Annotated in this window: 45 protein-coding genes, 1 tRNA gene and 1 riboswitch (2 of these 47 cut by a window edge); of the genes, 15 read left to right on the top strand and 31 right to left on the bottom strand. The window is 42.2% G+C overall.

Features of this window, described 5'->3' with window-relative positions; translation table 11 throughout:
- Nucleotides 1-646, bottom strand: the 5' portion of a protein-coding gene (locus V7K45_RS05855) for a 2-hydroxyacid dehydrogenase (protein WP_335001297.1). Its footprint begins 347 nt before the window's first position; 646 of the gene's 993 nt are visible here — the first part of the coding sequence; it begins with the start codon at nt 644-646; its stop codon lies off the left edge, out of view.
- A 250-nt stretch (nt 647-896) separates the two neighbouring features.
- Complete coding sequence (locus V7K45_RS05850) at nt 897-1,769, bottom strand: phosphodiester glycosidase family protein (protein ID WP_335001295.1); 873 nt, start codon at nt 1,767-1,769, stop codon at nt 897-899.
- Between the two features lie 346 nt (nt 1,770-2,115).
- Between V7K45_RS05850 and V7K45_RS05845 the strand changes: the two genes are divergently transcribed.
- Both V7K45_RS05845 and V7K45_RS05840 read left to right on the top strand, forming a co-directional pair.
- Complete coding sequence (locus tag V7K45_RS05845; protein WP_335001292.1) at nt 2,116-2,343, top strand: hypothetical protein; 228 nt, start codon at nt 2,116-2,118, stop codon at nt 2,341-2,343.
- Between the two features lie 87 nt (nt 2,344-2,430).
- Nucleotides 2,431-3,078, top strand: a complete 648-nt coding sequence (locus tag V7K45_RS05840) for an rRNA large subunit pseudouridine synthase E (protein ID WP_335001290.1) — start codon at nt 2,431-2,433, stop codon at nt 3,076-3,078.
- Here V7K45_RS05840 and lnt read toward each other — a convergent pair.
- From lnt to V7K45_RS05820, 4 genes are all read right to left on the bottom strand, one after another.
- A complete protein-coding gene (lnt, locus tag V7K45_RS05835; protein WP_335001288.1) occupies nt 3,075-4,676 on the bottom strand; it encodes an apolipoprotein N-acyltransferase in 1,602 nt (533 codons plus the stop codon). The genes V7K45_RS05840 and lnt overlap by 4 nt on opposite strands.
- Nucleotides 4,657-7,272, bottom strand: a complete 2,616-nt coding sequence (gyrA, locus tag V7K45_RS05830; RefSeq protein WP_335001286.1) for a DNA topoisomerase (ATP-hydrolyzing) subunit A — start codon at nt 7,270-7,272, stop codon at nt 4,657-4,659. The genes lnt and gyrA overlap by 20 nt, the downstream gene beginning before the upstream one ends.
- 293 nt (nt 7,273-7,565) lie before the next feature.
- The gene (locus V7K45_RS05825) at nt 7,566-9,014 is read right to left on the bottom strand and encodes a pentapeptide repeat-containing protein (RefSeq protein WP_335001284.1); all 1,449 of its coding nucleotides are present in this window, start codon (nt 9,012-9,014) and stop codon (nt 7,566-7,568) included.
- Between the two features lie 340 nt (nt 9,015-9,354).
- Complete coding sequence (locus tag V7K45_RS05820; RefSeq protein WP_335001282.1) at nt 9,355-10,659, bottom strand: chloride channel protein; 1,305 nt, start codon at nt 10,657-10,659, stop codon at nt 9,355-9,357.
- A 930-nt stretch (nt 10,660-11,589) separates the two neighbouring features.
- Here V7K45_RS05820 and V7K45_RS05815 point away from each other — a divergent pair.
- Nucleotides 11,590-15,576, top strand: coding sequence for a beta strand repeat-containing protein (locus V7K45_RS05815; RefSeq protein WP_335001280.1), 3,987 nt, complete (start codon nt 11,590-11,592; stop codon nt 15,574-15,576).
- 180 nt (nt 15,577-15,756) lie between these two features.
- Here the strand turns inward: V7K45_RS05815 and V7K45_RS05810 are convergent, their stop codons facing one another.
- The 3 genes from V7K45_RS05810 to V7K45_RS05800 form a co-directional block, all read right to left on the bottom strand.
- Nucleotides 15,757-16,161, bottom strand: coding sequence for a hypothetical protein (locus V7K45_RS05810; RefSeq protein WP_335001278.1), 405 nt, complete (start codon nt 16,159-16,161; stop codon nt 15,757-15,759).
- Nucleotides 16,162-16,302: 141 nt separating this feature from the next.
- Nucleotides 16,303-17,172, bottom strand: a complete 870-nt coding sequence (locus tag V7K45_RS05805) for a zinc metalloprotease HtpX (RefSeq protein ID WP_335001276.1) — start codon at nt 17,170-17,172, stop codon at nt 16,303-16,305.
- A gap of 254 nt (nt 17,173-17,426) precedes the next feature.
- Entirely contained in the window at nt 17,427-17,714 is a 288-nt protein-coding gene (locus V7K45_RS05800; RefSeq protein ID WP_335001307.1) for a Chromate resistance protein ChrB, read from the bottom strand.
- A gap of 24 nt (nt 17,715-17,738) precedes the next feature.
- Nucleotides 17,739-17,823: riboswitch (Fluoride riboswitch) on the top strand.
- Between the two features lie 95 nt (nt 17,824-17,918).
- On the opposite strand from V7K45_RS05800, the gene V7K45_RS05795 reads away from it, so the two are divergent.
- Both V7K45_RS05795 and V7K45_RS05790 read left to right on the top strand, forming a co-directional pair.
- Nucleotides 17,919-19,265 (top strand): voltage-gated chloride channel family protein, encoded by a 1,347-nt coding sequence (locus V7K45_RS05795; protein WP_335001274.1) that lies wholly within the window; start codon nt 17,919-17,921, stop codon nt 19,263-19,265.
- Between the two features lie 57 nt (nt 19,266-19,322).
- Nucleotides 19,323-19,619: a hypothetical protein gene (locus V7K45_RS05790; protein WP_335001272.1), complete on the top strand. Its 297-nt coding sequence runs from the start codon at nt 19,323-19,325 to the stop codon at nt 19,617-19,619.
- Nucleotides 19,620-19,680: 61 nt separating this feature from the next.
- On the opposite strand, the gene V7K45_RS05785 is transcribed toward V7K45_RS05790, so the two are convergent.
- The 5 genes from V7K45_RS05785 to V7K45_RS05765 all read right to left on the bottom strand — a co-directional run bounded on the left by V7K45_RS05785 (nt 19,681) and on the right by V7K45_RS05765 (nt 25,085).
- Nucleotides 19,681-20,226 carry a hypothetical protein gene (locus V7K45_RS05785; protein WP_335001270.1) on the bottom strand — a complete coding sequence of 182 codons (546 nt, stop codon included), beginning with the start codon at nt 20,224-20,226 and terminating at the stop codon, nt 19,681-19,683.
- A gap of 134 nt (nt 20,227-20,360) precedes the next feature.
- Entirely contained in the window at nt 20,361-20,999 is a 639-nt protein-coding gene (locus V7K45_RS05780) for a Uma2 family endonuclease (RefSeq protein ID WP_335001268.1), read from the bottom strand.
- 122 nt (nt 21,000-21,121) lie between these two features.
- Nucleotides 21,122-22,357: an LL-diaminopimelate aminotransferase gene (locus V7K45_RS05775; RefSeq protein ID WP_335001266.1), complete on the bottom strand. Its 1,236-nt coding sequence runs from the start codon at nt 22,355-22,357 to the stop codon at nt 21,122-21,124.
- Between the two features lie 217 nt (nt 22,358-22,574).
- A complete protein-coding gene (locus V7K45_RS05770; protein ID WP_335001264.1) occupies nt 22,575-23,930 on the bottom strand; it encodes an NAD(P)/FAD-dependent oxidoreductase in 1,356 nt (451 codons plus the stop codon).
- A gap of 234 nt (nt 23,931-24,164) precedes the next feature.
- A complete protein-coding gene (locus tag V7K45_RS05765; protein ID WP_335001262.1) occupies nt 24,165-25,085 on the bottom strand; it encodes a DUF4349 domain-containing protein in 921 nt (306 codons plus the stop codon).
- 260 nt (nt 25,086-25,345) lie between these two features.
- On the opposite strand from V7K45_RS05765, the gene ilvC reads away from it, so the two are divergent.
- Nucleotides 25,346-26,341: a ketol-acid reductoisomerase gene (gene ilvC / locus V7K45_RS05760; RefSeq protein ID WP_322697670.1), complete on the top strand. Its 996-nt coding sequence runs from the start codon at nt 25,346-25,348 to the stop codon at nt 26,339-26,341.
- Between the two features lie 336 nt (nt 26,342-26,677).
- Here ilvC and ovoA read toward each other — a convergent pair whose 3' ends face one another.
- Nucleotides 26,678-28,015, bottom strand: coding sequence for a 5-histidylcysteine sulfoxide synthase (gene ovoA / locus V7K45_RS05755; RefSeq protein WP_335001259.1), 1,338 nt, complete (start codon nt 28,013-28,015; stop codon nt 26,678-26,680).
- Between the two features lie 536 nt (nt 28,016-28,551).
- Here ovoA and V7K45_RS05750 point away from each other — a divergent pair.
- Together V7K45_RS05750 and V7K45_RS05745 are read left to right on the top strand one after the other, a co-directional pair.
- Entirely contained in the window at nt 28,552-29,568 is a 1,017-nt protein-coding gene (locus V7K45_RS05750; protein ID WP_335001257.1) for a glycerophosphodiester phosphodiesterase, read from the top strand.
- Between the two features lie 35 nt (nt 29,569-29,603).
- Nucleotides 29,604-30,743, top strand: a complete 1,140-nt coding sequence (locus tag V7K45_RS05745; RefSeq protein ID WP_335001255.1) for a hypothetical protein — start codon at nt 29,604-29,606, stop codon at nt 30,741-30,743.
- A 157-nt stretch (nt 30,744-30,900) separates the two neighbouring features.
- On the opposite strand, the gene V7K45_RS05740 is transcribed toward V7K45_RS05745, so the two are convergent.
- From V7K45_RS05740 to V7K45_RS05725, 4 genes are all read right to left on the bottom strand, one after another.
- Nucleotides 30,901-31,596 (bottom strand): SAM-dependent methyltransferase, encoded by a 696-nt coding sequence (locus V7K45_RS05740; protein WP_335001253.1) that lies wholly within the window; start codon nt 31,594-31,596, stop codon nt 30,901-30,903.
- 217 nt (nt 31,597-31,813) lie between these two features.
- A complete protein-coding gene (locus V7K45_RS05735) occupies nt 31,814-32,911 on the bottom strand; it encodes an iron-containing redox enzyme family protein (protein ID WP_335001251.1) in 1,098 nt (365 codons plus the stop codon).
- Between the two features lie 439 nt (nt 32,912-33,350).
- Nucleotides 33,351-35,189: a peptidoglycan D,D-transpeptidase FtsI family protein gene (locus tag V7K45_RS05730; RefSeq protein ID WP_335001248.1), complete on the bottom strand. Its 1,839-nt coding sequence runs from the start codon at nt 35,187-35,189 to the stop codon at nt 33,351-33,353.
- A gap of 133 nt (nt 35,190-35,322) precedes the next feature.
- Complete coding sequence (locus V7K45_RS05725) at nt 35,323-36,003, bottom strand: hypothetical protein (RefSeq protein WP_335001246.1); 681 nt, start codon at nt 36,001-36,003, stop codon at nt 35,323-35,325.
- Between the two features lie 493 nt (nt 36,004-36,496).
- Between V7K45_RS05725 and V7K45_RS05720 the strand changes: the two genes are divergently transcribed.
- From V7K45_RS05720 to V7K45_RS05705, 4 genes are all read left to right on the top strand, one after another.
- Nucleotides 36,497-36,724: a hypothetical protein gene (locus V7K45_RS05720; protein WP_335001244.1), complete on the top strand. Its 228-nt coding sequence runs from the start codon at nt 36,497-36,499 to the stop codon at nt 36,722-36,724.
- 514 nt (nt 36,725-37,238) lie between these two features.
- Nucleotides 37,239-37,571, top strand: coding sequence for a hypothetical protein (locus V7K45_RS05715; protein WP_335001242.1), 333 nt, complete (start codon nt 37,239-37,241; stop codon nt 37,569-37,571).
- Between the two features lie 291 nt (nt 37,572-37,862).
- Entirely contained in the window at nt 37,863-40,154 is a 2,292-nt protein-coding gene (gene glgB / locus V7K45_RS05710; protein WP_335001240.1) for a 1,4-alpha-glucan branching enzyme, read from the top strand.
- A gap of 414 nt (nt 40,155-40,568) precedes the next feature.
- Nucleotides 40,569-41,441, top strand: coding sequence for an S-methyl-5'-thioadenosine phosphorylase (locus V7K45_RS05705; RefSeq protein WP_335001238.1), 873 nt, complete (start codon nt 40,569-40,571; stop codon nt 41,439-41,441).
- 631 nt (nt 41,442-42,072) lie between these two features.
- Here V7K45_RS05705 and V7K45_RS05700 read toward each other — a convergent pair.
- The 7 genes from V7K45_RS05700 to V7K45_RS05670 all read right to left on the bottom strand — a co-directional run bounded on the left by V7K45_RS05700 (nt 42,073) and on the right by V7K45_RS05670 (nt 47,489).
- Nucleotides 42,073-42,801: an ABC transporter ATP-binding protein gene (locus tag V7K45_RS05700; RefSeq protein ID WP_099102504.1), complete on the bottom strand. Its 729-nt coding sequence runs from the start codon at nt 42,799-42,801 to the stop codon at nt 42,073-42,075.
- 77 nt (nt 42,802-42,878) lie between these two features.
- Nucleotides 42,879-43,103 carry an indolepyruvate ferredoxin oxidoreductase subunit alpha gene (locus V7K45_RS05695; protein WP_335001236.1) on the bottom strand — a complete coding sequence of 75 codons (225 nt, stop codon included), beginning with the start codon at nt 43,101-43,103 and terminating at the stop codon, nt 42,879-42,881.
- Between the two features lie 196 nt (nt 43,104-43,299).
- Nucleotides 43,300-44,514, bottom strand: coding sequence for an ATP phosphoribosyltransferase regulatory subunit (locus V7K45_RS05690; RefSeq protein ID WP_335001234.1), 1,215 nt, complete (start codon nt 44,512-44,514; stop codon nt 43,300-43,302).
- Nucleotides 44,514-45,467 carry a J domain-containing protein gene (locus V7K45_RS05685; protein WP_335001232.1) on the bottom strand — a complete coding sequence of 318 codons (954 nt, stop codon included), beginning with the start codon at nt 45,465-45,467 and terminating at the stop codon, nt 44,514-44,516. Before V7K45_RS05685 ends, V7K45_RS05690 begins: the two co-directional genes overlap by 1 nt.
- 74 nt (nt 45,468-45,541) lie before the next feature.
- On the bottom strand, nt 45,542-46,354 hold the full coding sequence (locus V7K45_RS05680) for an inositol monophosphatase family protein (RefSeq protein WP_335001229.1): 813 nt from the start codon (nt 46,352-46,354) through the stop codon (nt 45,542-45,544).
- Between the two features lie 108 nt (nt 46,355-46,462).
- Entirely contained in the window at nt 46,463-47,008 is a 546-nt protein-coding gene (locus V7K45_RS05675; RefSeq protein ID WP_335001227.1) for a thermonuclease family protein, read from the bottom strand.
- 112 nt (nt 47,009-47,120) lie between these two features.
- Nucleotides 47,121-47,489, bottom strand: a complete 369-nt coding sequence (locus V7K45_RS05670; RefSeq protein ID WP_194041586.1) for a 2Fe-2S iron-sulfur cluster-binding protein — start codon at nt 47,487-47,489, stop codon at nt 47,121-47,123.
- Nucleotides 47,490-47,595: 106 nt separating this feature from the next.
- Here V7K45_RS05670 and V7K45_RS05665 point away from each other — a divergent pair.
- A tRNA-Ser gene (locus V7K45_RS05665) sits at nt 47,596-47,680 on the top strand.
- 178 nt (nt 47,681-47,858) lie between these two features.
- Here the strand turns inward: V7K45_RS05665 and V7K45_RS05660 are convergent.
- The 5 genes from V7K45_RS05660 to V7K45_RS05640 all read right to left on the bottom strand — a co-directional run bounded on the left by V7K45_RS05660 (nt 47,859) and on the right by V7K45_RS05640 (nt 54,472).
- On the bottom strand, nt 47,859-50,093 hold the full coding sequence (locus V7K45_RS05660) for a glycoside hydrolase (RefSeq protein WP_335001224.1): 2,235 nt from the start codon (nt 50,091-50,093) through the stop codon (nt 47,859-47,861).
- Nucleotides 50,094-50,171: 78 nt separating this feature from the next.
- Complete coding sequence (locus V7K45_RS05655) at nt 50,172-50,402, bottom strand: NifU family protein (protein WP_012408256.1); 231 nt, start codon at nt 50,400-50,402, stop codon at nt 50,172-50,174.
- A gap of 249 nt (nt 50,403-50,651) precedes the next feature.
- Nucleotides 50,652-51,881, bottom strand: a complete 1,230-nt coding sequence (locus tag V7K45_RS05650) for an RNA-guided endonuclease InsQ/TnpB family protein (RefSeq protein WP_335001222.1) — start codon at nt 51,879-51,881, stop codon at nt 50,652-50,654.
- A gap of 411 nt (nt 51,882-52,292) precedes the next feature.
- A complete protein-coding gene (locus V7K45_RS05645) occupies nt 52,293-54,056 on the bottom strand; it encodes a sensor histidine kinase (protein WP_335001220.1) in 1,764 nt (587 codons plus the stop codon).
- A gap of 179 nt (nt 54,057-54,235) precedes the next feature.
- On the bottom strand, nt 54,236-54,472 hold the full coding sequence (locus tag V7K45_RS05640) for a hypothetical protein (RefSeq protein ID WP_322660411.1): 237 nt from the start codon (nt 54,470-54,472) through the stop codon (nt 54,236-54,238).
- Nucleotides 54,473-55,030: 558 nt separating this feature from the next.
- On the opposite strand from V7K45_RS05640, the gene lepA reads away from it, so the two are divergent.
- Nucleotides 55,031-56,842 carry a translation elongation factor 4 gene (gene lepA, locus V7K45_RS05635; protein ID WP_335001218.1) on the top strand — a complete coding sequence of 604 codons (1,812 nt, stop codon included), beginning with the start codon at nt 55,031-55,033 and terminating at the stop codon, nt 56,840-56,842.
- Between the two features lie 372 nt (nt 56,843-57,214).
- Nucleotides 57,215-57,671 carry the start of a PAS domain S-box protein gene (locus V7K45_RS05630; protein ID WP_335001216.1) on the top strand. 2,219 nt of this gene lie beyond the right edge of the window, so the window shows 457 of its 2,676 coding nt (coding positions 1-457); its start codon is at nt 57,215-57,217; the stop codon falls past the right edge of the window.

Genomic DNA, 57,671 nt, shown 5'->3' with positions numbered 1-57,671 from the left:
TAATTAAGTGATGGGTTTCAGGAGTCAGGGGGCAATGCAGGGAGATAATATCGGAATTGGCAAATAGCTCAGGTAGTTCTACATACTTTCCACCCAGCGCTTCCAATTCTGGATTGCGATAAACATCATAGGCGAGTATGTGACAGCCAAACCCTTTCATAATCTGTCCTAAAATCAGACCGATTTTGCCAGTGCCGACAATTCCCACTGTGCGCTCATGCAAATTAAATCCCAACAGTCCATCTAAAGAAAAATTGCCTTCTCGAACACGGTTGTAGGCACGATGAATTTTGCGATTTAGGCTTAAAATCAATCCTACGGCGTGTTCTGCCACCCCATAAGGTGAATAGGCGGGAACACGCACAACGGTAATTCCTAAGTCTGCTGCGGCTTGTAAGTCTACATTGTTAAACCCTGCACAGCGAAGGACAATCAGACGAGTTCCCCGTGAGGCGAGAAGTTCTAAAGTTGGGGCATCAACCTGATCGTGGACAAATACGCAAACCGCTGGAAATCCAGCAGCCAGGATAGCCGTATCCCGATTTAAACGGGGTTCAAAAAATACTAACTCGTGTTGGATGGGAGAATTTGCAGCTGACAAAAACTGGCGATCGTAGGCTTTTGTACTGAAAACTGCTACTTTCATGCAAAACCTCAGACTTATGTATGCTGCACGGTGTTCGAGTACATAATACGTTGACGCTTAGAAAAGCGATGTCTACAACGAGCGTAGCTGAGGCATTTTTGAATATTTTTTAATCGTTTACTCTGGCAGGATAAGTTAAATAAACGATGTCTACGACGGTCACTGAGCGGCTGGTGAGCGGAGTCGAACCATGTCGTTCGCGGAGCGTCTCGTAGAGAAGTGCGGGCTACACCTACGCACTCCAGCACTCTCAATTAACAGGTATGATGGGGCGATCGCCTTTCTGAAACCTGCTCCATGATTGTTGTAAAGCAGCAGGAGCAGGATTCTTCGCATCATAAACAACAATCACATTAGTTAGTGGGCGTCCGGCGGGGACTAAAATTTTACCGTTAGCAGCAAAAGCTTTCGATGCACCACCATCTAAATTCATTGCTTCGTGACAGCCGATTGCTTTCATTGCTTGCGCTTCTTGCTGTAAAGTTAATCCACTATCGAAATTAATCAAAAATAGCTTTTTACCATCAGCAGGAAACCCGATTGCAGTTCGTGCGCCAGTACCTAAAACACCAGGATCTTTAAATCCTTCAACATCCGGCCTCAGCCAAATTTGTCCCTGTCTCAACAGTCTAGGCCCGCAGGTAATAGACAACCAATGTTGATTCCATTCCGGTTTACCGTCAACCCGTGCTGTTACCATTTCCGGTTTATTACCAGCTCGCAATCCCAAGGTAGTGCCAAAATTTTCCCACTGGCTGTATTTGATAAATCTTCCTGCTGCTACCATGTTACCCATCACTGTTTTCTGGGCATTCTTGGCAAAAAAAGTACCATTAGCAACGACAGCGGCGCGATGACGAGCCACTAGGTTATTAAATTCTTCATCACCACTAGTTTTTTGATTAGTATTAGCTAAAGTTGCATTATTCGCTAAACCAATAGTAATAAAGGTTTTGGGGTCAGTGAGGTCTATAATAGTTTGATAAAAAGAGAAACCATTTACCTTACCCCTCTTCACTTGTACAGTTTGAGCGGCTGCGGGGAGTGCCAATGTTAATCCTTGTGCCAAGACAGCACCTCCTAAAAACAAGAAAGACCGTCGGCAGATTTTAGAACTTGGCATAATCAACTCTTAACTATATTGTTCTTATTAGGATGCCCAAATCTTTGGATAACTTCGTCTTGTTCCTAGCCTCTAGGCTGGGAATGTACTTAAAAGAGGCTCTGCCTTTTGTCAAGCTACTGGAGGCGGAGCTTCCCAGGCTGGGAACCAGTCAGATGCACATAACAAGACTGCCCTCTAGTTCGCCCAAGTAACGGTAGGACTACAGGGGTTAAATACAACAGGTTTCAAGGGAGGTAAAGTACACAACCATTCGTCTCAAAGCCTGATGTGAAACGTGTTTTACTCCTGGATTCTGCTGTATATCCAGCTTCACAAAGAAAAAGTATAAGTCAGGAAGATGTTTATGAGTAGCTTAGTCTTATTATTAATTGGTTTAGGAACATTATTCTTGGTTTTCAATACTAAAGATGAAATTCATCGCATTACTGCTATGGTCAGCGGCATAATTCTTTTGATTTGGGGTTTGGCTCTAGCTCCCTTGTCATTTCAATTACTAATTGAGATTGTTTCAGTTTTAGCAGCTTTCTCTGTTTGTATGCGTTGTTTAGGTTGTGGTTTTAACCGCGATTGATTTTTCACTTGATAACTTATAAGTTGAAACTAAGATTTATAAATTCTGCTTCTATTGTTAAAAGAGAATTCAGAAGTCAAATGTCCCATGCCCAATCATTACCGATATATTATTTTTTACAAACCATACGGCGTTCTCAGCCAGTTTACAAAAGATGCCCCCACCCATAGCACCTTAAAAGATTATATTGATGTGTCTGATGTGTATCCTGTGGGACGCTTAGATTGGGATAGTGAAGGATTGCTGCTGTTAACAAACGATGGACAATTACAACATCGCCTCGCCCATCCGCGTTTTGGGCATAAACGTACTTACTTGGTACAGGTAGAGCGAATTCCAGATGCAGATGCTATCAAAAAGTTGCAAACAGGTGTGGAAATTCAAGATTACCGCACTCAACCAGCAGAAGTTAAGCTCTTATCAGAAGAACCACAGCTACCTGAACGCACTCCACCAATTAGATTTCGTAAAAATGTACCGACAGCTTGGCTGGAAATGACTTTAACAGAGGGAAAAAACCGTCAAGTACGGCGCATGACTGCGGCTGTTGGGTTTCCGACTTTGCGACTGGTCAGGGTTAGCATAGGTCATCTACAATTAGATGACTTACAATTGGGTCAATGGCGCGACCTCACCGCTTCCGAAATCTATAATTTTAGTAAATCGAAAAGTTTTCCCCAAAAAGCCGCCTTATCAGAGAAATTCGCTAATAATTCTAAAGACTCGATACGCTAGAGATTTCCAACATTACTAAATTTCTTTATACCGCGAATTACCAGCCAAGCTCCTCCAGAGGAGATCAATAACAAGGGTGTTAACCAATCACCCCAACGCACATATAAAGTTTGTGTCTGTCGCCGATAAATTGTTTCAGCATGAGTTTCGTAAGTATTATATCCAGACATCCACAAAGTTCTGCCATGAGGATCTACAAAAGCTGAATATCCGGTATTAGTTGCTCGTGCTGACCAGCGATCGCTTTCAATTGCCCGCATGATATCCTGTGCATGATGCTGGAATGGCATGGATGCAGTGTAATGGGCATCGTTAGAAGAACTGACAATAAATTGTCCACCCGCAGCCGCTTGACGGCGAAATTGTTCCGGAAAAGCAGATTCATAACATATACTAGCGATCGCCCGACCAAAAGGAGTGTCAAATAGCTGATTTGCTGAACCAGGAACTTGGTGCGCATCCAAAGGCGACAAGCGCTGAACTATTTTGCCTAAAATGCCTTCTAAGGGAATATATTCTCCCAAAGGCACTAGTTTGGACTTATCGTAGCGGCTGACAATTTCACCTTTACTGTTAAAAGTAAACAAACTAATTGTATAACTATCTCCCCGTTCGCCAAAAGCCCCAATCCAAGCAACTACGCCTTTTTCCTTCACAGCTGCGACTAAGGCCGTTTCCAGCAAATTACGCTGGAAAATAGGTAAGGCTCCTTCTGGGGTCAGGACTGCATCTACACCTTGGTCTGCTAAAGTTAGATATCCATTAGTGTAATTTTCTTGAGCGCGACGAAACCCTTCGGAACTTCGTAAAAGTCGGTTCGGGATATTACCCTGAACAATCCCCACTTTCAGGGCTGCTTCTGGTAATTGGGCGATAGGACGGCTATATAAGATAAAACCTATGAGGTGTAGGGTAATTAATAATCCTGTGGCGGTAGCTAAGTATTTATTAACGAACCGCAGAGGCGCGGAGGACACAGAGGAAATTTTGGTGTCTTGGCGGTTTATATACGCTTCAGCAATTAACCCATTCACAGCAACGATCGCTGCTGTCACAGTATTAGGCCCAGACAGTTGACCCAGATGTACAATTACGAGATTATGCGGACTTTGAGTGTAAGCAAGGGAACTCCACCACAAAGGGCCCGCACTCCACAAACTCTCTAAGCCACACCAGACGGCTGTACCAATCAGTACACGTAACCACGGTTTTTGTCCGCCCAGGCGAACCATTACAGCTGCCCAAATACTAACGAATACTCCACCCAAGACACTGATAAATCCCCAACAAAAAAGCGTAATTGCCAAGCTTGGCAACCAAGGAACGCCCAACCATGTCATCGGATGAATTCCGGTAATCCAGAATAGGGCAACACTGTGAAAACCAATACCCCAGAGGAAAGCCGGGGGGAATTTGTTTTTACTTTTGGCTGAAGTGACAACTAGCACCCATAAAGGAACTATGGCAATCCAAGCCAATAACCATGCACCTACTGGGGCTACAGTTAGCCCCATTAAAATGCCGCTAGCTAAGGCGATTAAATAAGGGAGTAAGGCGGTTAACCTCTCCCCCTGCTTTTTATTCTGCTTCTTCTGCATCGCCAGCATCAGGTGGAACTATTGCCACTCCGGTAATGGCGTCGTCTTCATCTAAACGCTGCACTCTGACTCCAGTTGCCGATCGCGATTGGATCGAAATTGCATTCACAGCTTGACGGATGATAATACCGCGATTTGTCACCATCATGATTTCATCATCATCGTTGTTGACAATGCGTAGGGTTGCTAGCTTGTCTTTGGTTTTGCGGTTTTTAAACTTGGTTGCCATTAAACCCTGACCAGCACGATTTTGCAACCGGAACTGGGCTACAGGTACGCGCTTACCATATCCTCCCATTGTAATTACCAACACCCAAGGGCCAACAATGCCACTGCTAGGCACTTCTGCGGACTCTTCAGTAATTTCGGTAATTTCGATATCTTCTGTTTCGATAATTTCGATATCTTCTGTTTCGGCTGTTTCGGCTTCTATAACTGCATCCAAAGTTTCAAGAATTGCTGCGGGGAGAATATCCATACCCACGAGTTCATCTTTATTTTTGAGTTTCATGGCTTTCACCCCACGAGTTGCCCTACTTAAAGGACGCAGTTGTTCGTGGTTGCATCGGAAGTGAATCGCCATGCCGTTACGAGAACCAATGATTACACTATCCTCGACTCTAGCGCGTCTCACCCAGCGGAGTTGGTCGCCTTCTTCTAAAGAAATGGCAATCAAACCATTGGCGCGAATGTGACTAAAAGCTGCCAATTCGGTTTTCTTGATATTGCCACCTTTGGTGAGCATAACCAGATATTCTTCACTGCTAAACTCGTCAACCGGTACAATCGAGGTGATTTTTTCCTCTTTAGGAATCGGTAGCATTTGCACAATTGGTGTGCCGCGACTGGTACGCGAACTCGCTGGAATTTGATAAGCTCTCAGGCAATAAACAACACCACGCTCACTAAAGAATAAAATACTGTCGTGATCGCAGCAAGTTAAAAAATGCTCAATGGTATCATCATCTTTCACCTTGGCTGCGGCTTTGCCTCTGGTAGCACGGCTTTGGGCTTCAAAGGTGTTAACTGGCATCCGTTTGATGTAGCCTTGCTCTGTCACCAGAATTATCGCTTTTTCATTGGCAATGAGGTCGCGATCGTCTAATTCGCCTTCCCCTGGTAAAATCACCGTGCGGCGGGGTGTAGCAAAGCTAGTTTTCAGTTGTGTGACTTCGGTTTCAATGATTTCTAGCACTCTCTCCCGACGGGCCAGAATATCTTGCAAGTCGGTAATCTTCGCTTGTAATTCTTCGTGTTCCAAACGAATTTTGTCTGCTTCTAAGGCAGTCAAGCGGCGCAATTGCATTTGCAAAATCGCATCTGCTTGTACTTCTGAGAGTCCGTAAGTTGTGATTAATTCGCCTTTAGCTGTGGGTGCATCGGGAGCATGACGAATTAAGACAATAATTGGATCTAAATGAGACAGGGCTATTAATAACCCTTGCAGAAGATGATCGCGTTCCTCGGCTTTCCGCAGTTCGTAGCGGGTGCGTCTGGCAATGGATTCGATGCGGAAATCCAAGAAGACGGTTAAGAACTGCTTGAGGGTGAGTACTTGAGGTTCGCTATTCACCAACGCCAGCATATTTGCGCCGAAGTTGGCTTGAAGTGGCGTTTGCTTGTAGAGGTTGTTCAGCACGACGCGGGGATAAGCATCACGCTTGAGTTCGATCACAATTCGCATCCCGTCGCGATCGCTTTCATCCCGGATATCTGCGATGCCCTCTAGACGCTTCTCGTTCACCATTTCGGCGATTTTTTCAATTAGCGCCGCTTTGTTGGTTTGATAGGGCAATTCGGTGATGATAATTGCTTCTCTATCTGGGCGTCCCCGTTGTTCAACGGTTTCAATGTTAGCGACACCACGCATGGTAATAGAACCACGCCCGGTAGTATAAGCTTCTCGAATGGCTGATGTTCCCAAAATCTGCGCCCCAGTTGGAAAGTCTGGGCCGTGAACATACTGCATTAATTCGAGATCGGTGATTTCGGGATTGTGGATTACTGCCACCAAAGCATCGATCAATTCGCCCAAGTTGTGGGGGGGAATGTTGGTGGCCATGCCCACGGCAATCCCAGAGGAACCGTTAAGCAATAACTGGGGAATCCGTGCGGGTAAGACTGTCGGTTCTTGCTGGGAACCGTCGAAGTTATCGGCAAAGTCTACGGTTTCATACTCAATGTCGTGGAGTAGACCAGCACTAGTTAAAGCTTGCAACCGACATTCGGTGTACCGCATGGCGGCTGGCGGATCGTTGTCTACCGAACCAAAGTTACCATGCCCGTTAACTAGGGGCGATCGCATGGAAAAATCCTGTGCCATCCGCACCAAGGCATCATATACTGCGGTGTCGCCGTGGGGGTGATATTTACCCAATACTTCACCGACGACACGGGCGCATTTCTTAAAAGGGCGATCGTGGAGCAGACCTAGCTCGTGCATTGCGTAGAGAATGCGACGATGCACAGGTTTTAGACCATCCCTGGCATCTGGCAGCGCCCGACCCACTATCACGCTCATGGCGTATTCCAGATAAGACTGCGACATTTCGTTTCGCAAGTCTGTCGGGATAATCCTCTCCTGTGAGGTTGTCATAACCTAAAAATCTCCAAAAATCGTAGATTTTAGCTTTTTTACTCAACAAAGCGCAAAATTATTCTAAATTGCTCTTGAATAATTGCTATAATTTGATACAATCTTAGCATATATTGCTTTTTTATGCCTGGGCAGCTAACTCAAGCGTTTTAGTATAGTAGATGCTCCTTGCTTTGATCTAAGTTGTAGTTTGATCGCTTCTAATGGTAGCTTAGGTGAAGCGGCCGCAGAACCAAACAATTTAGTTATATTAGTTAGTTTTGCTAATTTTCACCCAACCTGCGGATCAGTATTTAGTCCGGTTTAATCCAGCCTTTGATAATTGCTTTACCAATATTGATATAGGAATTATCAAAAAACTCTTCAATTGCAGTTTCACTAAGTCCCTGTAATGCACCAATAGCGCGACGCTTCAAGCTAGGAGTAGTCTCATCATTTACATAAGCAATCTTCTCACTTTCATTAGCAGTAGGATTATTTTGCTCAAATTGTTTTATAAGCTGTTGTATTTCAGTAGATACATCAGCAAGAGTTTGTTTTTGCTCAGATGTGTAAATGTTTTGGTTTGCTTGTTGCCGTGCATTATCTTCCATTTTGTTGGCAAAATTGCTAATATTTGGTTGATGTAAATTATTGTTATATATGTCTGACATAATTTTCTCCACATTGACATTGATAGGTCTTGTTGCTTGCAGCTTAATAATTTCTAATATATCCATACTGTGCTGACGGTAAAAATTAATCTCATCATCTTTAGCTTGAAGGTCTCTCCGATATTTAGCTTCTAAAAACTTAACATTAGTTTCATACAACTCTTTGAAACCAGTTTCAATAGCACCTTTAATTACACCAGTGTTAATGACTGATTCAATATTCACATCTAATCGGACAATTAATGTGTTACTTTTACGTTCAATTCCTTGAATATCAATGTTGTGTTCAGGATATTGCTGACGTAATTCGTTAAATGATTTGAAAAATGCTTTCCAATCAATGCCATCTGTAAAAGTTAAATCGATAGTTTCTAATGCTTTTTCAATAATTTTGATGCGTTCTGTAAACTCATTAGGCGCAAAAATACTATTTATGTCTATGGGCCGACGCTGGTCAAACTTATCCAGTTCATAATTAAACTGGTAATAAATATAATCACATTTTACATTATTTAGATTAGTAGAAGAATCAATATTCCAACTCTCTATACACGCTCCAGTAAAATTAGCATAATTAAAATCTGCGCTAATAGCTTCCAAATAACTCAAATTTGCATTTCTTAAATCTGCATAGCTTAAATCGGCGTACTTAAAATCAACTCCTTTCAAATCCGAGCCATAGAAGTTGGCTTTATTCATATTAATATTTATTAAATTTATTTTTCCTTTGGAATAATTTAACATTTCTAATCCTCGAAATAAAGTAAGCATAATAAGAATAACCAAAGAGAAACGGATTATTATATAGAATATAAATTCTGCACTAGATAGATTGATTTTAAATAATAAGTTATGCCCAAAAAAATCTGTTAAATGCTTTGTCAAATTAGTTTGTTGAAGAAAAAGAGTTACCAATAAAGATACGAGAGATGCAAGAAGTCTCCAAGCCTTTTTTTGGTTTCTTATAGATATTTCATAAACCAGATAAACTCCACTAAGATCCACATCTATATTTGGATTTGCTGCTCGCCAGTCATTCCAAGCTGTAACTCCCTCTGAAAGTTTATTAAGATGAATTTTATTTGCCATTATACAAAAATTAAACTAAGTAAATTAATTTATTATAGGCAATATAAATTATAAGTTTTAAACTTATGAGAAAATAAATGAGGCTGGTAATTTTGAGCAAAAGCACAATCGCAATAGGAAAAAGAGGGTAATTGCTGTATCAATAGCAATATAAAACCAATAAACTTTAAGGTGCAAAGGCTGTTGTTGATGAACTCAAAAGCTTACACTTACAAGTGAGAGAGGTGTGGGTAGTTCAGTGAATCATGTTTGGTCTACAGGGAGCGATCAGTTGCTGGTTTAGTACATTGAAAACGTTTGTAAAATTTTTTTCGCCTGGGCAGCTAACTCAGGCGCTTGTTCAATCTGTAGCTTCTCTCTGGGATTTGAGTTGAGATGCGATCAGAGGAACTTTCGGGGCAAGAAAAAATCCAACCAAACTGGCAAAAAGGATTGGCGTAAAGGGACTCAAGTTAGTCAGTTTTGACAGTAGCAAAGTCGTACTTATCGGTGTGCGGGTTACAGCTGCGTTGACAGCCGCCATTGTACAAATCATGGCAAGGGCAGGATCGAGTCCCGGAATTAAGACTGCCACTGCTTTACCAATGCAAGCACCAGTGAAAAATAGGGGAATGATGAATCCACCGCGCCACCCACCTGTTACCGTAATGCTAATGGCAGCCATTTTCCCAAGAGCTAGAGTTAAGAGAAAAACAGCACCAAAGTTAGCATTCAGGACTGAATCTAACTCTTCATGTCCAAAATAACGGGTAAGGGGTAATAAAACTGCTAAAATGCCAAGTCCCACTCCTGCTAGTGTTGTCCGTACATAAATGGGAACAGAAGTTGGTGAAACGGCTTGCCAAAAGGCATCGCAGCCGCGAAAAATACCCATAAAAATCCATCCCGCCACTGCCCCGATAATTCCAAACGCGATCGCGATCGCAAAATCATCAATCCTTTCTAAGTGATACTGAGGAAAATGCCAAGTGGGGGCAATACCTAAATGTGTAATTGCTGCAAACACCAGATAGCTAGCGCAACTCGAAACAATAGCTGGCATTAAGGCTTCGTAATATTCCACAATATGCTCGTGGTGCAAAATCTCCAAAGCGAATATCGCACCGCCAAGAGGTGCGCCAAACAAGGCAGTGAAGCCAGCCGCCATTGCTGCTAAACTCATAGTTCTGAGGTCTTCACCTTGGAGTTTTAAGCGATCGGCAATCCAAGTACCAAAAGAACCTGTTACCTGTACCAGTGGCGCTTCTGGGCCAGCACTACCGCCTGCCGAGATGCTGACTAGAGAAGCAAGAATCATTGAAGGATTTTTGCGAACATCTAGGCGTCCGCCACGAAAATGAATATTATCAACAATCACGGCGATTTCACCGGGATTTCCCAAAAAATGAATCACCAGACCGATAACTAAACCGCTAAGTGGCATCACTATCAGCAGGCTAAAACCCTCAAATCGCTGGAGTCTGTGAGTTAAAAACTCTAGAACATTCCAGTACAACGCCGCAAATAGGCCACCAGCAGTCCCTACGACTATCCAGCGGATAACCCACTGCGAAATCATTAGAGGATTACGCTTTACCAGTCCAAAAAGTTGAGCAAATGTCCAGCGTTGAGTTTGATTGCTAGCGGGGGGCTTGTTTGGTAACACTGCTTATTTCCTATTGGTGAAACCGAGAGTACTGAATATTTACGCTTTTTATGGTAAAGGCTATTTAGTTTAGTGAATTATTTATTTCTTGTATTTACTATATTTCAATATTATGTATGCAGCAAAACCCGCATTTTTAGTGAATGCCTACCTCTACGATGACGCATATATACAAATAGATAAAGTCGAGCTAAGTAAATATTCTATATTGAGTTAGTTATAATGTTATTTTAGATATTTCCTATTTTGAAGCCAAATACCCAAGGGTGAAAGACAAAAATTCCTTTCCCTATAGCCCATCAAGTGTTCCCTATTTTCTAATTAGTAAGACTAGCCCTTTTAAGGTGAGCATATGTACTATCGAGGTTTTTACGGCATTTTAGGCTTCGGCTGGAATTGAACAAAGAATTTATGGATTAAACTCTAAATTTTTGGACTGTAAATTAAGCGATCGCAACCGCCAAAACACCAAAAATGGCTTAACATATCATTTCTTTAATAGTACAAACGTTCACCTTGAAAGGGCTAGTAGTAAGACTTACGCATTGACAAAATAACTAAATTATGAGTTGTGGATTTTCGACATTCAAGCTCAATTTTTCAACTCTTTTCTTTTTTAGCAATGTCTATGGCAGATGTTTGCCTATGTGACTGATAAAAGATGATTGAAATTAGCTTGAAACTAGTTTTTTTGTGAATCTACACACTGATGAATTTTAGACGGACTTAAGACTTAGATAGTCCTAAGTGCTTGGATAAGTAATATTTGCAGGCCGATTGAAAGGAGGATATTCATCAAAAATTTCTAACCTTCAAGAGTGAGAAAAGTATGTCGAAAGCCTCAAATTTCGGCGAATTTTTGTGCCTTCAAGCACTAAAAGTTGAAAACTTAAAGTTACTGCCAAACATCTATTAAGGAAAAAGAAAGTAATGACACATACTATCATTGGAACCAATGGAAATGACACCCTATACGGCACTAACGACCCCAACATAATTAACGGTAAAGCTGGGAATGATATCATCATCACAGGTTATGGTGCCAACGATACTTTAACGGGTGGGGGCGGCAAAGATAAATTTATTTTTTATAAGTCAGGCGGCGGCACTGATATAATCACTGATTTCGGTGGTGTAGGTAAAGGAGCAAATCCAACAGCAGCAGTAATTGCGGAAGTCGATACGATCGAATTTTTGGATGAACTGACTGCGCGAAATTTGCTACTTACCCAAAATGGTAACAATGTAGAGATAACTTTTGAAAACGTATATGACACCACAAAAATCATTTTACAAAACTTCAAACTAGAAGACTTGGATAACCTGAAAGCTTCTGGTACAAGACCAGCCATAGGCAATATCTTGTTTAATGGGTTTGAGGAAACTAGTATCACTGATAGTTTTGATGTCCTGGATGCCAACTCTACTGATACAAGCATCGGCATCAAGAACACAGTAACCTTCCTCAATGACCTGAATAACAACATTACAGGTTTAGACAACTCAGATGATGTGGTGAATGGTCAGGGAGGCGATGACAAAATAGATGGGTTAAGTGGTGACGATTTGCTGCGGGGTGGTACGGGCAACAATACTCTCATTGGTGGTCTGGGCAATGATACCCTTGATGCTTCCTATTCTTCTGGAAATAACATTCTCACAGGAGATGCAGGGGATGAATACCTTGATATTAGCTACTCTACTGGCAACAATACGGTTTCAGGTGGAGATGGCAATGATTACTTTTACACCCTTGAAGTTCAGGGTAGCAACATTCTAAATGGAGAGGATGGCAATGACTCCTTCAGTTTGTTTGTTCCATATACAGCTCCCTCTTCCTTAGCAACTCAAACAGTAGACGGAGGGACAGGTGACGATTTGTTAACCGTCAATTCCAATACGACTGAGGCAATCACTTCGACTTTCAATCATGCTACTAATACTGGCTCGATTACAAAAGGCACATATCAGATTAACTATAAGAATATTGAACGATTAAATATCTCCGGCACAGACTACAATGATTACATTGTGGGGAGCAATGGCAACGATACCATCAGACCTAGTCTTGGTAACGACACTTTAACGGGTAGCGGTGGCAAGGATACATTTGTTTACGACTCTTATAACTCGGCTACAATTAGTGATATAATTACTGATTTCGGTGGAGTAGGTAAAGGAACTAATCCAACAGCAGCAGTAATTGCCGAAGTAGACACCCTAAATTTTACTGGCGACGGCTTAACTGCTCAAAATTTAGTGCTGACTCAGAATGGCAGCAATCTAGAAATCACCTTTGACGCGGACAATAGTCCCAAAATCATCCTACAAAACTTTGCTTTAGAAAACCTGGATAATCTAAGCTTATCTACAGGAGCCACTGTAGACTTGGGCAATATCCTGTTTTCTGGGCAAACTACCATTACTGACAGCTTTGATGTCTTCAATGCCAACTCCACTCAAGGTACTCTCTTCAACAAGAACACAGTCACCTTCCTTAACGATCTGAACAATAATGTTAGTGGCTTTGACAACTCAGATGATGTCATCAATAGTCAGGGGGGTGATGATTTTATTGATGGCAAAAGCGGCAATGATTTACTGCGGGGTGGTGCAGGCAATGATACTCTTATTGGTGGCGTAGGGAATGATATCCTCGTTGAGGATACTGGCAATAACTCCCTTGTTGGTGGTATTGGTGACGATACTTTGAATGTTAACTCTTCAACAGGCAAGAACACCCTCGATGGTGGCGCTGGTGACGATACATTGTATGCTTGGGGTTCACAAGGCAATAACTTACTCTCTGGCGGCGATGGCAATGATTATCTTGACGCCTCTGAGCTTGCTATTGCTGAAGGACACGACTTTATTGGCTCTTCAGGTAATAATACCCTCAATGGTGGCGCTGGTGACGATACATTGCGTGCTGAGTCTCCAAAAAGTAATAACTTACTCTCTGGAGACGATGGCAATGATTATCTTTCCACCTCTGGCGTTGATGGTTATAGACTGGAATATATTTTTAGATCCTCAGGCAATAACACCCTCAACGGTGGCATTGGTGATGATACCTTGCTTGCTGAGACTTCAACAGGTAACAACCTACTCTCTGGTGGCGATGGCAATGATTTACTCTCGATCTCTGGCATTGTCATCGGAACCGGAACCTACATTGGAGATATTTTCCATCCCTCTTCAGGTAATAATACCCTCAACGGTGGCACTGGTGACGATACATTACGTGCTGAGATTTCAACAGGCAATAACTTACTCTCTGGTGGCGATGGCAATGATTCCTTGTATCTAAGCACCTCATCTCCAGATAATGTCCGCTCTTATTTAGTGACTCAAACGGTAGATGGAGGTCAGGCTGACGATTTGCTCTCCGTGGATTATAGCAATGCTACTGGAGGAATCACAACAACATTTAATGCCACTACTAACATTGGCTCAATGACAGCAGGCAAGTATCAAGTTAGTTATCAGAATATTGAAAGATTAAATATCTTAGATACAGCCTACGATGACAACATTGTGGGGAGCAATGGCAACGATACTCTCTCTATAGATAGTGGTGGCAAAGATACGATAGACGGCGGTAAAGGTGACGATTTGTTGTCTGTCGAATACAGCAATGCTACCACAGGAATCACAACAACATTTAATCTTACTACTAACATTGGAGCAATTACGGCGGGCAATAATCGCGTTAGCTACAAGAATATCGAAGGATTAAATATCAAAGGTACAGAATACAATGACTTGATTGTAGGGAGTAATGGAAACGATACACTTGATGCGGGCAATGATGGCAATGACACAATAGACGGCGGTAAAGGTGACGATTTGTTGTCCGTCGAATACAGCAATGCTACCACAGGAATCACAACAACATTTAATCCTACTACTAACATTGGCTCAATTACAGTAGACACGAGACTAATTAGCTACAAGAATATCGAAGGATTAAATATCAAAGGTACAGAATACAATGACTTGATTGTGGGCAGTAATGGAAATGATACACTCGATACGGGCTATGGTGGCAATGACACAATAGATGGGGGGACAGGTAACGATTCCTTGACTATCTATTTCAATAATACTACCACAGGAATCACAACAATATTTAATCCTACTACTAACATTGGTTCAATTACGGAGGACACGAGACTAATTAGCTACAAGAATATCGAAGAATTAAATATTAAAGGTACAGAATACAATGACTTGATTGTAGGGAGTAATGGAAACGATACACTTGATGCGGGCAATGATGGCAATGACACAATAGATGGTGGTAAAGGTGACGATTTGTTGTCCGTCGATTTTGGAAATGCTACTACAGGAATCACAACAACATTTAATGCTACTACTAACAAGGGAGAAATTATAGCGGGTAGGAGATTAGTTAGCTACCAAAATATTGAAGGATTAAATATTTCAGGTTCCTACTCTAATGACTTGATTGTGGGGAATAATGGCAATGATACCCTCAACGGTAGTAGTGGCAATGATACCCTCAAAGGTGGTAATGGTAATGATGTCCTCATAGGTGGCAGCGGTAATGATAGCCTTTATGGGGGAGCTGGTACTGATACCTTTGTTTTCAATACTTTTAGTGAAGGCGTCGAGCGCCTTTATGACTTTGACGCCACTAATGAAGTAATTGAGATATCAACTTATGGTTTTCCTAGTCGCGATTTATCACTAGGTGTACTTAAGACAAGTCAGTTTACAATCGGAGCATCTGCAACCACAAGTAATCAGCTATTTATTTATAACTCGACTACAGGTGGATTGTTCTTTGATGAGGATGGTAGTGCAGGTGTCTATAGTCAGGTGCAGTTTGCACAATTATCTCCTGGCTTGTCACTAACCAACAACAATTTTGTGCTTTTTGCTCCTTATTAGCACTCTATCACTTGAAGCAGAAAAAATAGAAAATCGTCGAATTGCGATGTGCTTAAAAAGATGGGGGAGAAGAGGTAGTATTTTCTCCCTTATCTCCCCAAGAAAGATAATTTTTGAATACTGAATTAGTATTCTAATTACCCAAATAAGTCACTTCAGTTTTCTGCGATCGCACCCTATTTAACGAGAGTAAGGATTATTGAAAGTTTCCCAAGCAGCTTTTACAGCCTTTTGCAGGCGAAAGTTAAAGTCTACTAAGTCTTTCATCAATAAATGCCAGTTTCTCTCAGCTTCATCCTGAATTACCGCCCAAGAGTTTTCTAAGCGATCGCGTTCTATCACTTTTCTTCCTTCAATTAATTCTCGTGCTTGACGTACAACTTTCAAATAGGTTTCACGGGTGAGAGTACCTGCTGAATCAGCCTCAGCTTGAGCGCGTCTTTTTAGCGCCTCAATTAACGCTTTGGTTTCGCGCTTCACCTCATCAGTTTCACCAACCATTTCGGTTTCCACTAATTTATCGGTTTCAGCACTTATTTTTACAATTACTATGGATTCAGTAGATTCGATATTGTTAGAATTCATACTTAAAACATCCTTAATTGCAAAGTTTACTCTCTAATAAAAGTTGCACCCTGTCTTAATAGTCATTAGTCATTTATTTGTTTCACAAAAGACAAATGACAAATACTTCGATTACCCTCAGTACAAGTGAATAATGACAAATTAATAAGTTTTTGCTGGCAGTTGTTGCTCTAATTTCAGCAATGCTGCAACTCGCATTTCTGTCGCCGGGTGACTGGAGAATAAGTTACCCAAAAACTGTCCAGAGATGGAATTGATAATTAATAACGGCTCATAAGCTGGATTAGCATTTAAAGGCATCTGCTTTGCTGAAGCTTCTAAGCGTTGCAATGCTCTAGCTAAGGCGCGGGGATTACCAGTTAATTTCGCAGAACCTGCATCAGCAGAAAATTCTCGTGTGCGCGAAATTGCTAGCTGAATAATCGTCGCAGCCACCGGCGCAAGCATGACTGTTAATAAAACTCCTATTGGATTTCCACCTCTGTTGTCATCTCGCGAACCACCACCAAACCATAGGCTGTAACTAACCATTTGGGCTAGAAATGAGATAGCACCAGCAACAGTAGCAGCAACTGCTTGGGTGAGGGTGTCACGATTAATAATATGAGTCAGCTCGTGGGCAATAACGCCTTCGAGTTCATCATCTGGCAATATATTTAGAATACCTTCGGTGACAGCCACAGCAGCGTGTTCTGGATCGCGCCCTGTTGCGAAAGCGTTAGCACCAAGGCTAGGAACAATATAAACTTTAGGCATGGGAATATTGGCGCGATCGCTCAATTTCTGCACCATCCGATAAAGTCCTGGTGCTTCCCTTTCACTCACAGGCTGTGCTTGGTATACTGCTAGGGCAATTTTATCTGATTGATACCAAGAGAATAGGTTGGTGACTGCTGCCAAGCCAATCCCGATAATCAAACCACTAGAACCGCCAATTACCCAGTAACTAATTGCAATCAAAAGACCACTTAGCGCAGCAAGTAAAGCAGCCGTTTTCAATTGATTTGTCATATTTTTACTCTCCTGCTAATGCTGTATATATATTTTTTGAGAAAACAGCATTACTTCAGCTACATTTTGATTTTATCCAGCTCAATTTAGATATATGGTAGAGAAAACCTATCAGATAAGTACGGTTTTCCCACTTAACTTTTAGGAATACAATTTAGTTGTTTTTGATACGCATATATTAATAATCTAATTTGAATAATATAAACGCGAAAAATACATCTATCTATAGAAATAATTTTTTACATCGGTATGAATTATAAGTGCCATACCTGCACCATGAGTGAGTATTTTTGGGCATCAAACAAATTGCGATCGCAGATTTTTGGCAACCAAGAACGCAGTTGAGTTAGTTCCGCGTCATTCTCTTCCAGTTCTGCAAAAGTGAAATTACTTCTTTTCCGTTCCGCGCTCAATTCGCTATGGAAATTCCGACATTGCCCTAAAAACTCTTGATATTTTTGGTCTACTTGCGAGAATTTAAAAGCCTTCCTGCAAAGGCAGATTCTATATCGTAGAAGACTAAAGATATTGACCCATAGCAAAAATGGTATTATTAATTTGATTAAACTATCAACGGCGATGGAGCTCGCCAAAACCGCCTTTCCAGCGCGATCGACTCTCTTATGGAAGGCTGATGGCTCCTACTTTCCTTGCTAACTGCGGGAGAGTAGGGCTTGGCTAAATGCATTACCTGACTCCCCTGTAGAAAGTATCTGTCTACAAATCGCACCTCAAGGAGTCATGTAATGCTAGCCAGTGTATTGTGGATTTTACTTCGTAAATTTGAACCGTTTATTGCATTACCCCACCTAATTAAATGGTTGCCCATTTCCTTTGTGGTTGGCATTTTTGCTGGAACTGCTTCTGCGGCTCTTTTAGCATCATTAGAATGGGCAACTGATTGGCGAGAATCACATCGCTGGATTATCGCCTTGCTTCCCCTTGGTGGCTTTTTGAGTGGTTGGATTTATCATCAATTCGGTCGGACTGTAGAAGCTGGAAATAACCTTTTACTAGAAGAAATTCATAACCCTAAAAAGGTTATTCCCTTCCGTATGGCTCCTCTTGTTCTACTAGGAACAGACCTGACGCATTTATTTGGTGGTTCAGCCGGTCGTGAAGGTACAGCATTACAAATGGGTGCTTCTTTAGCAGACCAGTTAACTAAAATATTGCATTTTCAAGGAGCTAATCGGCGAATTCTGTTAACAGCAGGTATCAGTGGAGGATTTGCTTCAGTATTCGGTACTCCCTTAGCTGGAACCGTATTTGGTCTGGAAGTTTTAGCGATTGGTAGAATTAATTATGATGCTCTTTTTCCTTCTTTAATTGCTGCGATCGTTGGAAATCAAGTAACCTTACTATTGGGTTTACATCATACAGCATACCGACACGCTCCCTTTATACCGCCGCTCACAATTTGGGGATTGATTTCTGCGATTATCGCAGGTGCAATTTTTGGAATTGTCGCGAGATTATTTGCTAAAGTAACTCACCAAATTAGCCACTTATTTAAAGCAAAAATATCTTATCCTCCACTGCGTCTTTTGATCGGCGGTGCGATGATAGCAGTAATTGTTGGGTTGAGTGGTACGACTAAATACATTGGGCTTGGTATCCCTACTATTGTTGATTCTTTTTTCACTCAGCTACCTCCTTGGGATTTTGCAGCAAAATTGGGTCTGACTGCTTTAACTTTAGGAGCAGGTTTTAAAGGAGGAGAAGTGACACCTTTATTTTTTATTGGTGCAACTTTAGGTAATGCTTTGTCGTTGCTTTTAGCATTACCTGCACCACTGTTAGCAGGAATGGGATTTGTGGGTGTATTTGCGGGTGCAGCAAATACACCATTGGCATCCACTTTAATGGGAATTGAACTATTTGGTCTGGAATCGGGGGTATTTATTGGTATTGGTTGTATAGTGAGCTATTTATTTTCAGGTCATTCTGGAATTTATTCTGCACAGCGTATTGGGTTGAGTAAATACTCTGCTGTATATTTAGAAGAAGGGGTGACTTTGGCTAATTATGGACAACCGAAAATTGATTTACCTGATGATGGGAAAAAAGGAAGAAGTAATTCTGAGGAATAATTTTTTGATGTAATTAATTGATAATTGAGAGTTGTTAACCGATAAGAGGTTTGACAAATGAATAATTATGGATTCGGCAAATTAGTTACCTTTCTAAATCAATTAGAACAAGAGAAGATTAGTTACACTTTAGCCCATCATCGGGATGAAACTATTATGGTGAATGTGGCGGTGGCTGGTGAACGATGGGAAGTGGAATTTTTTGAGGATGGTTCGGTTGAGGTAGAACGATTTGTTAGTAATGGAGAGATTAATGGGGAAGAAGTTTTTAGCGAGTTATTTACTATGTATTTAGAGCCAGAAAGTCATTCTGCCAAACTTGCTCAAAACGCTAACTTGACAAGCACAACATGAAGGCGATCGCACTTTATCTTAATTTAGAGAATGGGAAGTATTAACCAATCCTATCAGTATCTCAATAAATCGGCGTAATCCCTAGCTCTTGTAATTCTTTGAATATCAATTTTTTGCACTCAGCTTGAGGATAATAGTATTTTTCAGATTCATAGAAATCTTTTTGTTCTATTAAATAATAGGCATTTTTTTGGCTTTTTTCTTTAGAAAAGCTGAGAGGATCGCAATCAAATACATATCTTGATGTAAATAAATAGCATGGATGCTCTTCTTCATTTTTTATGTTCCAAATAACTTCTTGCTCAAAAGCAAAAGTTCCTTTTTCTATTGTTACTCTGACACCAAACGGCTCAATATTTCTAATTTTATCGCCAATATTACCATTGTGGCTATAATGATTAGTTTCAATTAATTCATAAAATTTTATACTAAATGAAGCTTCAGCAATTTTTGACAGTGAATACTTTCCTTGAGCGGTAACAATAATTGCTTGTCCTGCTCCAGATCCCATATCTACAGTGCCATCTTCATTAAAAAGTAAATAATGAAAGTAGCTATAGTAGTGAGGATTTGCATTTAAACGACCGATTCCGAAGAGGTTTTGCATAAATATCTATATGTGGAATAGATTAGCAACTAAAGTATAGCTTTTAAGTATGACTACTAACATAAAGATACAAGCTATTAAGCTTGGTATTTCTTGAATTTATCCCTCGCACGTTCTATTACGTATTTTATTTACTAAATCCTTGCTTCCAATTCTTCTAAAGCTTGAAAACTTCCTACTTGCCAACTACGTTCTACGGCAGCAGGGATAATCTCAGTAATCGCTATATCTTCAAAATTAGGACTGGTATTAAATTTTATGTATTTCCCCTCTTTCAGCAAATAAATAGAAAGGTTTCCACTGTCGTAAACCCATAGTTCTGGCACTCCAATGGCTTCATAAGCATCAAGAGTAGTTTTTGATGTGACATCAGTTTCAATCGCTAAATCTGGCGGCGGGTCATCAGGCTGCAAGCGGCGATGACCAATCATTTGTTGATAATTTTGAATATAAAAGCAAGCATCAGGTTCAACTCCTGCAACACCTTGTCGTTTAAAGGTGGTGGAACCAAAAGGTTGATATCTGATATCTTTAGCCTTCAGCAATATTTTAACAATATCAGAAATTAAATCTTTGGGTATTTCATGTTCTGGTAAAGGAGCCATAATTTCTAAAGTACTCTGGCTGTAGGCAATTCGTGTAGTTCTTTTTTCTCCCAATTCTTGTAATATAGATTCAAATTCTTCCCAGCTAACATCTGGAATTGTCACTGTGCTACCAGGCGCTAACTGCATCTGGCTAACAGCTTTTAAAACAGGGATAGCAGCAGTCATAACCAAAATATCAATAAGCTGAATCTCAATAATTATCTATTAGGTTGCGGTGGATAATATAGCCCACCGTAACCTTTAGACTAATAGAATGAGTTTAACAAAAGTGGCTAAAAGCGATCGCTCTACACCTTAAACTTCTCGGTAATCCGCTTCATCGCCTCTTCCACATTCTCACGGCTGTTAAACGCCGAAATGCGGAAGTAACCTTCACCCGCAGCACCAAAGCCAGAACCGGGTGTCCCGACAACGTTGACGGTTTGCAGCAGCTTATCAAAGAATTCCCAACTGGATAAACCATTAGGAGTTTTCACCCAAACGTAAGGTGCATTCACGCCACCATAAACTGACAATCCGGCGGCTGTGAGTTTCTCGCGGATAATTTTGGCGTTTTCGAGATAGAAACTAACCAATCCTTTGATTTGTGCCTGTCCTTCTTCAGAATAAACCGCCTCGGCTCCCCGTTGAACGATGTAAGAAACACCATTAAACTTGGTAGATTGGCGGCGATTCCAGAGTTTCCACAGTTCCACATCGGAACCATCAGCGGCTTTTCCTGTGAGTGTCTTCGGTACTACAGTTAACGCGCAACGGGTTCCTGTAAAACCTGCATTTTTGGAGAAAGAACGAAATTCGATCGCAACTTCCCTTGCACCTTCAATTTCATAAATTGAGTGGGGAATCGACGGATCGGTAATATAAGCTTCGTAGGCTGCATCAAAGAAAATAATCGAGTTATTAGCTTTGGCATAGTCCACCCATGCCTTTAAATATTCTTTGGTTGCAGTTGCGCCAGTAGGGTTATTGGGAAAGCAGAGATAAATTAAATCGACTTTCTTTGAGGGAATTTCGGCGGTGAAGTTGTTATCAGCCGTAATTGGTAGATAAACTAAGCCCTCAAACTCGCCTTTATCGTTAGCATCTCCCGTATTTCCCACCATAACGTTAGTGTCTACATACACAGGGTAAACGGGGTCAGTAACGGCTATAGTGTTGTCATGACCAAAGATTTCCAGAATATTACCAGTGTCGCACTTGGAACCATCGGAGATAAAGATTTCCGAGGCATCTATGTCGGCTCCTCGTGCTTGGAAATCTTGAGTAGCAATTTTTTCTCGCAACCAAGCGTAGCCTTGCTCTGGGCCGTAGCCTTTGAAGGTGGTGTGATCGCCCATTTCTTCCACAGCTTTAATCATCGCTGTGCGGCAAGCCTCCGGCAGAGGTTCGGTAACATCGCCAATGCCCAGGCGGATGATTTTAGCATCCGGATTCGCTTCTGCAAAGACATTCACCCGCCGAGCAATTTCTGGAAACAGATAACCCGCTTTTAGCTTCAGGTAGTTGTCGTTAATAGTTGCCATAGTAAATATAAAAAACGCCCTCAAACAGCTTACTGCTAATTTATGAGGGCGATAACTTTGTTATGTGGAGTGGGGAAGAGGCAGGGGGGCAGGGGGGCAGGGGAAGCAGGGGGGACAAGGGGGACAAGGTGACAAAAATTAGAACTTACAACAAGTCTTTCCCCTTGTCTCCAATTCTCCTTGTCCCCTTGTCCTCTTCCCCATACCCAATGCTCAACTAGACATTTACCGGTTCTTTATTATCGGCTGAATAACTGTTGCGATCGCTAATTACAAACTCCGTGATGGTTTCTCTTCCTGTAATCAATCTTGCTCCGCGATTACGGGTGAAATAGCTCCATGCCCACTGAATCATTACTACTAATTTGTTGTTAAATTCAATTAAGAAGTAGATGTGAATAAATAGCCAAAACAGCCATGCAACGAAACCTTTCAGCTTGGTAAAGCCCAGATCTACCACAGCAGAATTGTGCCCAATCATCGCTAAACTACCATGATCGGTATAAGCAAAGGGTGGCAAATTTTTACCTGCAAGCCTCTGTTGAACTAATGCTGCTACATATTCACCTTCTTGCTTCGCTACAGGTGCAACACCAGGTAGGGGTTTACCATTTTGATGAGAAAAATTTGCTAAGTCGCCAACTACAAAAATATTGGGATGTCCCTTAATACTCAAGTCAGGTTCAACGATAATCCGTCCGGCGCGATCGCATTCAGCACCTGTGCGTTCTGCTAGCACTTTTCCCATTGCAGAAGCTTTTACACCTGCTGCCCATAATACCGTTTTTGAAGCAATTTCTTTGACTTCATCGCCTTGTTTGAGGGTAACAGTATCATTCTCAATATTTGTTACCAGTGTTTTTGTTTGGACAACCACCCCTAAGCGCGTCAGGGATGCTTCCGCTTCTTGTGATAACTCTGGTGCAAAGGGTGGCAAAATCCGATCCAGCCCTTCTAATAGCAAAATTTTGGCTTCTGAGGTGTCGATGTTGCGGAAATCTTCTTTGAGGGTTTGATTTGCCAATTCTGCGATCGCACCAGCTAACTCTACACCAGTTGGGCCGCCACCCACAATTACAAAGGTTAACCAAGCACGGCGTTTTTCTGGATCTATTTCTTTTTCTGCGGCTTCAAAGGCCGAAAAAATCCGGCTACGCATTTCTATCGCATCTTCTACAGTTTTTAAGCCGGGGGCGAATTCTTCCCAGTTGTCTTTGCCAAAGTAGGAATGCTTTGCACCTGTGGCGACAATTAAGGTGTCGTAAGGTACTGCTTCGTCGCCTACCATCACTTGTTTTGATTCTGGATCGATATTATTCACCTCTCCCAGCAGCACTTTTGTATTCTTGCTCTTGCTGAGGACAGAACGCAACGGTGAGGAGATATCAGCAGGAGATAGCGCACCTGTGGCGACTTGATATAAAAGGGGTTGAAATAGATGAAAGTTACGTTTATCAATCAGAGTAACGTTTACTGCCGCTTTGGCGAGTGTTTTTGCTGCATAAAGTCCACCAAAACCACCGCCAACGATTACTACTTTATGGGGTGGATTATTGTCAAGTGAATTTACCATAAGAAATATTATCGTGTATGCCGACTATTGTAACTATTCTTAACAGATTTGTATCAAAATTGTCATCATATATTTTGTATTGCTCTTTACATTTGAAAAAGTATTAAAGTAATCGAGACTACAGGATAAACAAAATTGTTTAAGAGAAAGGTAGAGACAATAAGAGTTTGAAATATTTCAATCCCTGTTTATCTCTGTAGATTTATCAAAGGTAGATGTAGAATTTATGCAAATTTAGTCAGAAATAGTTGACTCTGGTGTTTGTGTCAAACGTGGTGAATGAGTTCGCCGCCAACGCCTAAAGCCATAGACAAGAGCAACAAAAATTAACAAATAGGGGCTGTAAACAATTAACCAAATACCCAGTTTGAGTAAGCCAACGGAAAATGCACTTAAAGAATGGGTAGAGTTGTTCCAAGTTTCCTTAACTTGCAAACCCAAGGCAGGTTGCGGGCTGGTACTAGAAACTGCTGCTTCTAGGTTCAACGTAATGGTGGAATAAGCAACTTGATTTTTGAGGTTTTTCAGTTGGGCATCAATTTGTTCTATGGTTTGTCGGACATTACTCAGTTCTTGGGAAACACTAAGCACATCTCTTACAGAACCAGCCCGATCCATAATTTTTTGCAAATTGGCTTCAGTTTTTTGCAAATTCGTTAATCTGGCTTGGAAATCCACCAGGCGATCGCCTACATCTTCAGCAGTGATATTACGACTATTAACAGTGCCCAATTTAGCTAGTTGTTCTAGGGTAAGTTCTAGCCGATCCTCTGGTATCCGCAATTGGATTGTTGCTGTGTAACGCGGGTTATCGTTTTTAGGTTGTTGTTGTTTCAACCCGATTAAATCCCCTTGCTGTTGATTGATAATTTGCGAAACAGCATCAACAGTCTTATCTACAGAGTTGACAGTCAAAGAGATTGCTGCCTTTTTGATGAGTTGGGGACGAGAACGCGCTATTGGTGTAGCTTCCGCCTTTTGGGAAATACTGTTTTCACGAGCAGATAATTGATTTACCCCGCCATTGCCTGCAATTTGAGGTGCAGCCTTATTTGCCGTCTGTTGGGAAGAGGCGCAACTAGTGAAAATCAATCCTCCCAATAACGCACTTATAAATAAAGCAGATGTGCGCGGTAATTTAGTTGCAGTATACATAATCTACCCCTAGATAGATGAAGTTAACCCCAGTATTACTGAACTAAAACTCAAAATCTGGATTGTTGCGATTTATGTAACAGGATTGCTCATTAGTTATTTGTCATTTGTCCCCTTGTCTCCCCCGCTCCCCTGCTCCCCCCTCTCCTCAGTTCAAAGAGATAAATTGAATGATTGATAATTCATTTGTGTTACTCAATTTGGGGTACAATCGTAAGCCTGCCAATAAATGACGATGCTTGCTGACAGGAGATGCTTCTATGGCCCGGATGTATTATGACGAAGATGCCAATTTAGACCTTTTGGCTGGAAAAACTATTGCTATTATCGGCTATGGTTCCCAAGGTCATGCCCACGCTCTCAATCTCAAAGATAGTGGTTTGAATGTGATTGTGGGACTATATCCGGGTAGTAAATCAGTCGCAAAAGCTGAAGCGGCTGGTTTAACTGTGAAAAATGTTGCAGATGCGGCCAATGCTGCTGACTTCATCATGATTTTGTTACCTGATGAAGTTCAAAAAACGATTTACAAAAACGAGATTGAACCCAATCTAGAAGAAGGAAATGTGTTAGCTTTTGCCCACGGTTTCAATATTCACTTTGGGCAAGTCGTACCACCAGCTAATGTAGATGTGGTAATGGTTGCACCAAAAGGGCCGGGGCATTTGGTACGGCGCACTTATGAAGGTGGTGAAGGCGTACCAGCGTTATTTGCAGTTTATCAAGATGCTAGTGGTCAGGCACGCGATCGCGCCATGTCTTATGCTAAAGGTATCGGTGGTACTCGCGCCGGTGTTCTCGAAACTACTTTCCGCGAAGAAACTGAAACCGATTTGTTTGGCGAACAAGCAGTATTGTGCGGTGGTTTGAGTGCTTTAATCAAAGCCGGATTTGAAACTTTGGTAGAAGCTGGTTATCAACCAGAATTGGCTTATTTTGAATGTCTGCATGAAGTCAAGCTGATTGTTGACTTGGTTGTGGAAGGCGGTTTAGCTAAAATGCGCGACAGCATTTCTAACACTGCTGAATATGGCGATTATACTCGTGGGCCACGGATTGTTACCGAACAAACCAAAGCTGAAATGCAGAAGATTCTCAGCGAAATTCAATCTGGGCAATTTGCACGAGAATTTGTTCTCGAAAACCAATCTGGTAAACCAGGATTTACCGCCATGCGTCGCAAAGAATCTGAACACAAAATTGAGGAAGTTGGTAAAGATTTACGCGCTATGTTTAGCTGGTTGAAAAAGGCTTAAGCAAAAAAATAACATCAGACATCTCCAAAAAAAGAATGTAGAGACATAGCAGTGCTACGTCATATTTAATTTCTGGAGATGTCTAAATATCATTTGCTTTGAGTTTTGAGATAATCTGCAATATACTCTCCGTAAGTATAGCGCAACATTGTAGGAGGATTTAGTATGTTAAATATTAAACCTCTTGCAAAAGTGCTTTTTGCAAGAGGGGGGAAAAGGGTAAAGGTTAAAGGGGAAGGGGATAATACAAAACCTTTTCCCCTTCCCCCTTTCCCTTTTCCCGACTTATGCAAGAAGTCTATTCTGTCCCAGAACCCCTGAATGGCATAGTTTTCATTAATCTTTGATATCTTGAACAATCCGAAAGCCAGCGTGCTGATAAAAATTTGGACGGAACCAGTTGCGGTAATATTTTAAAGCTTCTATACCATTAGTTATCCAACATCCTCCTAACATCATTTGATGTTGATCGTCAAAAAATATCGCCGAATTATCTTCATAAAGAAAATGAGGCTGATATCCTGGAAGAGGGTTTAAGTTATTACTCAACCATTCCCAAACATTCCCACGCAAATCATACAATCCCGAAGAGCTTTTGGCTGTTTCTAACATCCCAACGGGACTAGGAGAGCCAAATTTTAAATTGAGATTATAATTTTCTACATCATCTAATAAACTATTACCATAAGTTGCTAAATGGTATTCTGCTTCACTCATTAAGCGAGTATCTTTCCCTTGCCAACGACAATAAGCCATTGCTTCATAATGATTGACTTCCACAGGCCAATCTAGGGGTAAGTCAATTTCATCAAACATAGCTCGATATTTGTAGCTACCATTTTCATGTAACCAAAATTTAGGGCATTGAATACCGTATCGAGTTTTCCAATTCCAAGATTCTTCATCCCAATAGTCTTGATTTTCGTAACCACCAGCTTTTACAAAATAAATAAAATCGGCATTGGTAATCAGATATTTGCTGGCGAAAAAGGGTGCAACTTCAACAGTGCGATCGCCATAATCAATATCCCATCCATAAGTTGAATCATCTAAAGCTTTACCAAGTTTTACTACCCCGGCAGCAACTTCGATCATTTCATTTTGAGGAGTGTAACCATTAAAAGGAGCATATTGCCAATTTTCAGGACGTTTCACTCTCTCAACTGGCAATTGGCGAATTAACATCGAAGAAGTTTCAATGTGAATGCGTTGGTGTTCCATCCCCATCATTAAAGCCCAAAGGGGATGATTCGGATGAATTGGCAGAGTAATCGGGGTGGTTTTAATTAGTTCATAAATTACAGAATATGCTTTTTTTCGATACTCCCAAGTCTGTGCAACTTCCGGCCATTCCAAATGAGCGATCGCTGCATTCAACTCCTCTGGTTTTTCTGGATCGACTCCAATTTCAAACAAAATTTCATACTCTGGATTGAGGCGTTTTTCCAATAACCCCACCTGGATTAATTTATTGATGTAGAAAACAGCTGAATGTCCCAGATAAAAAATTAGAGGATTTCTCAAAGGGTCGGGGTTGAGATAAAATGTCTCTTCCCCAACTAGACTTTTCAATAACATATCTTCCAGCTGCCAAGCATTCTCAAAGTAATCGAGGAGAAGTTGGTTATTACAACTATCAAGTTTTGGAGATTTAGCAGATTGTAGGCTATTCACGATCTAATTCCTATTAGCGAACAATGAAAAAAATTAGTTATCTATACCGATTTTATTTCTGAATTTACTTGCATAGGTAAAGAACACGGAAGAAAAAAATAAATATGTAATGTACTGATTTTTTAAAAAAACAAATATTAAGCCTATAGGATGTGTTAAACACAATAGGATTGAACGAGGTATCAAATAAGATTCTTAAATATGACAGATTTATTATTCAATAGCAATACTTATTGTTAAATATTAGTTTTTTAAATAGTACTAAAACTTTATCGATTTAGCGTGGTAATTCCCTAACTAGATTTGCATAATTAAATTATCAGCCAATAAATAATTCAGTGGTAATAAACATAACTACATTATTAAATGTAAAAACTTTTGAAACTTTTACCAACGAAAAATTACAACCCTCTTTAGAGGGTTTTATTATTTTTAACTTATTTAAAATTAAGTTAAAAATAATTGTAGGTTGAGTAGCGAAGCCCTCACTACAAACCTTTAATTGTTCACGTTGTCCTACTTAGGTGGGTAAAATAATGACTACAACTTTGCAAAATACATTTCCAATTATCATTGCACACCGAGGTGCTAGCGGCTATCGTCCAGAACATACTTTAGCTGCTTATGAATTAGCGATCGCACTTGGGGCTGATTATATTGAACCTGATTTAGTTTCCACTAAAGATGGTATTTTAATTGCCCGTCACGAAAATGAGATTTCTGAAACTACCAATGTTGCAAGCCATGCAGAATTTTCTCACCTGCAAACCACTAAAATAATTGATGGCGAAACAAAAACTGGTTGGTTTACTGAAGACTTTACCCTAAAAGAACTGAAAACACTACGAGCCAAAGAGCGAATTCCCCAACTGCGATCGCAAAATACTACCTATGATGGACTTTTAGAAATCCCCACGCTGCAAGAAATCATCAATTTAGTCAAGGTTAAAAGTGGCGAAATTAATCGGACGATTGGCATTTACCCAGAAACTAAGCACCCAACTTACTTTCAATCTATTGGGTTAGCCTTAGAAGCACCTCTACTTGCAACTTTAACAGCCAACGGTTATCAGGGAGCTAACGCACCTATTTTTATTCAGTCTTTTGAAGTCGGTAATTTACAAGATTTATCTACAAAGACTGATTTACCTTTAGTACAATTGCTGAATAACAGTGGTAAACCTTATGATTTTGTCGTTAGCGACTGCGTAGGCGTAGCCCGCCGTAGGCATCGCACTTATGCAGATTTAGTCACAGCATCAGGTTTAAAAGAAATTGCTCAATATGCACAAGGAATTGGAATTCATAAAAATTTACTGGTTCCTAGAGACAACAATGGGAAATTGCGATCGCCTACATCTTTAGTAATAGATGCCCATGCGGCTGGTTTGCTGGTTCATGTCTGGACTTTCCGCAATGAAGACTGTTTTTTGCCACTGGATTTTCAAGGAAATCCCCAAGGCGAATATGAACTATTTTTCAGCTTAGGTGTTGATGGCGTATTTAGCGATTATCCAAATACGGCAGCTTGCCACTCTACTCTTCAGTGGTAATTTGGTAGGGTAATACAAAATCACAGAAAAGCAACATGGTTTTACTTAAGTGGAAATCTTGTATAGCAGCAATTACCTTCACCGCAATCAGTCTTGCTGTATCTAAGTCAGCATTGGCGGTATCTTTATACTCAGTCACTGACTTAGGCGCTCTTACAGGAGATGCCAATACTTATGCTTCAGATATTAATGACTCAGGTGACGTAGCCATTAATTCTTTATATGGTTCTAATTCTTTTTTTTACAGTAATGGTTCGCTCAAAACAATTAGTCCGTTGCCTGGTGATAATCAACTTGCAGTGACTGGTATCAATAACTTGGGGCAAGTAGTTGGTAATTCGAGTAATAGTAATAACTTTTCTAGAAATAACCCTTTCCTGTACAGCAATGGCCTCACCCAACCTCTCTCAATTCAAAATGCTATTCCTTATGCAATTAACGATCGCACCCAAGTAGTAGGGGGAGCGATCGGAGGGCCTTTTTTGTACAGTGATGGTGTAGCAACCACCATCGGAACTCCTGGTACTGTTGCTTACGGTTTAAATAACTTGGGACAAGCAGTAGGTATTCTCAATTCAGGAAGAGCTTTTCTGTATGAAAACGGACAAACTACTAACTTGGGAACTTTGCCAGGTGACAGCTACAGTCAAGCAAACGATGTTAATAACTCAGGACAAGTAGTTGGTGGTTCGGGACTCACTGGCGTAAATGATACTCGTGCTTTTCTGTACAGTTCCAGCACGGGACTCCAAGACCTTGGTAGGTTACGTCCTACAGATTTGTTTAGTACTGGTTTGGGGATCAATAATTTAGGTCAAGTAGTCGGGTTTTCTGGTACTAACAATAACTTTTTTGCAGCAGATGGCAACGGTTTGCGGGCTTTTCTTTATAGCGATCAGACTCTGTACGACTTAAATAACCTGATTGCTCCTAGTTCAGAGGGTGACTTTACCTTGACAGCGGCATCTGCCATTAATAATAATGGGCAAATTGTCGGTCGTGGTGCAGTTAATGGTGAATTACACGCCTTCCTATTGACGCCAATCTCATCTGTTTCTATACCTGAACCAACTTCAGGTGTTCCTATTTTGTCGTTCGGCGCTGGTGTAATTTTATTTGCAGCACCTAAGCGCAAACCTCACTCTAAAAGTGCAGCCATACAACAAAGAAGTTAGTGCAATAACTTCAAGCAGACAAAATGATTACTTGGGAATATGGATTTATAAAAATGCTCGTTGAAAATCTATCTTTAAGGATATGTCTCGAAGCGTGGCTTAGAGACACATCTGTACTTTAGGCAAGGGATAACATCACTTAAGTTGTTCTTGATTTTCACAAACTAGTCATCACCTGAGCTAATTGACTAGATAAATCAATTTCAGACTCTTGGGATTTTTTAAATAAAACTCCAGCTAAAAAATAATAATCGCCAGAATAAAATGCCATCTGATTTTTTTGGAGTTTTTCGATGTGCTTCTTTACCTTGGGGTCAGAGCTATAGTAACCAAATTGTAAGGGTAAAACCATGAAGTTTTGAACATAATAACCATTTTGTTTTGCTATGTTCAACGTATTGATTGGATTAGAAAAACTAGATATCAAAACCAAGACATTTTCATAATCTAATGATAAAAGCTCATTCGTAACTGTGGCTCCATCTACACCCCCAAATAAGAGTGGCATATAAATATCATTATCTGGTGCGGGTAAATAGGGCGGATTAGCTACAAGATATTCGGCATCAGGTTGAGAAGAATTAAACAAAGATGAATTATGAATGATGTATTTATTAGTGAGATTGTATTCATCAATGGTTGAATTGGCAACTTTCCATGCAGAAGTATTTAATTCAAATCCCTGGATGACTCCATCAAACTTATTTCTCAATAAAGAATTAATTACAGGGCTGCCATCTCCTGAACCAAACTCCACGATAGACTCAGAATTTTTACAATTTCTAATCACAAAACTTTCTAAGCAATTTGAGTAGAAATTAGATTCTTCAGGACAAAAAAAGATATCTTTCATTTGACTACAATTCAACGTTTAAGGTATAATCAATGTACTAGGAGGTTCTTTGTGACCTTGTATTAAGGCAATAAAAAATTGTTCCTTTAGCAAAGAGTTGCTAAAGAAATATCTTTGTAGGTCAATTAGCAATAAAATGACTTAGAAATGTCAAATTTAAAGGCTAAGAATAACCTGCTATTAATAATTTTTGGGATCGCTCGCATAAGTAAGCGGCTTATTCCGCTTCGCGTATCGATCGCACAACAGCACTAGCGGCGCGATCGCCCATTCGTTTCTCCTGGTCATAGCCAAGCAGCAGTTCCCAGGCATCATTGGGATACCGTTCTGCCAAAGACAAAGCTACATCATCCAACATCCAACGACCGTGGCGTTCATCTTCCTTGATGTGCAGTTCCCAATAACCCATCGCCGCCTCTGATAGTTCCAATCGTTGCGCCGCGGCCAGATAGTTTTTATAAGTTGCAGGGCCAGCCACTTCAAAATATGTCAACGCGCCATTGTAACGTAGGAAATAGCGTTTGCGATCGGTGGTTAGAAAGTTATGATTACCACAAGCTAGGACTTCCCAAGGAACTAAATCGAAGTATCCTTCTGGTTCAGTGTTCATTCCAAACTCAGCCAGCATTTGAGCAAAAAATGTCGAGTGCTTGCGGGCTAAACGACCATTGCCGTACTCTTCTAGTAGTACTCGAACCAGCGTACACTGGATTTCATTAGCAGCACCACCCAATACGTAGCAAAGACGACTACCTTCAACCAAACCATCAAAGGAGCCAATCGCTAGCAAGTGACGATAACCAGCTTCAGTCATTTCCTCACGAATGTAGCGGCTATTCTCCGACAAAGGCGGATTTAAATCGGCAGATGCACGCTCAATTAAAGCTTGTTTGACATCTAATTGTTGCAGTGCAGCCACATCAATTTGTGCTAGTTCCCACCGTTGCCAAGCAGTTTCAATTTTGTGACGACAAGAGTGCAAATATAGCGATCGCTCATTGGAATAATGCTGCAAATCGTCGTACCAAAACAGCTTTAGCCGATTAATTCGATAAAGTATCCGTTGTAGAAAACGGTGAGCCTGCTCATCGGAGCGATCGTTTTTATAAGCAGCGTCAATTGCCATAGAGAGTGACTGTTCAAACTCACTGGCTATTGAAGGATTTGCATCCAGCTGATTATCCAAATCTTCCATTGCTAGCAGTTTTATAAATTGCTCCTCAGCACGGTCGTATTTGGTAATTGTCCTTTCTTTAGTTTGCGTGGTATTTTTCGCAGCCTCAGTCTTAGGAAATATAACTAAATTGCTTTGCATGGAATCTTCGATACTTTGGAAAAGTGAGAAATTACTTTCACCTCTTATATCTAGGTTTCCACACCAGTAGCTTTCTGTACCTCTTTCCCTGGTTATAAAGAAAAATTAAGTTTTAAACGAATGGGGCATTGGGCGAAATAGTTCCGTTAGCGGAAGCGGGGCGTTTAGCCCGTTCCGAGTTCTAAGTTCCGAGTAAATAAGTGAGATTCACAACTCAGCACTCAGCACTCCTGAAAGGCATTGGCCATTGGGCATGGAGAAGAGACAAGGTAGACAAGGAAGAGGGGGAAGACAAGGAAGAGATTTGTTCAATAATTCCCCCTTGTCCCTTGTCCCCTTGTCCCCTTGTCCCCTTGTCCCCTTGTCCCCTTGTCCCCTTGTCCCCTTGTCCCCTTGTCCCCTTGTCTCCCCTGCCCCTCTGCCCCTCTGCCCCCACTCCCTACGGCACTCCCTTCTGTTGCTCGATCGCCTTACTAGGCGGAATCTGCTCAAGAGGAATCAGTGCTTCGATCACCGACTTCACAATTGGCGCGGCGACAGTAGAACCATAGGCACTTTCTCCTTTTGGCTCATCCACCAGTGCAAACACTACATAGCGAGGAGATTCTACGGGTAAAATAGCCACGAAACTGGTCATTCTCGCACCCTTGATGTATCCGCCATTGGGACTAGCTTTTTGGGCTGTACCAGTTTTACCAGCAATGCGATATCCCGGAATTTGTGCCGGCTTACCGCTGCCTTGAGTAACAACAGTTTCCATCATTTCCACAACCTTTTGCGTTGTTGCGGTTGAGAAAATTTGCCGGGGGATGGTGTGAGTGGGCGAATCATGCATCTGCCCTTTGCTATCAATCAACCCGCGAACTACATGGGGTGTAACTAACTTACCGCCATTAGCTAAAGCACCATGCATTTGCACTAGCTGTAACGGTGTCATGGAAAAGCCTTGTCCAAAGGAAGTAGTAGCTGCTTCAATTGGCGAAGCGATAAATTCTTCTTGACTTTTGAGCCGTCCCCCGACTTCAAAAGGTAAATCTGTATCAACTTTTTGTCCTAGTCCTAAACGTTCTAACCAGTTGTAATAGATTGAAGGCTTTAAACGTTGGATAATTTGCACCATGCCAATATTGCTAGAATATTGCAAAATCTGAGCGATGCTGATTCGCCCATTACCATTATTCATTGCATTTTTGATGGTGTAATTAGCGACTCGAATCGAACCGGAGTCATTAAACATATCATCTGGTTTGATGATGCCATTTTCCAGAGCGATCGCCACATTCAAAGGCTTAAAAGTCGATCCCGGTTCATAAAGATCCGCTACTGTCCAGTTTTTAAATAATGAAATATCAGATTTAGCATATTCATTAGGATTATAAGTAGGCTGAGAAACGAGGGCGAGTAAGGAACCATCCAATGCATCCATGACAATTACCGCTCCACGTTTGGCGGCAAACTTCTCCATCTGTTGTTTGAGCGCAATCCGAGCAATTCGTTGCAGACGGCTATCGATAGTCAGTTGTAATCGCAAATCGTCAAAATGCAAAAAACCTTCGGGCGCGCGATCCGGCATCAATACCCCATTTCCCGACCGACTGAGCCGCACCGTTTGCACAGGACGTTCTAGTAACTTCTCTTGAGAATATTCCACACCAGCTTGACCGCGGCGGTCAATGTTCACGTAGCCCACCACATCAGCAACCAAATCGTCTGGCGGATAATATCGGGAGTATTTTTGAGCCCACTCCAAGCCATTTAAGCGCAAAGAAATGACGCGATCGATAATTTCTTCTGGTAAGGCTGGCGCAAGTATAATTCCGCTTCTTTTGCTTTGAAAAGTTTTCACCAATTCAGCAGTATCTTTTGCCAAAATTGGGGCAAGTCGCTCTGCCATTTCTTCATTAGACTTATCAAACAGCTTGGGGTGAGCGTACAAAGTATATACAGGACGGTCAATAGCCAACAGATCGCTATTGCGATCTACCACTGGGCGACGGGGCATAAAAGGTCGCACATCCACCATTTGCTGGTTGCGTGCATACTCAGTTAACTTTGGCCCCTTGACAATTTGTAGATTATACAAGTTAATAGCCAACCCCAACCCCGATGTCATTAATACGCCCCAAACGATGAACAGTCGGGACTTAGTGTTGGATGTTTGGTCTTGCATACTAGAGGCTAATTTTCCCAAAAGCCCTCGTTTATAACCCTTTTGTTGGCTTGTGAATGCTGGATTCCGAAACTTTCTGAATTTTGTTCTGCTTGGTGACTTCTGCATTGGGTTCGTCCTTTGTCCTCTCTTACAAAGTTCTGAGCGGAGGTTTCTGCGATCGGACTTTGCGTGTCTGTTACCTTTTGTGATTAACCAGAAGTCTCAGTCCTAATGACTAATGACAAATGACTCTTAAAGATTAGTATCCCAGTGGCGAGAGTGTTTGCGGTTGGGCTTCAGAATTTGGCGTTTTGTTCGGCGATGCTGATTTAGGACTCTGAGATGCTGGAGGCAAGAAAATCATTCCTTCAGGAGTTGGCGATACCAGTCCTGCTGTTGGTTGTTCTGCTTCATTAGCCATTTTATTTTTCAGCGTCGCGTTGGTTGTCGTTAGCAGCCGTTCATGACGTTGGAGGTTTTGTAATCTGCGATATGACTGACCCCAAAGCTCTTGAGAATAGACTGTCCAACCATAAACAGCAAGTGTCGATGCTACTAACAAGAACGCCACAACTGAAGAATAACGATGAAAAGTATACAAACGCAGCAACCACAAAGGTGCAGCTCCAGAATTAGGCATTGTGGGAAGCCCAAGAAAACCTTCCTCTGGACTCTTTTGGTTCGCATTCAACTGTTCGTTGAGATTTGGTAATTGTTGTCTACCCAACTCTTTCACCGATTTAGCTATAACTGCCTTATTTGTGGGAGAAACCGCTAAATTTTTCGAGGAACGCTGTTGTCTTGGAGACGATACTGGTGTAGAAGTGCCCCCGGCTCCTGACTCCATAGGCGCAGAGCGCCGCCTTCCTAAAGAAAGGATAGAATCTCGCCGGAACCAATTACCCCTCGTAGAAACAGTAGATTTACGAGCAACTACCATAAATTTTTAAATTTTTTTAGATGGAAAATACTGCACTTTTAGATTGATTGTCTGTTTTGCTAAGGTTTAAATCACCTTCTGTGCAACCAGCACACATAACAGACTATACCCTTTTAACTTTTCTGATAGGTAGCTGTATCAATGTTTGCATCCCCTAGATATGCAATGTTTGCAATCAGTGATTAGAAACTGGACAGCTTACCTTTTAGATATCGCACCTAAAGTATGGCAACGTCAGGTAGCCAGATGCAATACTCTGTGAAAAAAATAAAATTTTTTGCTATCATAGCTCCGTTTGCTAAATAAGTTGGTATTTTTCGTTTTGCTCTTGAGTTAAGAGAAACTAATCAGGATACGTAATTCCAAAAACAATACCCCAAAGGATTGTTTTTTTTAAGTATGTAACCTCGCAGAATTTAAAAAAAGCAATAAATACGGTATCGTATTCAACAGGCGAAAAATTGTTCTAGCCACAATTGGTGAAAGAGGAGTTATGAAAACAAAAATCTTTGGTTTTGCTCTAATGTTAAGTCTGGCTGCAATTCTTGGGGCCTGTGAAGGTGGTGGTGGTGATGGTGCTGGTACTGCTACTCCAGCTGCTACAGGTGAACCAACTGATGCACCTGCTGTTAAGACTACTCCTGCCACTACCCCCGCAGCGACTCCCGCAGCGACTCCCGCAGCGACTCCCGCAGCGACTACTCCTGCTAAACCTAAATAAGGCATCTTAAACTTTAGTTTAAATAGCGCCCAGAACTACTTAGTGAGAGCATTCCTCACTACATAGCTCGAAATATCGCTCGAATTAATTGGATTGACGAAAAAGCCTCATTTTTATGCTGGTTTATCAGAGCCGAGAGTTTGCTCAAATATCAACTAAGTAGGGCAGGAAGTAGAGGACACTGGTAAAGAGGGTTATGTCCTCTACCAAGTGTCCTTCTAAAAGTCCCGCCCGCTCAAACCTTGTTCTCAGTCCAAGGGAGTTGAGTTAATCTAAGCTATCTTGTAGGCAAATACTTCTCTCATTTGGCATTTTAAATCACTTAATACTACTGAGTTGTGAGAGGTAAAATAATTTATCGCGATCGCTGGCAATTTCTCAAGAGCATTCCTGTAGTCTATTCCGTATCAGGAAAGACTCGGTAATCTCCCTTGATGTTGCCAGATTTTTATTGGGAAAATTTAGGTATGGGAAAAACAGATTTTCATCCTGCGTTGTGAGGGTAGTTCAGGAGATGAGGAGAGTTAAAACGAGAAAATCTATAAAATTACTGAGCTTAATTGTAATTACTGTAACTTCAATTGTTTTAAGTAACTATTGGAGATCGGCAGCAATAGCATTACCGCCACCAGAAGATACACCAGAAGAAATATTACGGACAAAGATTATAATAGAAGCGCGATCGCCTATCGATGGAAAATCCCTAACAGCTGCCGAGTATATCCAATTGCAAGCCCAACTGCAAGAAGTCCCGCCACCAAAACTAGACCCCAAAATTCGAGAACAGATTTTCTTGCTTCGCTTACGTAAAACATTATTGCAGTTTTTCCCATTTTTAAATTTTTGATAAATTCGTCATTTGTCATTCATCCTCTGCCCAATACTCCTCAATAGTGCCCAGTTATGTTAGTGGATAGCTAGGGTTTAGCCCGTGCTGAGTTCTGAGTAAAAAAGTAAGATTCCCTACTCAGCACTCGGAACCCGGAACTGTTTTGTCCTATGCCCAACGCCTCATGCTCAATACCCCATTCTGATGTAGGATAACGGTGGCGACAAAATTGCAAATAAATGTAAAGAATATATATAGATATTAAAAAAGTAGATTTAGTCAATCACGTTATTTCACTTAGGTAGCTTCATGTCCATGACCACGATCGCCCCTGAACAGGTTAATAGCATCGTTTGGAATCAGCATAACGATCCCTTTGAAATACTAGGCTCTCATCCCATAGAGCAAGACGGCAAAACTGTCTGGGCTGTGCGGGCCTACCTACCAAATGCAAGTGCAGCATGGGTCGTTCTTCCTGAACAACGCAAAGAATATCCAATGCAAACGGTGCATCATCCTCACTTTTTTGAATGCACCATTGAAACTGCCGAACTGGCAAACTATCAGTTACGGATTAAAGAAGGAGAACATGAGCGTGTCATCTATGACCCTTACGCTTTCCGTTCTCCCCGCTTGACAGATTTTGACTTGCATTTGTTTAGTGAAGGCAACCATCACCGGATATATGAAAAACTGGGAGCGCACCCTACGGAAATAGATGGCGTTAAAGGTGTTTATTTTGCTGTTTGGGCACCTAACGCTCGTAATGTTTCATTGTTGGGAGATTTTAATCTCTGGGATGGACGTAAAAACCAGATGCGTAAAGGCCCCACCGGAGTTTGGGAATTGTTTATTCCGGAAATTGGGGTAGGGGAGTCTTACAAATATGAAATCAAAAATTTTGAAGGGCACATTTACGAAAAATCCGATCCCTACGGTTTCCAGCAAGAAGTTCGCCCGAAAACGGCATCCATTGTCGCTGATTTAGATGCTTATAGTTGGAGTGATGAAAACTGGATGGAAAAGCGGCGTCGTACTGACCCGCTAACTCAGCCAGTCTCAGTCTACGAAGTACATTTAGGCTCTTGGTTACACGCTTCGAGTGCAGAACCAGCTAAACTTCCCAATGGTGAAACTGAACCAGTAGTTGTCGTTTCTGGATTAAAGCCGGGCGCACGTTTTCTTACCTACCGGGAACTGGCAGACCGACTCATTCCTTATGTCAAAGAATTAGGATACACCCACATAGAAATTCTACCCATTGCGGAACATCCCTTTGATGGTTCTTGGGGTTATCAAGTAACTGGGTACTATGCCCCTACCTCCCGTTTTGGCAGACCCGAAGATTTTATGTATTTTGTTGACAAATGTCACCAAAATGAGATAGGGATAATCGTAGACTGGGTTCCCGGTCACTTCCCCAAAGATGGACATGGTTTAGCTTTCTTTGATGGCAGCCACTTATACGAACACGCTGACCCCCGCAAAGGCGAACATAAAGAATGGGGTACTTTGGTGTTCAACTACGGTCGCCATGAAGTTAGTAATTTTCTTGCAGCAAATGCTCTCTTCTGGTTTGATAAATACCACATTGACGGGATTCGTGTCGATGCTGTTGCCTCAATGCTCTATAACGACTATTGCCGCGAGCCAGGAGAATGGCTGCCCAATCAGTACGGCGGCAGAGAAAACCTAGAAGCAGCAGATTTTTTGCGTCAGGTAAATCACATTATCTTTAGCTATTTCCCTGGTATTCTCTCAATTGCGGAAGAATCTACTTCTTGGCCAATGGTATCTTGGCCCACCTACACAGGCGGACTAGGCTTTAACTTGAAGTGGAATATGGGCTGGATGCACGATATGCTGGATTACTTCAGCATGGACCCGTGGTTCCGCCAGTTCCACCAAAATAACATCACCTTTAGTATGTGGTACAACCACAGCGAGAATTTCATGCTGGCTCTGTCCCACGATGAAGTGGTGCATGGCAAGAGCAATATCATCGGCAAAATGCCGGGGGATACATGGCAGAAGTTAGCTAATGTGCGTTGTTTATTTAGCTATATGTTTGCTCACCCAGGCAAGAAAACCATGTTTATGAGCATGGAATTTGGGCAGTGGAGTGAGTGGAATGATTGGGCTGATTTGGAGTGGCATTTATTACAGCATGAAGCCCACCAACAGCTAAAAACGTTTTTCCGGGAATTGAACCATCTCTACCGTTCTGAGCCAGTTTTATACACCCAGGATTTTGCTGAACCTGGGTTTGAGTGGATTGACTGTAGCGACAACCGCCATAGTGTAGTTTCCTTCATTCGTCGTGACAAGGATTCTGATGATTTTGCGATCGTTGTTTGCAATTTTACACCGCAACCCCATTCTCACTATCGCATCGGTGTACCGCAAAAGGGATTTTATACCGAGTTATTCAATAGCGATGCGCGTCAGTATGGCGGCAGTAATATGGGCAACTTAGGTGGTAAATGGACGGATGATTGGTCTTTGCACAGTCGTCCTTATTCTCTGGATTTGTGTTTACCACCTTTGGGTGTGTTGATTCTCAAGTTGGATAAGAAGAAGACTGCTGAGATGATGGGATAACAATTTTGGGTGGGGGATGCCCCATCCAACAGATAATTTTGCCTATTCACAGCTACTCAACCCAGCTCTCAATAGACTCTGGTGAAATTAAATATGCGTTATTACCTTTGTAGAGCCGTAGCATTGCTACGTCTCTACATTCTTTTATATAGCGATTTATTGACATGATGAACCAATTGCTAATCAATATGAGTGAGATACTCGATGATTTGGAGAATGTTTTATATCATCGCTGTCAATCTTTATTCCAGCATTTCTATCTGCGCCTCAAAAAACAATGAATGGTTAATAATTCAATAGTGTTAACGGCATGAAATGCGATCGCGTATCTCATCGTAGACATCACTTTGTTTTCTGCTACTCTCCTTTTCGATAAAATAACTGAGGAGATCGGTAAGGAACAGGTTCAGAATCATGGCTCAAGCTAGTATTGGAATTATTGGTGGTAGCGGTCTTTACAAAATGGATGCCCTCAAAGATGTTGAAGAGGTGCAAGTAGAAACTCCTTTTGGTTCACCATCTGATGCTTTGATTCTGGGGACTTTGGATGGTACACGAGTAGCCTTTTTGGCGCGTCATGGTCGGAATCACACGCTTTTACCCTCTGAGTTACCGTTTCGCGCTAATATCTATGCAATGAAGCAATTGGGTGTGAAGTATTTAATTTCAGCTAGTGCTGTGGGTTCCTTGAAAGCAGAGGCGAAACCACTAGATATGGTGGTGCCAGATCAGTTTATTGACAGAACGAAAAATCGAATTTCCACATTTTTCGGTGAGGGAATTGTTGCTCACATTGCCTTTGGCGATCCGATTTGTAAGAATTTAGCTACTGTGTTGGCAGATGCGATCGCATCTCTCAATTTACCAGAAGTTACTCTCCATCGCGGCGGCACTTATGTGTGCATGGAAGGGCCAGCTTTTTCTACTAAAGCAGAATCGAATCTTTACCGCAGTTGGGGTGCAACAATAATTGGCATGACCAATTTACCAGAGGCGAAGTTGGCAAGGGAGGCGGAAATTGCATACTCAACTTTAGCGCTGGTGACAGATTACGATTGTTGGCATCCAGACCATGACAGTGTGACGGTAGAAATGGTAATTGGCAATTTGCTGCGGAATGCTGTGAATGCTCAAAAGGTGATTCAAGAAACTGTGCGCCGCTTGAGTGAAAATCCGCCAACCAGTGAGGCGCATTCGGCGTTACAGTATGCGATTTTGACTCAGTTGGATAAAGCACCAGCAGCGACGAAGGAAAAGTTAGGATTGTTGTTGCAGAAGTATTTGTAGTATTGGTAATGAATGAGCGATGTTTATGGCGAGCTACGCTTAGGCAGTTTCTTGGTAGGAAGATGTGAGAACAAGTACCGCATAGCGTCAATGGAACTCTTGCAAAAGTGCTTTTTGCATTCTTGGGGAAAAGGGTAAAGGTTAAAGGGGAAGGGTACAATACAGAACTTTTCCCCTTCCCCCTGCCCCTTATCCCCAGAGGGGGCCCCACCTTCCCCTTTTCCCGACAAATGCCAAGAAGTCTAATGATTGGAGAGCGTCGCAGCACTTACAGTATGCATTTATCGGAGGCGTTCGCGATTGCGAACGCCTTTCATGGTTTTCATTCAGAACTGCGAATTGCGAGTGGGGATTTTGGTAAATTCGGGTAATTTACGTTTTTATCAGTTTTTCCTGAATGAATGTCCTGTTTTGCCTCTCGACTAGCTGTAGATGTGATTAGAAACGGATTATTAGGGAGAATTCTTTGAGCATCGAAAACGACGGTCGCGGCAGTGGCAGGTAATGTTATGGCTTTTGTATTAGTTATAGATAGCGTCGGCGCAGCCCAACCTAGTCATCGCTATAGACTGGTGAAGCTCCGATATTAAGCTGGTGTTATGTTGAATGGGGCAAGAGTGATAAAAAAGGGTTAATGTCTCTTACCTGCTCCCAGATATAGCTCACCCACTTTCGGGTCATTCAACAATTCTTCACCAGGGCCGGAGATCGCATCACGTCCCGATTCTAATACATACCCACGATTAGCCATCTCTAAAGCTTTACGGGCATTTTGTTCTACTAATACGATCGCAGTACCTGCCTGATTAATTTGTTTAATCTGCTCGAACACTTGTGTCACCAAAATCGGCGACAAAGCAGCAGATGGTTCATCTAAAATCAGCAAACCAGGTTCCAACATCAAAGCTTTGCCCATCGCTAGCATCTGGCGTTCTCCTCCAGAGAGAGTACCAGCACGTTGACGACGGCGATCGCTTAATCTCGGAAACATAGTAAATATTTTATCTTTAATTGGTTTCAGGGGAACGTTAAGCACAAAAGCGCCCATCTCCAAGTTCTCTTCAACACTGAGGGAGGGGAAAACATTGGCGATTTGCGGTACGTAGCACATTCCTCGTTGGACAATTTGATTGGACTTTAGCCCCACGATATTTTCACCTTTGAAGGTAATTGTGCCTGTGTGGGGGATCAAAAGCCCAAAAATTGCTTTTGCCAAAGTAGATTTACCTGCACCGTTGGGGCCAATCACTGTCACCAATTCCCCTGGTGCAACCTGAAAATTCACACCTTGCAGGATATCTACATCTTTGATGTATCCAGCGTGAACATTTTGAACTTCTAGTAAATAGTCATTTGTCATTGGTCATTTGTCATTGGTCATTGGTCAACAGTCAAGTCAAACATAACTATTGACTATTGACTGTTGACTATGGACTATTACGGAGTTTTTTGCAACTCTGGTCGTTCTTCTGCAAGAATCGCCCCTTCTACAGGGCAAACTTGGAGACATATACCACAGTCGATGCAAGTGGCAAAGTCAATCCAGTACCAATCAGTTCCCTTGCTGTTTTTGCCTGGGCCATCATGAATACAAGCTACTGGACAGGCATCTACGCAGTCTGCAACGCCTTCACAGACTTCTGTAACAATTGTATGCGGCATGTTCTCGATTCCCTCTTTTCTGTATCGGCTATTTCTAGACTAGCAGGGGAGGGGAGAGCAGGGGGGCAGAGGGGCAGGGGAGACAAGGGGACAAGGGGACAAGGGGGAATTATTGAACAAGTCTCTTCCTTGTCTTCCCCCTCTTCCTTGTCTACCTTGTCTCTTCTCCATGCCCAATGCCCAATTCCTAAGTCATTTAACGCAATGGTTCTATTTTTGGTGAGCCATCAGCTTTGATCCAAGCAATTTGGGCTATGCCGCGATCGCTTGCATATTGGCGAATCGCCTCTGGATCTCTTCCACCCAAGTCAATTTCTACTCGCACCAAATCAGTAGAATCTCTGAGTTTTTGCGCGTAGACAAAGGCGGCGGCGTTAGCGCTAGCTGTCTCTGGTGCTACCAACCAGTCACTCGCTGGAGTTTCTTGTGGTAATTGCTGAGTAGACAACAGAACTTGGTATAAATCTTCGATACTTAGTCCAAAACCAATTCCGGGAATGTTTTCTCCCTGAGGATGATATAGCCCTAAAAGCTGGTCATAGCGACCACCGCGCCCTAAAACTCTGGCTTGGGATTCGGTATCGTTGACAACTTCAAAGACAATACCAGTGTAGTAATCTATGGTTTGGATTAAGCTGAGGTCGAGGATTAACGGAAATTTTTTCTCTGATTCTAGTAATTCTACTAGGGATTTGAGGTTATTCACTGCCTCTCGCTGTTCTGCATCTAGATCCAGACTACTAACTTTTTGCAACACGTCTGCACTTGGCCCGCGCAAATCCATGATGGTTTGGGCGCGATCGCGGAGTTTGTCACTTAGGGGTAAATTATCTATGGTGATGCGGTCAAGATGAGCGATCGCACTGCGAACTCGATCTTGTAAATTAGCAGGAAAGGCACTCAGGAGCGATCGAGTAATTCCCGCCTCACCTAAAATTAAATGCCATTCCTGCAAACCCAATGCTGCTAAACAATCTGCTACTAATAGCAGTACTTCGGCATTTGCCAGCAATCCGCCAGTACCTAACAACTCTACCCCAGCTTGATAAAACTCTTGCTGGCGATTATGCCTACTTTCCCAAGTGCGACGAAACACATTGGCATTGTAATACAACCGTTGTGGATAAGTGACACCAGCCATCCGAGTGACAACAGTACGAGCAATAGATGCTGTTAATTCTGGACGTAGCCCTAATTCTTCATCTTCGCCATTTTGTTGTAGTTGAATCACCATCTGACGCTGGATAGCTTCTCCTGCCATCAGGGTATCCATACGCTCTAAAGTTGAGGTGATAATCCGGTGATATCCCCAACGGTGAAACACCTGCTGTAACCGATCTTCAATCCAGCGTTTTTTCTCCACATCCAAGGGCAATAAATCCCTGGCTCCCGCTGCTGGTTGATACACCATTATTTTTTCTTCCCACCAAACAAACCACCGAACAAACCACTACCAGATTTCTCTGGTTGCTTATCTCCATTATTGGGGGATGAAGTCACCTTATGATCGCTAGGTTGTTGTCCTAAAGCCTTATCTATTTTAGGTTTCCATTGTAGAGCCGTTTCGTCACTAGGATCTAATTTTAGAGCGTTGTCAAAGTGGATTTTGGCCATTTTTAGCTGATTTTGCTTCAAATACACCATTGCAATTAAGCTATGACAGCGACTGTTTTTTGGTTCTAGCTTCAGGGCCTCTTGCAACTCTACTTTGGCTGGGGCAAATTGGTTTTTGTCAATCAAAGATTGAGCGCGACGAATATACTGTTCTACAATCAAGTCTTCTTTTGGTGGCGGTGGTGCTGCTGCTGGTGTATTTTTTGGTGTATTTGGCTGAGGCGTACCTGATTGGGCTTTGGGTTGAGCAGATGGCGGCGCTGCGGATGATTTACCTGCACTCCGCATTAAATACACTAAATTCAACTCACTAGCTTGGGCAATGACTTGCAGTGCTTGTTCTAGAGAATCATATTGGGTTTGGGCTAGTTTCGCGATCGCAGTTTTATAAAAATGATCGATATTAGCTGCCTCAACTAACTGTTTAGCCAAGTCGGTGTTTAGAGTTACCGAAGTAGATTCTTGTACCAGACGCTTGCCAATTTGCGACAAAATTAGAATATATTCAGTGCGAGTGCGATCGCCTGAGAGTTTTTCGTAAGCCGGGTTAACCAGCTTTGATAACAATTCGTTACCGAGATGTTTTTGAGCAGCAGTTTCAGTAAGACTACTGTCTGGGTGCAAACGGCGGGCGACTTGGAGATAGCGTTTGCGAATCTCTTTAACATCGGCATCAACTGGAACGCACAGCACTGCGTGATGATCTATGAAATCATATTTAAATAGTCCACGATCTATTTTGAAAGACATATAGAGTTTTTGCACCAAGGGAGCAGTTAGATTGCTTTTAGTGTACCCAAAGTCGTAGAGAAAGCCCCCATTTGTTACACCCAAGCTGACAGTGGTGGAACCCGTAAAAGTTCGTTACTGAGGGAGCCGTGAATATAACTATTTGTGGCAAGAATTCTACCTGACTCAATTTTGAAGGCAGTGCCATCGTAGGCGGTGATTTTGCCCCCAGCTTCTTGTACCAAAATTATCCCAGCGGCAATATCCCAAGGAGAAAGTCCCCGCTCCCAGTAACCATCGACACGTCCACAGGCAACATAAGCCAAGTCTAGCGATGCCGAACCGCTACGTCTAACTCCTTGGGTAAGATGGGTGAGATGACAAAATTCGGCGTAGTTGTTATCAGAGGTTTCGCGGCGATCGTAGGCAAATCCTGTTACTAGTAGGCTTTTACCCAGTTCAGATGTTACTGAAACCTTGATGGGCTGACGGTTACGCGTTGCCCCTAAGCCAGTAGCAGCACGGAATAGCTCATTATGGAAGGGGTCATAAATTACACCAACTTGGGGAACGCCATTAATTAACAGCCCGATGGAAACAGCAAAAAATGGGTATTGATGAGCGTAGTTGGTTGTGCCATCGAGAGGATCTATTGCCCAGAGGTACTCATTCTGTTGATTACCTAATTTCCCTGATTCTTCAGCGAGGATCGAGTGCTGGGGAAAGTGGCAACGCAAAATTTCTAAAATCAACTCTTCTGAAGCTTTATCAGCAGCCGTGACTAAATCACCAGGGCGTCCTTTTTCAATAATTGCGTCTTCTAACTTACCCAAGTAACCTTGCAAAATAGCACCAGCAGCCAAGGCCGCTTCTGTAGCAATATCTAGAAAAATTTGTAGATTTGTCATTTGTCATTGGTCATTTGTCATTGGTTATTAATTCTTCTACTTCACTTCCTCACTCCACTACTCCCCCACTCTCTCACTCAGCACTCAGCATTCAGCACTCAGCACTAATTAAAGATTTTGGCGGCGAAACTCGGCGGGAGTGAGGCGCATGGGCTTTTCTGGGTTCCAAATTCCTTGCCCCATGAGTCTAGCCCATTGTTGGGCACGTTCTAAACGCAGGTCATATTTGTGGTTAGGCGATCGCGCCACAAACATTGCATTCCCTTGTTTGACTAATTCTTCATTCAACAACACCTTATTTTTCCATACATAAGCTAGAGTTCGCCCAATTTTGTCTTTTGCTTCTAAATCAAACTCCAGCGTTACCGATTGTTCTACACCACCAATTAGATTCTCTAACTGTTCTTTTGCTGCTTCCCCCCAAGGGCGCTGTCGCAAATCTGGTGCATCAACACCAACTAACCGCACTTGGGAAATCAAATTTGGTTGTTCAGCCATGCCTAACACTTCCAAGCTTTGCCCACTAACTACCCGCGCTACTTTCACCTGGGCTTCATTGTTCGGCAGCTGGTTTTTACCTTGACAACTCACCAAGAGCAATAAGCAAGCCAAAATCGCTATTTTTCGCACCCAGTCACCAAGGCTCACAACCATCAAAAATTCTCCTATGGTGGCTGCATATACCGAGCAGAACCTCTTTCCCCCTGCCCCCTGCCTCACCTCGACTGCGCTCGGCGACCACCTGCCCCCTGCCTTATTCAATTGTTCATTCCTCATCTAAGGGTAAACCCGCTTTAACTCTCCCCTTAGCAAAATAGCGTCCAAACTGGAGTTCGTAGACTTCATCTTCGTCTTGCGTCTCCACCTCCAAGTCAGAACGGGGGTAACTCACACACAACAAGGCATAACCTTGCTTACGTAAATCTGGCGACAAGCCGATCGCCTCTGGTTGGTAAATTTCTCCTGATAACACTCTCACAGCACAAGCGGTGCAAGCTCCGTTGCGACAGGAAAACGGTAGTTCCACCCCTTGTTTTTCGCCGGTGTGCAAGATGTAGCGGTCTTCTGGCACTTGTAGGGTGTGTGTTTTGCCAGTGGCGCGATCGCGAACTTTAATTGTGTATGTACGGGACATCTGGATTTGTGTTTTAGAATTAGGACTTTCAGATTCAATCTAAAATATCTTTCTTTATCTTTGCATTTTCTGGGATTTTATAGTATGATCGGAACTTGTGACACCTGGAGAGGTGGCCGAGTGGTTTAAGGCGCAGACCTGGAAAGTCTGTTTAGGGAAACTTAACGGGGGTTCGAATCCCCCCCTCTCCGTTCTCAAAGCTTAGTCTAAATATATAGTTTGAATATAGCCAAATATATTTAAGACTAAAAAAATTAAATATGATTTTCAAAAATCTTTGCAACATCAATGAATCATCTGTAGAGGCATACAGATGTACGCCCCTAATAAGTATTTCGTGAAATGGTATAACACCAAGGATATGAAATGTTAAGGCACTTCAATGGGAATCAAAGCATTTTCTGGCAAATAGTTGGAAAAACGCCCTTCATCTGCAAGCACCAAAATCAGACGCAGAGGATAATCTGGCGGAACTTGCAAGTCTGCCCACGGTACTGCCAACTCTAAACAACTATTTAAAGCTACTTGAGCGCGACTGAAACGGGGATGCCATTGATAATTGTCTCCAGCTTCTCGAAATTGAATCGATTGCGTCAGCAAGTTAACTTCCAGAAGATGGTGGAAATGGTAATTAAGTGGGGCTGCATCTGGTACATCTGCCAAGGGAATTGGGCTGTTAACCATTGTTTTTTCTGGATAGAACCACAGCAAGTTCAACTCTGCTGGCAAATCTTGCCCTGGTGCAGCGCCACTTTTAAAATCCAGTCGCAAATAGAAATTTAAGTGATCGACCCCATACCAAAGTCGCTGGATGACGCTGCTATTGTGCATTGTCCCCCGCGCCCCGCCGATTTCTATACGTCCAGCTTTATCCCAATCTTGCTCATCACCCTTACCATCAATGACGGGATGAATAAATCCTTGTGGGGTGTGGCTTTTCTGTGCTTCGTGGATTTCTACTGGTTGCTTGAGATAGGGCGGTGCAGGTTCATTTAATGCTTTGTAAATGCCAAACAGATGTTCTCGAAACAATCGGTCAAAGATGGCATCCTGATTTGAGGAGTGTCCTGCACCAAACCACCAAAACCAGTCGGAACCCTCTGCGGCATACAATGCTTCCCATGCTTCGGGGTTGTTTTCTTCCGTCGCTTCGGGATGACTTGCAAGCATTTTCCTTGCTTCTGTCAAATAATCCCAAGCACGATTTTTGGCGGGATCGCCGATCCAAGTGGTGAAGCTGCCATCTACCCAAGAACCACTATGTAGTTGCCCTCCGGGGATAGTGGCTGTGGCTGGAAATTCTTCGAGAAATTCGGAGACAGTGACAAGTTTGAGGTGAGGTTCATCGCTCAAACTTTGATATAAAGCTTCTAAGAAAGGTTTGCCATCTTGGGGATAAAATTCCCAGCAATTTTCCCCATCTAAGGCAATGGTAACTAGCCAAGGTTGTTCGCTATGACTATCTCTTTGCATTTTAGCGATCGCTTGCAAATGTCCCACCAAATCTGCTGCTGCCTTTTTTGCAGGCATTGCACTATAAGTAAAACCAATCAAATCTGATAATCTGTGGTCGCGAAACACAATTGACAAGTCACCCTCGGCGGTTTGCAGGCGATAGGGTCGATACAACAATTCTGGTTGCTCCACATTTCCCGCCCCATCCCGATGAAAAAAGTGTTTCAGCGTCCATCCTAAGACGGCTTCATCTGAGCATATCCACTTAAACCCTTGGTTAATAATGTCTGGAAGTATCTGTGGACTAACTGACTGTTCCGAAGGCCACAAACCACGAGGTATCTGTCCAAAGCGGTCTTTATAAAAGTCCCAAGCTTTCCGCAAGTGGCGGGGAATATCTTCTGCCCACTGAAAACGCTGTTTAGGTAGTGTCATATTGGGCACAGCTACCCGACCAGAGTTAGTATCAGCTAGCAAGGGTAAAATCGGATGGGTGTAAGGCGTGGTGGTAACTTCTAGCTGTCCCGCCTCCTGCATTTTCCGATGTTGGGGGATAATCCGGCTGAGGATTTCTCGCTGTTTGGAATAAATGCGCTGGCGATCGCTTAAAGTAAAATTCCGTCCCTGTTTTAACCAAGCAGCAATTTCCGGGTCATCCCAAAACAGAGGATCGATCCAAGCCAAATTATGCCAAGCTAGCAAATCACCATAATCTGGCAATTCCCAATTTGCTAAACACCAAGCTTGTCCTTTTTCCTGCCTTTGCTGGTACAACTCGGCATAGCGGGGATGAGGATCGATCAGAGTATGGTGATTGGCATCAAAGAAGTGTTGGATTATAAATTCACGCTGTTGCTGGGTGAGTTGCTCATCCGGTGTCAAGCTGGCTGTGAGGTAAGGGTCAAAAGCAGTGCCAGCAATATAATCTTCGAGTTGCAATATCAGCGATGGAACTAAATTCACCGTTTGGTGTAATTTAGGATATCGCTCTAAGAGCAATACTAAATCCAAATAATCTTTAGTTCCATGCAAGCGTACCCAAGGGAGACGGTACTGCTGACTGGGAGATAGCGAAACGCCGCTGCCAGGAGATTTGTACAGCGGCTGATGTTGATGCCAGACAAAAGCGATGTAGAGAGGATGGGACATAGAAATAGTTAGGAGTTAAGAATGAGGAGTTAGGAGTTAATTGAAAACTCATAACTCCTAACTCCTAACTCCTAACTTTTACACCACTTGCTCAATTTCTGCAATTTCGGGAATCATTTCCTTAAGGCGGCGCTCAATACCCATTCTCAGGGTCATTGCAGAACTGGGACAAGAACCACAAGCACCTTGCAGCCGCAGTTTTACAACGGGGCCATCGAGTTCTACGAGTTCCACGTTGCCGCCATCAGACATAAGATAAGGGCGCATTTCATCTAAGACTGTTTCAACGTTGTCAATTGTAAGTTCCATAGTTTAGACCTGCTAAGTTAGGGATGGGCATGGGGAATGGGGGAGGCAGTGCGGTGAGGCAGCCCCCGTCTTGGCGGTTTCCGTCGATGGGGGACTGCCGAACCCGGAGGGTCTTGGGGTTTCCCCAAGTGGATCAACTGCCGTCATGGGGCATTGAATAATAACGATCCCTGTAACCAATGCACCCTTACTCATTAACCATTATCCAAAGTTTTATTTTCCAGCTTTGTTAAATCGATCGTGAACTACCTACAGTGACACTTCGTGTACACTGTAGGCTTCCTGCCCAACAGAAAGCGCAGTAGTAGATTTCTTGCGTCCTCTATTACTTCGACTTACATCTGGACGACAGGCTTTATCCCCCGTTCCAGAGGTCAAAACTTCTACTCTTGCTAATCGAAGTATCCGTAGTCCCTCATCTCTGAGGTTAATACTTGCGTTAATATCCCTGTCATGTCTTGTATTGCACTTTTCACAAGTCCAAAATCTTACATCTAGCGGCAAACTACCAACTTGATTAAGACACATACAACAGGTTTTTGAACTAGGGAAAAATCTATCAACTTCCTGATAAATTTTTCCTTCCATCTCCGCTTTGTACTTAAGCATTGTGCAGAACATCCCCCAGCCAACCTGATGAATAGATTTAGCAAGAGTGTGGTTTTGCATCATGCCCTTAATATTAAGATTTTCAACCACAATCACTTGGTTTTCGTTAACTATCCTACGCGATAGCTTGTGCAGAAAATCTTCACGACAGTTAGCAATTTTTCTGTGAACTCTAGCAACTTTTTTTCTAGACTTGAGTCGGTTATTAGAGCCTTTTTGTTTTCTAGAAAGTTGTTGCTGTTTGAGTTTTAAATTTTTATCATATTTATTTAGTATTCTAGGATTGTCAAATTTAGACCCATCACTAGTAACAGCAAAATGAGTTAATCCCAAATCAATACCTATTGCTTTGCCATCCGCGCTCGCAGAAGGTTTATCCTTGCCATCATCAAATAGAATAGCTGCAAAATATTGATTAGAACAGTTTTTAGATACAGTAACAGTCTTAATCTTTCCCTGAATGGGTCTATGAATTATTGCTGATACATCCCCGATTTTGGGGAAGGTTAAATAGTTATCAGCAATCTTGACATTTTGAGGATACTGTATTGATTGCAAAACGTGCTTTGACTTAAAGTCCGGATATGAAGCTCTTTTTTCAAAAAAGTTATTAAAAGCTACTCCCAAGTTTAAGCAGACTTGTTGTAAGCACTGCGAGTAAGTTAAAGCTAGCCAGTCATGCTCTTTCTTTAACTGTGGAATTATCTTTTTAACTTTATATCCAGACAGTCCTTTCCCAGTCTCTTTATATGTTTGGTTTATCAAATTCAGGCAATAATTCCACAGCCAACGACAACTGCCAAAAGCTCGTGCTAGTGACTGTTGTTGTTGAGCATCTGGATATAACCTGACTTTGACGACTTTTAGCATTTTAGAGTAAAAGCAATTTGCTATAAAAGATTATAGCACAAAGATTTGCTCGTTTTACTCACTCGCAATTTATCTTACGTCTCACCCGAAAGGGAGCGTGAGATAAATTGCTGTTTCAGCTAAATCTAATTGCCGCTAGATTGTCAGGTGTCAGTTTTTTATGACTTTTGACTAAACCCCTGCTGGTTTTAGCAACTTGATATTAGATTAGCTGAACAATTTCTCGTGCAAGCCCTCCTACTCTACTTTAGCGGTTAAAGTCCTGAAGAGAACGCCAGGAGGTGAGGACAAGGAAGGTTTTTCCCCAATACCCCATACTCAATATAGTGATTAAATAATAATTGCTAAAAAACTTAAAACCCAAAACCCAGTACTGGTAATGTTCCAGAAGACCAATGACCAATGACTAATTCAACACTCAGCACTACTTGTTGAGTCACTATCATTAGACGAAACCATGACTGGTTGTTGATATAGTGGCACGGTGAATGTGACTGTTGAGCCAAGTCCTTCGCCCAGACTATAAAAATGTACTTCGCCGCCCATTGCCTCCACTAGCTTCTGGGATATTGCCAGTCCCAAACCTGTGCCGCCGTACTGGCGAGTGCGGGAGCCATCCACTTGAGAGAATAATTGAAACAGTTTATCTTGTTTGTCTAAGGAAACACCAATACCAGTGTCTGCCACACGTACTCTTACCATGCCAGGAAATTGCTGATCTTGAAAGTTCGCCTTTTTAAGTACTAAATCGGCGCTGACGGTAACGCCACCCTCATGGGTAAATTTGATCGCATTACCTACCAAATTGAGCATCACTTGTAGCAACCGTTGGTAGTTGCTTTGGACAATGATTTCATCGGAGGTAGCAGGCATTTGCATCCGAAAGCTGAGGTTTCTCATTTCTGCTTGGGGACGCATGAAACCTTCTACATGACTGAATAGCTCATCTAGCTTGACTGGAGCGTAAGCTAGCTCCATTTTACCAGCTTCGATTTTGGCAATGTCCAAAATATCGTTGATGATATTCAGCAGATGTATCGATAATTGGTGAGCTTCTGTCAAAAACTGATTTTGTTCTTCTGGATCGTCTGCCATCCCTTCCAAAATCAGCTTCAAAAAGCCAATCATACCGTTGAGGGGGGTACGAATTTCATGGGATACATTAGCCAGAAACTCACTTTTGAGGCGGGAAGCTTCTTCGGCTTTTTGACGCGCTATTTCTAATTCTTCATATAAAGTAGCATGAGCGATCGCAGTTCCCAATTGATCTGCTGCTTCTTTTGCCAGTTCTAATTCCGATTCTGTTAATGTGTAGCATTCATCCTGCCAATTCAAGGCAACCAATCCATTAGCTTGGTCTTGATAGCAAGTCGCAACTACTAAAGTTTTCTGCCGCCCAGACTCTTTGTATCCAAGCACTTCCATCGTAACTGGTTCTAGGGTTGCTAAGGCTTGAGCAAAGGCAGGCTCAGAAGCTATATCTATGTCTGAGCCAAGCATTGATTTGAGTTCTGGCTGGCGATACTCAGCCTTCACCTGCACTTTTGAGCTTGAAGGCTGATAAGGACAAATAATGCAGCGCTCTAACCGCAGTGCTTTCCCCAAACTGTCAACTGTTTGCTGCCAAATAATATCTAAATCCAATGTCCGGCGAATATTTCTGGTAATGCGATTTACCAATTTTTGGTGTTGCTGCGAACGTAAAGCCAACTCTATTTGTGTAGGCGTTTTTGATGTCACGCGCGCTTGTTTTTTGGTGAGTGTCGCTTGTACTAAGCGTCCCATCACTAAAACGGTAGTGGCAGTAGTTCCCAAACTCGGCATAATCGGACTAATCACTAAGTCCAACTCAAATAATTCTTTCTGATAGCTAAACCAACATTGAAACCTTTCTGGCACCAAACTTGTCAAAATTCGGTGCAATCGTTCCAAATAACTAACCTTATCCACTGGGGCAAAGGTTTGAGTCTGGTTCAGCTCGTCAACTATTTTTTCAGTATTTAACCCCAGGAGTTCGCTGTACTGCCAACAAAAGGTCAGATAGCGCCCTGCCCCATCTTGCATATAAACTAACTCGGCTCCTAGAGTTGGTAATGAGCCATCAGTCTTACTGGTAATAGATTCCAGATTTTGGGAAAATACATTTGACAATTGGGAATTGGCAGTAATAGTCATTAATTGAGTTGGATAGACAAAGGGTATCCGACCGTAATTTTACTAAAGCCGCTGAAATTTATACATAAATTTTTACAGCTTTTTTGTCTTTGATGGGGTATTTTTTGGTGTTCTGAAAACCAGATTGGCAAACTTTACTTTTTTTAACTTGCATTGACAGTTAAATAATGGCAATGGCGTCAATCGTTCCATTCACCGCGAGGAGGAACAGGGGTACGCACGGGTGTACGCGTTAGTTCGTCATCTCTAAGCAGTTCACCCCGTAACCACTGGCGAATCGCTACTTCAATTACTTTACTTGGGTCATTGGTGAGATGCTGAATTTGCTCTAGTAACTCGGAGTCTAGGCGGACAGCAATTTCTACCTTATCGGCTTGGGTATTTTCCGCTTCGGTAGTTTTCTCTCTCATATTCATAGGTTTATATACTCTGAATTCTTTGACTTGGTTTTGTCTAAAGCTTTGTAAAGTAGTTATATTCATTAATTTGGGCTAATTCGCTGAAAAATTTTCAAGGGCACAGTTAAATACTTCCCTGAAATAGCACCAAAGTAACAGCTTTAAGTTTTAAATCGCATTTTTCATATAACTGACTAGACAATGGCTCTAGAAATTTTGCTGATAAATCAGCGATTATGGGCAATTAGCAGTCGCAATTGCCCACGATTTTGCACGATCCCTAGATGTACTTATTTATATTTATTGTACGCTCCTAGCTGTTGAATACTAGCAGCGACAAATAGACTTTCATAATATTCTTAAATGTCCACCTATTTAGATCAAAAGTTAAAGATGGGGTGAAGGGAGTGCTGAGTGCTGAGTTAAGAGTAAGGAGTTATTCTCTCCTCTGCCCCACTCAGCACTCGGCACTCGGAACTCAGCACTAAAAGCAGAGCGTCTTGGCTAAGAAAGCATTAAAATACATTAAGTAAATTGCCCTTTTAACTTTGGTTGCTGCTAAGGCAAAGATAGTATATGACTGACGTTCCCGCAGTTCGCATTCGCAATTTTTGTATTATTGCTCACATCGACCACGGGAAATCAACCCTCGCCGATCGCTTGCTACAAGCGACTGGCACTGTTGAAGACCGACAGATGAAGGAACAGTTTCTCGACAATATGGATTTGGAACGGGAGCGCGGCATTACGATTAAGCTGCAAGCTGCCCGGATGAACTACACAGCTAAGGATGGTCAGCAGTATGTACTGAACTTAATTGATACTCCAGGGCACGTAGATTTTTCTTATGAAGTCTCCCGCTCTCTTGTTGCTTGCGAAGGAGCGCTATTGGTAGTAGATGCGTCCCAAGGTGTGGAGGCGCAAACATTGGCGAATGTATATTTAGCGTTAGAGAGTAACCTGGAAATTATCCCGGTTTTGAATAAAATTGATTTGCCGGGGGCTGAACCAGAACGGGTAATTGGCGAAATTGAAGAAATTATCGGTCTAGATTGCAGTGGGGCAATTCTGGCTTCTGCTAAAGAAGGAATTGGGATTGATGAGATTTTAGAAGCAGTTGTTGAGCGGATACCGCCACCGCCAAATACGATAAATGAACGCCTACGAGCGTTAATATTTGATAGCTATTACGATAGTTACCGTGGAGTAATTGTCTATTTCCGGGTGATGGATGGCACCGTAAAAAAAGGCGATCGCATCCATTTAATGGCATCGGGTAAAGAATTTGAAATTGATGAGTTAGGTGTGCTTTCTCCGACTCAAAAGCAAGTTGATGAACTGCACGCTGGGGAAGTAGGCTATTTAGGAGCGGCAATTAAAGCTGTAGCTGATGCACGGGTAGGAGACACAATTACCCTGAGTAAGGCGAAAGCAGATGCACCCTTACCAGGTTACGCAGAAGCGAACCCGATGGTTTTTTGCGGGATGTTCCCCATTGATGCCGATCAATTTGAAGATTTGCGGGAAGCTTTGGAAAAGCTGGAACTCAACGATGCAGCGCTACACTACGAACCGGAAACTTCCAGCGCGATGGGGTTTGGTTTCCGTTGCGGGTTCTTGGGTTTGCTGCACATGGAAATTGTTCAGGAACGCCTGGAGCGCGAGTATAACCTGGATTTAATCATTACAGCCCCCTCGGTGGTTTATAAGGTGATTACCGTCAAAGGTGAGGAACTGTACATCGATAATCCTAGCCGCTTACCTTCTCCCAACGATCGCGAAAAAATTGAAGAACCCTACGTCCAAGTAGAGATGATTACGCCGGAAACTTATGTCGGCAGCTTGATGGAGTTGTCACAAAATCGCCGGGGCATCTTCAAAGATATGAAATATCTCGCCCAAGGACGAACCACCCTTACGTATGAGCTACCCTTAGCGGAAGTTGTAACTGACTTTTTCGATCAGATGAAATCGCGATCGCGCGGTTACGCTAGTATGGAATATCACATCATCGGCTACCGTGAAAATCCTCTGGTGAAGCTGGATATCATGATTAACGGCGATCCCGTCGATTCCTTAGCGATGATTGTGCATCGAGATAAAGCTTACAACGTCGGGCGGGCAATGGCAGAAAAACTCAAAGAACTAATTCCCCGCCATCAATTCAAAGTGCCAATTCAAGCATCTATTGGCAGTAAAGTTATTGCCAGCGAACATATCCCCGCTTTGCGCAAAGATGTGTTAGCCAAATGCTACGGTGGTGACATCAGTCGGAAGAAAAAACTTTTGCAGAAGCAAGCAAAAGGTAAAAAGCGGATGAAATCTGTAGGTACTGTAGATGTACCCCAGGAAGCCTTTATGGCAGTACTGCGCTTGGATCAAAACTAATAGAATTCAGAAGTCAGAATCTAAGAAAGAGGCAAGGGGGCAGGGGAGCACGGGAGCAGGGGAGAATTTGCAGTAAGTCTTTCTCCTCTGCCCTTCTGCCCCTCTGCCCCTCTGTCTTTTAGGCCCCCATCACAGTTTTCTTATTCTGAATTCTGAATTCTGTATTCTGTATTCTTTTTCAACATCCGTTAATTTTAATTACAAAGGCTGGAAACAGCAGCCTTAAGTGTACGAGTTTCAGTATGCTGCTGGCAGGTTTAGCTTTCAAAAAGCCACACTGACTCGCTGTTAGCTTAACCATCCTTAAGTGTGTCTCTAATGCGGGATTTCTAACAGAAAAAATGATAATTTATTGTAGAAATTCAAAACATCATGAGTCGCAAGCAGGCGGAAGAACAACTTTCTGAGGTAGAGCAAAAGTATCGCACTCTGGTAGAACAAATTCCGGGCGTTGTTTATGCCTTACCAATTAATAACACTACAAAAGTTGCTTATATTAGTCCACAACTGCAACAATTATTGGGCATTGCCCCCGAAGATTGGCACTTTGGTTTCTTTAATAGTTGGTTAGATTACACTCATCCAAGCGATCGCGATCGCCTTTGGCAAGCTGTAAATAATACAATCGCTACCAGAGAGCCTTTGAGGATTGAGTATCGGATGATTAGGCGCGATGGCAGAATAATTTGGGTACGAAACCAAGCCAATCTCGTTTTTTGTGCCGATGGACAAACTCAGCTACTTCAGGGTTTAGTATTGGATATTAGCGATGCCTATGACGAGCTTTGTTTACGCAAACAAGCACAAGAGAGCGAAGAACTTTATCGTG

The organism is Nostoc sp., assembly GCF_036917375.1.
Lineage (GTDB): Bacteria > Cyanobacteriota > Cyanobacteriia > Cyanobacteriales > Nostocaceae > Nostoc.
The sequence above is the reverse complement of the archived record's forward strand: the minus strand, read 5'-3'. Positions and strand labels throughout refer to the sequence as shown.

What these genes read in the sequence shown, in the direction of transcription:
- V7K45_RS05650 (WP_335001222.1), bottom strand. Translation starts at nt 51,881, where the DNA reads ATGCTAAAAGTCGTCAAAGTCAGGTTATATCCAGATGCTCAACAACAA.
- V7K45_RS05640 (WP_322660411.1), bottom strand. Translation starts at nt 54,472, where the DNA reads ATGAATATGAGAGAGAAAACTACCGAAGCGGAAAATACCCAAGCCGAT.
- V7K45_RS05720 (WP_335001244.1), top strand. Translation starts at nt 36,497, where the DNA reads ATGAAAACAAAAATCTTTGGTTTTGCTCTAATGTTAAGTCTGGCTGCA.
- V7K45_RS05815 (WP_335001280.1), top strand. Translation starts at nt 11,590, where the DNA reads ATGACACATACTATCATTGGAACCAATGGAAATGACACCCTATACGGC.
- V7K45_RS05765 (WP_335001262.1), bottom strand. Translation starts at nt 25,085, where the DNA reads ATGTATACTGCAACTAAATTACCGCGCACATCTGCTTTATTTATAAGT.
- glgB (WP_335001240.1), top strand. Translation starts at nt 37,863, where the DNA reads ATGTCCATGACCACGATCGCCCCTGAACAGGTTAATAGCATCGTTTGG.
- V7K45_RS05740 (WP_335001253.1), bottom strand. Translation starts at nt 31,596, where the DNA reads ATGAAAGATATCTTTTTTTGTCCTGAAGAATCTAATTTCTACTCAAAT.
- V7K45_RS05700 (WP_099102504.1), bottom strand. Translation starts at nt 42,801, where the DNA reads ATGACAAATGACTATTTACTAGAAGTTCAAAATGTTCACGCTGGATAC.
- V7K45_RS05735 (WP_335001251.1), bottom strand. Translation starts at nt 32,911, where the DNA reads ATGCAAAGCAATTTAGTTATATTTCCTAAGACTGAGGCTGCGAAAAAT.
- V7K45_RS05690 (WP_335001234.1), bottom strand. Translation starts at nt 44,514, where the DNA reads ATGGTGTATCAACCAGCAGCGGGAGCCAGGGATTTATTGCCCTTGGAT.
- V7K45_RS05715 (WP_335001242.1), top strand. Translation starts at nt 37,239, where the DNA reads ATGAGGAGAGTTAAAACGAGAAAATCTATAAAATTACTGAGCTTAATT.
- V7K45_RS05705 (WP_335001238.1), top strand. Translation starts at nt 40,569, where the DNA reads ATGGCTCAAGCTAGTATTGGAATTATTGGTGGTAGCGGTCTTTACAAA.
- V7K45_RS05775 (WP_335001266.1), bottom strand. Translation starts at nt 22,357, where the DNA reads ATGGCAACTATTAACGACAACTACCTGAAGCTAAAAGCGGGTTATCTG.
- V7K45_RS05810 (WP_335001278.1), bottom strand. Translation starts at nt 16,161, where the DNA reads ATGAATTCTAACAATATCGAATCTACTGAATCCATAGTAATTGTAAAA.
- V7K45_RS05840 (WP_335001290.1), top strand. Translation starts at nt 2,431, where the DNA reads ATGCCCAATCATTACCGATATATTATTTTTTACAAACCATACGGCGTT.
- V7K45_RS05780 (WP_335001268.1), bottom strand. Translation starts at nt 20,999, where the DNA reads ATGACTGCTGCTATCCCTGTTTTAAAAGCTGTTAGCCAGATGCAGTTA.
- V7K45_RS05770 (WP_335001264.1), bottom strand. Translation starts at nt 23,930, where the DNA reads ATGGTAAATTCACTTGACAATAATCCACCCCATAAAGTAGTAATCGTT.
- V7K45_RS05680 (WP_335001229.1), bottom strand. Translation starts at nt 46,354, where the DNA reads ATGACAAATCTACAAATTTTTCTAGATATTGCTACAGAAGCGGCCTTG.
- V7K45_RS05850 (WP_335001295.1), bottom strand. Translation starts at nt 1,769, where the DNA reads ATGCCAAGTTCTAAAATCTGCCGACGGTCTTTCTTGTTTTTAGGAGGT.
- V7K45_RS05805 (WP_335001276.1), bottom strand. Translation starts at nt 17,172, where the DNA reads ATGACAAATCAATTGAAAACGGCTGCTTTACTTGCTGCGCTAAGTGGT.
- V7K45_RS05645 (WP_335001220.1), bottom strand. Translation starts at nt 54,056, where the DNA reads ATGACTATTACTGCCAATTCCCAATTGTCAAATGTATTTTCCCAAAAT.
- ilvC (WP_322697670.1), top strand. Translation starts at nt 25,346, where the DNA reads ATGGCCCGGATGTATTATGACGAAGATGCCAATTTAGACCTTTTGGCT.
- V7K45_RS05660 (WP_335001224.1), bottom strand. Translation starts at nt 50,093, where the DNA reads ATGTCCCATCCTCTCTACATCGCTTTTGTCTGGCATCAACATCAGCCG.
- lnt (WP_335001288.1), bottom strand. Translation starts at nt 4,676, where the DNA reads ATGCAGAAGAAGCAGAATAAAAAGCAGGGGGAGAGGTTAACCGCCTTA.
- V7K45_RS05790 (WP_335001272.1), top strand. Translation starts at nt 19,323, where the DNA reads ATGAATAATTATGGATTCGGCAAATTAGTTACCTTTCTAAATCAATTA.
- lepA (WP_335001218.1), top strand. Translation starts at nt 55,031, where the DNA reads ATGACTGACGTTCCCGCAGTTCGCATTCGCAATTTTTGTATTATTGCT.
- V7K45_RS05695 (WP_335001236.1), bottom strand. Translation starts at nt 43,103, where the DNA reads ATGCCGCATACAATTGTTACAGAAGTCTGTGAAGGCGTTGCAGACTGC.
- V7K45_RS05745 (WP_335001255.1), top strand. Translation starts at nt 29,604, where the DNA reads ATGGTTTTACTTAAGTGGAAATCTTGTATAGCAGCAATTACCTTCACC.
- V7K45_RS05785 (WP_335001270.1), bottom strand. Translation starts at nt 20,226, where the DNA reads ATGCAAAACCTCTTCGGAATCGGTCGTTTAAATGCAAATCCTCACTAC.
- V7K45_RS05845 (WP_335001292.1), top strand. Translation starts at nt 2,116, where the DNA reads ATGAGTAGCTTAGTCTTATTATTAATTGGTTTAGGAACATTATTCTTG.
- V7K45_RS05795 (WP_335001274.1), top strand. Translation starts at nt 17,919, where the DNA reads ATGCTAGCCAGTGTATTGTGGATTTTACTTCGTAAATTTGAACCGTTT.
- V7K45_RS05675 (WP_335001227.1), bottom strand. Translation starts at nt 47,008, where the DNA reads ATGGTTGTGAGCCTTGGTGACTGGGTGCGAAAAATAGCGATTTTGGCT.
- V7K45_RS05670 (WP_194041586.1), bottom strand. Translation starts at nt 47,489, where the DNA reads ATGTCCCGTACATACACAATTAAAGTTCGCGATCGCGCCACTGGCAAA.
- V7K45_RS05750 (WP_335001257.1), top strand. Translation starts at nt 28,552, where the DNA reads ATGACTACAACTTTGCAAAATACATTTCCAATTATCATTGCACACCGA.
- V7K45_RS05825 (WP_335001284.1), bottom strand. Translation starts at nt 9,014, where the DNA reads ATGGCAAATAAAATTCATCTTAATAAACTTTCAGAGGGAGTTACAGCT.
- V7K45_RS05685 (WP_335001232.1), bottom strand. Translation starts at nt 45,467, where the DNA reads ATGTCTTTCAAAATAGATCGTGGACTATTTAAATATGATTTCATAGAT.
- V7K45_RS05655 (WP_012408256.1), bottom strand. Translation starts at nt 50,402, where the DNA reads ATGGAACTTACAATTGACAACGTTGAAACAGTCTTAGATGAAATGCGC.
- gyrA (WP_335001286.1), bottom strand. Translation starts at nt 7,272, where the DNA reads ATGACAACCTCACAGGAGAGGATTATCCCGACAGACTTGCGAAACGAA.
- V7K45_RS05725 (WP_335001246.1), bottom strand. Translation starts at nt 36,003, where the DNA reads ATGGTAGTTGCTCGTAAATCTACTGTTTCTACGAGGGGTAATTGGTTC.
- V7K45_RS05730 (WP_335001248.1), bottom strand. Translation starts at nt 35,189, where the DNA reads ATGCAGAAGTCACCAAGCAGAACAAAATTCAGAAAGTTTCGGAATCCA.